49 protein-coding genes (2 of these 49 only partly in view) are annotated in these 57,318 nt (G+C 67.8%); 31 read left to right on the forward strand and 18 right to left on the reverse strand.

The genetic code is table 11. The annotated features are described in order from the left end of the window. The 3 genes from AC1DDH_RS10570 to glyA form a co-directional block, all read right to left on the reverse strand. Positions 1–599 carry the 5' portion of an ABC transporter ATP-binding protein gene (locus AC1DDH_RS10570; protein WP_476955395.1) on the reverse strand. The gene continues 427 nt to the left of window position 1, outside the view, so only the first 599 of its 1,026 coding nucleotides appear in the window; its start codon is at positions 597–599; the stop codon falls past the left edge of the window. Positions 600–734: 135 nt separating this feature from the next. After that, positions 735–1,655, reverse strand: a complete 921-nt coding sequence (locus AC1DDH_RS10575) for a bifunctional methylenetetrahydrofolate dehydrogenase/methenyltetrahydrofolate cyclohydrolase (RefSeq protein WP_476955396.1) — start codon at positions 1,653–1,655, stop codon at positions 735–737. Between the two features lie 3 nt (positions 1,656–1,658). Then, positions 1,659–2,957, reverse strand: coding sequence for a serine hydroxymethyltransferase (glyA, locus tag AC1DDH_RS10580; RefSeq protein WP_459384157.1), 1,299 nt, complete (start codon positions 2,955–2,957; stop codon positions 1,659–1,661). 313 nt (positions 2,958–3,270) lie between these two features. Between glyA and purU the strand changes: the two genes are divergently transcribed. The 3 genes from purU (at position 3,271) to AC1DDH_RS10595 (ending at position 5,258) form a co-directional block, all read left to right on the forward strand. Beyond that, positions 3,271–4,131: a formyltetrahydrofolate deformylase gene (purU, locus tag AC1DDH_RS10585; protein ID WP_476856602.1), complete on the forward strand. Its 861-nt coding sequence runs from the start codon at positions 3,271–3,273 to the stop codon at positions 4,129–4,131. Positions 4,132–4,152: 21 nt separating this feature from the next. Beyond that, positions 4,153–4,632, forward strand: coding sequence for a methyltransferase domain-containing protein (locus AC1DDH_RS10590; RefSeq protein WP_230010256.1), 480 nt, complete (start codon positions 4,153–4,155; stop codon positions 4,630–4,632). A gap of 104 nt (positions 4,633–4,736) precedes the next feature. Beyond that, positions 4,737–5,258 (forward strand): gamma carbonic anhydrase family protein, encoded by a 522-nt coding sequence (locus AC1DDH_RS10595; RefSeq protein WP_223914204.1) that lies wholly within the window; start codon positions 4,737–4,739, stop codon positions 5,256–5,258. 27 nt (positions 5,259–5,285) lie between these two features. On the opposite strand, the gene AC1DDH_RS10600 is transcribed toward AC1DDH_RS10595, so the two are convergent. Next, a complete protein-coding gene (locus AC1DDH_RS10600; protein WP_476955397.1) occupies positions 5,286–6,995 on the reverse strand; it encodes a flavin monoamine oxidase family protein in 1,710 nt (569 codons plus the stop codon). Next, a complete protein-coding gene (locus tag AC1DDH_RS10605; RefSeq protein WP_476849128.1) occupies positions 6,992–8,530 on the reverse strand; it encodes an amino acid permease in 1,539 nt (512 codons plus the stop codon). The genes AC1DDH_RS10600 and AC1DDH_RS10605 overlap by 4 nt, the downstream gene beginning before the upstream one ends. A 111-nt stretch (positions 8,531–8,641) precedes the next feature. Here AC1DDH_RS10605 and AC1DDH_RS10610 point away from each other — a divergent pair, with 111 nt between their 5' ends. Then, positions 8,642–10,417: a PucR family transcriptional regulator gene (locus AC1DDH_RS10610; RefSeq protein WP_476859174.1), complete on the forward strand. Its 1,776-nt coding sequence runs from the start codon at positions 8,642–8,644 to the stop codon at positions 10,415–10,417. On the opposite strand, the gene AC1DDH_RS10615 is transcribed toward AC1DDH_RS10610, so the two are convergent. Continuing rightward, entirely contained in the window at positions 10,396–11,202 is an 807-nt protein-coding gene (locus AC1DDH_RS10615) for a nitrilase-related carbon-nitrogen hydrolase (RefSeq protein WP_476947287.1), read from the reverse strand. The genes AC1DDH_RS10610 and AC1DDH_RS10615 overlap by 22 nt on opposite strands. A 241-nt stretch (positions 11,203–11,443) precedes the next feature. Between AC1DDH_RS10615 and AC1DDH_RS10620 the strand changes: the two genes are divergently transcribed. From AC1DDH_RS10620 to AC1DDH_RS10635, 4 genes are all read left to right on the forward strand, one after another. Then, positions 11,444–12,634, forward strand: a complete 1,191-nt coding sequence (locus AC1DDH_RS10620; protein WP_243180206.1) for an ROK family transcriptional regulator — start codon at positions 11,444–11,446, stop codon at positions 12,632–12,634. A gap of 131 nt (positions 12,635–12,765) precedes the next feature. Beyond that, positions 12,766–14,322: a multiple monosaccharide ABC transporter ATP-binding protein gene (gene mmsA, locus AC1DDH_RS10625; protein ID WP_476849130.1), complete on the forward strand. Its 1,557-nt coding sequence runs from the start codon at positions 12,766–12,768 to the stop codon at positions 14,320–14,322. Positions 14,323–14,376: 54 nt separating this feature from the next. After that, positions 14,377–15,645, forward strand: coding sequence for a multiple monosaccharide ABC transporter permease (gene mmsB, locus AC1DDH_RS10630; RefSeq protein WP_476856608.1), 1,269 nt, complete (start codon positions 14,377–14,379; stop codon positions 15,643–15,645). 65 nt (positions 15,646–15,710) lie between these two features. Next, positions 15,711–16,814 (forward strand): substrate-binding domain-containing protein, encoded by a 1,104-nt coding sequence (locus AC1DDH_RS10635; RefSeq protein ID WP_476856609.1) that lies wholly within the window; start codon positions 15,711–15,713, stop codon positions 16,812–16,814. 21 nt (positions 16,815–16,835) lie between these two features. Here the strand turns inward: AC1DDH_RS10635 and AC1DDH_RS10640 are convergent, their stop codons facing one another. Next, complete coding sequence (locus tag AC1DDH_RS10640; protein WP_476955398.1) at positions 16,836–16,997, reverse strand: hypothetical protein; 162 nt, start codon at positions 16,995–16,997, stop codon at positions 16,836–16,838. Positions 16,998–17,119: 122 nt separating this feature from the next. Between AC1DDH_RS10640 and AC1DDH_RS10645 the strand changes: the two genes are divergently transcribed. The 6 genes from AC1DDH_RS10645 (at position 17,120) to AC1DDH_RS10670 (ending at position 24,163) form a co-directional block, all read left to right on the forward strand. Then, on the forward strand, positions 17,120–18,568 hold the full coding sequence (locus AC1DDH_RS10645) for an ABC transporter permease (RefSeq protein ID WP_476955399.1): 1,449 nt from the start codon (positions 17,120–17,122) through the stop codon (positions 18,566–18,568). Positions 18,569–18,570: 2 nt separating this feature from the next. Further along, entirely contained in the window at positions 18,571–19,278 is a 708-nt protein-coding gene (locus tag AC1DDH_RS10650; protein ID WP_476955400.1) for an ABC transporter ATP-binding protein, read from the forward strand. Positions 19,279–19,461: 183 nt separating this feature from the next. Beyond that, positions 19,462–20,532 (forward strand): Gfo/Idh/MocA family protein, encoded by a 1,071-nt coding sequence (locus AC1DDH_RS10655; protein WP_459384147.1) that lies wholly within the window; start codon positions 19,462–19,464, stop codon positions 20,530–20,532. A gap of 152 nt (positions 20,533–20,684) precedes the next feature. Further along, the gene (locus tag AC1DDH_RS10660; RefSeq protein WP_476955401.1) at positions 20,685–21,953 is read left to right on the forward strand and encodes a hypothetical protein; all 1,269 of its coding nucleotides are present in this window, start codon (positions 20,685–20,687) and stop codon (positions 21,951–21,953) included. A 474-nt stretch (positions 21,954–22,427) separates the two neighbouring features. Beyond that, positions 22,428–23,630 (forward strand): serine/threonine-protein kinase, encoded by a 1,203-nt coding sequence (locus AC1DDH_RS10665; RefSeq protein WP_476872820.1) that lies wholly within the window; start codon positions 22,428–22,430, stop codon positions 23,628–23,630. Further along, positions 23,627–24,163: a mucin-associated surface protein gene (locus tag AC1DDH_RS10670; protein ID WP_476859179.1), complete on the forward strand. Its 537-nt coding sequence runs from the start codon at positions 23,627–23,629 to the stop codon at positions 24,161–24,163. The genes AC1DDH_RS10665 and AC1DDH_RS10670 overlap by 4 nt, the downstream gene beginning before the upstream one ends. Positions 24,164–24,360: 197 nt before the next feature. On the opposite strand, the gene AC1DDH_RS10675 is transcribed toward AC1DDH_RS10670, so the two are convergent. Then, entirely contained in the window at positions 24,361–26,583 is a 2,223-nt protein-coding gene (locus AC1DDH_RS10675; RefSeq protein WP_476872674.1) for an NADP-dependent isocitrate dehydrogenase, read from the reverse strand. A 245-nt stretch (positions 26,584–26,828) separates the two neighbouring features. Between AC1DDH_RS10675 and AC1DDH_RS10680 the strand changes: the two genes are divergently transcribed. Then, a complete protein-coding gene (locus tag AC1DDH_RS10680; protein WP_476955402.1) occupies positions 26,829–27,827 on the forward strand; it encodes a trypsin-like serine peptidase in 999 nt (332 codons plus the stop codon). A 992-nt stretch (positions 27,828–28,819) separates the two neighbouring features. Here the strand turns inward: AC1DDH_RS10680 and purH are convergent. Beyond that, positions 28,820–30,505, reverse strand: coding sequence for a bifunctional phosphoribosylaminoimidazolecarboxamide formyltransferase/IMP cyclohydrolase (purH, locus tag AC1DDH_RS10685; RefSeq protein ID WP_476955403.1), 1,686 nt, complete (start codon positions 30,503–30,505; stop codon positions 28,820–28,822). A 150-nt stretch (positions 30,506–30,655) separates the two neighbouring features. Here purH and AC1DDH_RS10690 point away from each other — a divergent pair, with 150 nt between their 5' ends. After that, a complete protein-coding gene (locus AC1DDH_RS10690; RefSeq protein ID WP_476859183.1) occupies positions 30,656–32,008 on the forward strand; it encodes an MFS transporter in 1,353 nt (450 codons plus the stop codon). A gap of 70 nt (positions 32,009–32,078) precedes the next feature. Here AC1DDH_RS10690 and AC1DDH_RS10695 read toward each other — a convergent pair whose 3' ends face one another. Together AC1DDH_RS10695 and purN are read right to left on the reverse strand one after the other, a co-directional pair. Beyond that, a complete protein-coding gene (locus AC1DDH_RS10695; protein ID WP_476955404.1) occupies positions 32,079–32,690 on the reverse strand; it encodes a hypothetical protein in 612 nt (203 codons plus the stop codon). Positions 32,691–33,179: 489 nt separating this feature from the next. Further along, positions 33,180–33,755, reverse strand: a complete 576-nt coding sequence (gene purN / locus AC1DDH_RS10700) for a phosphoribosylglycinamide formyltransferase (protein ID WP_476856619.1) — start codon at positions 33,753–33,755, stop codon at positions 33,180–33,182. Between the two features lie 39 nt (positions 33,756–33,794). On the opposite strand from purN, the gene AC1DDH_RS10705 reads away from it, so the two are divergent. After that, positions 33,795–34,238 (forward strand): hypothetical protein, encoded by a 444-nt coding sequence (locus tag AC1DDH_RS10705; protein WP_476859185.1) that lies wholly within the window; start codon positions 33,795–33,797, stop codon positions 34,236–34,238. 22 nt (positions 34,239–34,260) lie between these two features. Here the strand turns inward: AC1DDH_RS10705 and AC1DDH_RS10710 are convergent, their stop codons facing one another. Beyond that, a complete protein-coding gene (locus AC1DDH_RS10710) occupies positions 34,261–35,580 on the reverse strand; it encodes a cell division protein PerM (RefSeq protein WP_230011170.1) in 1,320 nt (439 codons plus the stop codon). 220 nt (positions 35,581–35,800) lie between these two features. On the opposite strand from AC1DDH_RS10710, the gene AC1DDH_RS10715 reads away from it, so the two are divergent. Next, on the forward strand, positions 35,801–36,220 hold the full coding sequence (locus AC1DDH_RS10715; protein WP_253906807.1) for a DUF4383 domain-containing protein: 420 nt from the start codon (positions 35,801–35,803) through the stop codon (positions 36,218–36,220). Between the two features lie 233 nt (positions 36,221–36,453). On the opposite strand, the gene AC1DDH_RS10720 is transcribed toward AC1DDH_RS10715, so the two are convergent. Together AC1DDH_RS10720 and AC1DDH_RS10725 are read right to left on the reverse strand one after the other, a co-directional pair. Then, positions 36,454–36,963: a cytidine/deoxycytidylate deaminase family protein gene (locus AC1DDH_RS10720; protein WP_476955405.1), complete on the reverse strand. Its 510-nt coding sequence runs from the start codon at positions 36,961–36,963 to the stop codon at positions 36,454–36,456. A 106-nt stretch (positions 36,964–37,069) separates the two neighbouring features. Then, complete coding sequence (locus AC1DDH_RS10725; protein ID WP_476856620.1) at positions 37,070–38,374, reverse strand: MFS transporter; 1,305 nt, start codon at positions 38,372–38,374, stop codon at positions 37,070–37,072. Between the two features lie 590 nt (positions 38,375–38,964). On the opposite strand from AC1DDH_RS10725, the gene AC1DDH_RS10730 reads away from it, so the two are divergent. The 8 genes from AC1DDH_RS10730 (at position 38,965) to fdxA (ending at position 46,941) form a co-directional block, all read left to right on the forward strand. Next, positions 38,965–39,573, forward strand: a complete 609-nt coding sequence (locus tag AC1DDH_RS10730) for a helix-turn-helix domain-containing protein (protein WP_028277301.1) — start codon at positions 38,965–38,967, stop codon at positions 39,571–39,573. A gap of 264 nt (positions 39,574–39,837) precedes the next feature. After that, the gene (locus tag AC1DDH_RS10735; protein ID WP_476955406.1) at positions 39,838–41,220 is read left to right on the forward strand and encodes an FAD-dependent oxidoreductase; all 1,383 of its coding nucleotides are present in this window, start codon (positions 39,838–39,840) and stop codon (positions 41,218–41,220) included. Next, positions 41,217–42,464: a CaiB/BaiF CoA transferase family protein gene (locus tag AC1DDH_RS10740; protein ID WP_476955407.1), complete on the forward strand. Its 1,248-nt coding sequence runs from the start codon at positions 41,217–41,219 to the stop codon at positions 42,462–42,464. Before AC1DDH_RS10735 ends, AC1DDH_RS10740 begins: the two co-directional genes overlap by 4 nt. After that, positions 42,461–43,291, forward strand: coding sequence for an enoyl-CoA hydratase-related protein (locus AC1DDH_RS10745; protein ID WP_476859191.1), 831 nt, complete (start codon positions 42,461–42,463; stop codon positions 43,289–43,291). Before AC1DDH_RS10740 ends, AC1DDH_RS10745 begins: the two co-directional genes overlap by 4 nt. 61 nt (positions 43,292–43,352) lie before the next feature. Beyond that, complete coding sequence (locus AC1DDH_RS10750; RefSeq protein WP_476955408.1) at positions 43,353–44,285, forward strand: dihydrodipicolinate synthase family protein; 933 nt, start codon at positions 43,353–43,355, stop codon at positions 44,283–44,285. Next, the gene (locus AC1DDH_RS10755; protein ID WP_223915886.1) at positions 44,285–45,073 is read left to right on the forward strand and encodes an SDR family oxidoreductase; all 789 of its coding nucleotides are present in this window, start codon (positions 44,285–44,287) and stop codon (positions 45,071–45,073) included. The genes AC1DDH_RS10750 and AC1DDH_RS10755 overlap by 1 nt, the downstream gene beginning before the upstream one ends. 56 nt (positions 45,074–45,129) lie before the next feature. Next, complete coding sequence (locus tag AC1DDH_RS10760) at positions 45,130–46,605, forward strand: aldehyde dehydrogenase family protein (RefSeq protein ID WP_476955409.1); 1,476 nt, start codon at positions 45,130–45,132, stop codon at positions 46,603–46,605. 6 nt (positions 46,606–46,611) lie between these two features. After that, positions 46,612–46,941 carry a ferredoxin gene (fdxA, locus tag AC1DDH_RS10765; RefSeq protein ID WP_476955410.1) on the forward strand — a complete coding sequence of 110 codons (330 nt, stop codon included), beginning with the start codon at positions 46,612–46,614 and terminating at the stop codon, positions 46,939–46,941. 41 nt (positions 46,942–46,982) lie between these two features. Here the strand turns inward: fdxA and AC1DDH_RS10770 are convergent, their stop codons facing one another. The 3 genes from AC1DDH_RS10770 to AC1DDH_RS10780 form a co-directional block, all read right to left on the reverse strand. After that, a complete protein-coding gene (locus tag AC1DDH_RS10770; protein WP_476955411.1) occupies positions 46,983–48,677 on the reverse strand; it encodes a SulP family inorganic anion transporter in 1,695 nt (564 codons plus the stop codon). A gap of 174 nt (positions 48,678–48,851) precedes the next feature. Continuing rightward, a complete protein-coding gene (locus AC1DDH_RS10775) occupies positions 48,852–49,289 on the reverse strand; it encodes a VOC family protein (protein ID WP_230012177.1) in 438 nt (145 codons plus the stop codon). A gap of 54 nt (positions 49,290–49,343) precedes the next feature. Continuing rightward, on the reverse strand, positions 49,344–49,883 hold the full coding sequence (locus AC1DDH_RS10780; RefSeq protein WP_476955412.1) for a GNAT family N-acetyltransferase: 540 nt from the start codon (positions 49,881–49,883) through the stop codon (positions 49,344–49,346). Between the two features lie 211 nt (positions 49,884–50,094). On the opposite strand from AC1DDH_RS10780, the gene AC1DDH_RS10785 reads away from it, so the two are divergent. After that, on the forward strand, positions 50,095–51,321 hold the full coding sequence (locus tag AC1DDH_RS10785) for a serine hydrolase domain-containing protein (RefSeq protein WP_476955413.1): 1,227 nt from the start codon (positions 50,095–50,097) through the stop codon (positions 51,319–51,321). Further along, on the forward strand, positions 51,318–52,253 hold the full coding sequence (locus tag AC1DDH_RS10790; protein WP_476955414.1) for an HNH endonuclease: 936 nt from the start codon (positions 51,318–51,320) through the stop codon (positions 52,251–52,253). Before AC1DDH_RS10785 ends, AC1DDH_RS10790 begins: the two co-directional genes overlap by 4 nt. Positions 52,254–52,285: 32 nt before the next feature. Here AC1DDH_RS10790 and AC1DDH_RS10795 read toward each other — a convergent pair whose 3' ends face one another. Continuing rightward, entirely contained in the window at positions 52,286–53,782 is a 1,497-nt protein-coding gene (locus tag AC1DDH_RS10795) for a phenylacetate--CoA ligase family protein (protein WP_476955415.1), read from the reverse strand. Between the two features lie 355 nt (positions 53,783–54,137). Between AC1DDH_RS10795 and AC1DDH_RS10800 the strand changes: the two genes are divergently transcribed. The 3 genes from AC1DDH_RS10800 to AC1DDH_RS10810 all read left to right on the forward strand — a co-directional run. Then, positions 54,138–55,574, forward strand: a complete 1,437-nt coding sequence (locus tag AC1DDH_RS10800) for a flotillin family protein (protein ID WP_476859199.1) — start codon at positions 54,138–54,140, stop codon at positions 55,572–55,574. A 66-nt stretch (positions 55,575–55,640) separates the two neighbouring features. Further along, entirely contained in the window at positions 55,641–55,880 is a 240-nt protein-coding gene (locus tag AC1DDH_RS10805) for a hypothetical protein (protein WP_143264731.1), read from the forward strand. A gap of 386 nt (positions 55,881–56,266) precedes the next feature. Continuing rightward, a protein-coding gene (locus AC1DDH_RS10810) for a glycosyltransferase family 4 protein (RefSeq protein WP_476856636.1) crosses the window boundary here: on the forward strand, positions 56,267–57,318 show its 5' portion. The gene runs 121 nt beyond the window's last position; the window shows 1,052 of its 1,173 coding nt (coding positions 1–1,052); the start codon lies at positions 56,267–56,269; its stop codon lies beyond the right edge, outside the window.

Genomic DNA, 57,318 nt, shown 5'->3' on the forward strand with positions numbered 1-57,318 from the left:
AGGCCGGTCGTCGGCTCGTCCAGCAGCAGGATCCGGGGCTCGTTGATGAGCGAGCGGGCGATTGTCAGGCGCCGCTTCATGCCGCCGGAGAGGGCATCGACCTTGGAGTTGGCCTTGTCGGTGAGCTGGGCGAATTCCAGCAGCTCATCGGCCTTGGGCTTGAGGTAGCTCATGGGCAGGCCGAAATAGCGGCCGTAGACCAGCAGGTTGTCCCGGACTTTCAGTTCCTCATCCAGGTTGTCCTGCTGCGGCACGACGCCCAGGTGGGCGCGGACCTCCGGCCCGTGCTGTTCGGGGTCCAGGCCCATGATATTCAGGCTGCCGGAGGTGCGCTGCGAGACCCCGCCGATCATCTTCATCGTGGTGGACTTGCCGGCGCCGTTGGGGCCCAGCAGGCCGAACGCTTCCCCGGCGGGAACGCGGAAGGAAATGCCGTCGACGGCGGTGACGTCGCCGTAACGTTTGGTCAGGTTCTCGGCGGTGATGACGTATGGGAGAGCGGCGTCGGAGGGGCTGCTCGCGCGTGATTCTTTAGAGGCAAGTTCGGACACCCGCACTACGGTAGTGGATCCCCGCAAACTATGAAAGAGTCTTTTCATAAAAACTCCTGACGTATCCGTTCCGTTATGCCGGCAGGCGTTAGAACGTGCGGAATCCTGCGGTGGTTGGGCCCGCCGAAAGCCGGCCCAACCACCGCGGGAGCCTTAGGCGGGCCCCGGGCGGCGTTCCTCTGCTCAGCGGTTTTTCTCTGCCCATTGGCGTTCCGCGGTTTCCACCACATTGGCGAGCAGCATGGCGCGGGTCATGGGCCCCACTCCCCCGGGGTTCGGCGAGAGCCAGGCGGCGACGTCGGCCGCAGCGGGGTCCACGTCGCCGGTGACCACTGCCTTGCCGCTGCCGTCATCGACCCGGCTGACACCGACGTCGAGCACGATCGCCCCGGGCTTGAGGTCCCCGGCCTTGATCATGTGAGGCTGCCCGGCGGCGGCAATCACGACGTCGGCCTGCCGCAGTTCTGCCGGCAGGTCCACCGTTCCGGTGTGGGCCAGGATGACCGTGGCATTGACGTCCTTGCGGGTCAGCAGCAGACCCACGGGACGGCCGATGGTGACGCCGCGGCCCACCACGAGGACGCGTTTGCCGTTCAGGTCGATCCCGTGCCGGGTCAGCAGCTCCACGCAGCCCTTGGGCGTGCACGGCAGCGGGGACTTCATGGGTCCGCTGACGTTGGCCACGAGCCGGCCCAGGTTCATCGGGTGCAGGCCGTCGGCGTCCTTCTCGGGATCCATGGCCTCCAGGATGACGTCCTGGTCGATGTGTTTGGGCAGGGGCAGCTGGACGATGTAGCCGGTGCATTCCGGGTTCTCGTTGAGCTCGCGGACCACGGCCAGGAGTTCGTCCTGGCTGGTCTCTTCCGGCAGGTCGCGGCGGATGGAGGTAATGCCCACCTCGGCGCAGTCCTTGTGCTTGCCGCCGACGTACCAGGTGCTGCCGGGATCGGAGCCCACCAGGATGGTGCCCAGCCCGGGCGTGATGCCCTGGGCCTTGAGCACGGCCACGCGCTCGGTCAGCTCGGCCTTGATGACGGCGGCGGTGGCCTTGCCGTCAAGGATCCGTGCAGTTTCAGCCGTTTTTGCGGTGTGCGAAGAAGTCATGGCCTACCACTGCTCGTGCTGCGGGTACAGCGGGAAATCGGCGGCGAGCTTGTCCACGCGGGCCTGCAGGGGTTCGATCTCCGTGGCAGCTCCGGACTTCAGCGCAGTGGCGATGATGTCCGCCACCTCGGTGAATTCCTCGGCGCCGAAGCCGCGGGTGGCCAGGGCCGGTGTGCCGATGCGCAGGCCGGAGGTGACCATCGGCGGGCGGGGGTCGAACGGCACGGCGTTGCGGTTGACGGTGATGCCGATCGAGTGCAGGAGGTCCTCGGCCTGCTGGCCGTCCAGCTGGGAGTTGCGCAGGTCCACCAGGACCAGGTGTACGTCGGTGCCGCCGGTCAGGACCGAGACGCCCGCACCGGCGACGTCGGCCTGGCCGAGGCGCTCGGCGATGATCTTGGCGCCTTCGAGCACGCGTTCCTGGCGCTCCTTGAATTCCTCGGTGCCGGCGATCTTGAAGGCCACGGCCTTCGCCGCGATCACGTGCATGAGCGGGCCGCCCTGCTGGCCGGGGAACACGGCGGAGTTAAGCTTCTTGGCCCACTCCTGCTTCGCCAGGATCACGCCGGAGCGCGGACCGGACAGCGTCTTGTGCACGGTGGAGGTCACGACGTCGGAGTACGGCACCGGGCTCGGGTGCAGTCCGGCGGCGACGAGGCCGGCGAAGTGCGCCATGTCGGTCCAGAGCAGGGCGCCGACCTCGTCGGCGATCGAACGGAAGGCCGCGAAATCGAGGTGCCGCGGGTAGGCGGACCAGCCGGCGATGATCACCTGGGGCTTTTCGGCGATGGCCTGCTCGCGCAGCTTGTCCATGTCGATCCGGAAGTCATCTTCCTCGACCTGGTAGGCGGCGACGTTGTAGAGCTTTCCGGAGAAGTTCAGCTTCATGCCGTGGGTGAGGTGCCCGCCGTGGGCCAGGGACAGGCCCAGGATCTTGTCGCCCGGGGTGATCATGGCGGCGAGCGCGGCGGCGTTGGCCTGCGCGCCGGAGTGCGGCTGCACGTTGGCGTATTCGGCGCCGAACAGTTCCTTGACGCGGTCGATCGCGAGCTGCTCGGCGACGTCGACGTATTCACATCCGCCGTAGTAGCGGCGTCCCGGGTAGCCCTCGGCGTACTTGTTGGTCAGGACGGAGCCCTGGGCTTCCATCACGGCGCGCGGGGCGAAGTTCTCGGAAGCGATCATTTCCAGGGTGCCGCGCTGGCGGCCAAGCTCCTGGGCAAGGACGGCGGCGATTTCAGGGTCGAGTTCGGCCAGCGGCTGGTTGCTCACGGCGGCTGAGGTGGCGGTGGTAGTAGTCACGAGGAACTCCTGGTTGGCAACGGGTACGGCTATTGGTCAGGCTACCGGCTGGCCCGTTGCGCCGCCCCTTGATTACGGGCCCCTTGACAGCGGGCCGCGACAGCGGCGGCCGGCACCCCGCGCGGGCACCAGCAACGGTGCGGCAGCGGTGATGCTGCCGACCGGTAAGACATGACCCTCGGCCCAGGCGTACGATCCGTGGTCTTCGTGAGTGCCGCTCCCTGATGGTTAGCCATCCAACGCCAGTTGCGACGGGTTAACACTACCAAAACCCTTTCAAAACTGCCCTTGAAGCGCAGGTAGGCTGTTCCTCGTGACTGATGAGAACCTGACTGCCTCCTACATCCTGACTCTTTCCTGCCCTGACCGGCCTGGCATCGTGCACGCCGTCGCCGGGGCCCTCCTGGTGGCGGGCTGCAATATTACAGATTCCCAGCAGTACGGGAGCCAGGGCACGGGCACCTTTTTCATGCGGGTCGAGGCGACGACGGCGGCGGCCCAGGCGGAGCTGCAGGCGGCGCTGGAACCTGTGGCGCAGGCCTTCGGGATGCAGTGGAGCCTCAACCCGGCCGGGCGGAGGGTCCGCACCCTGCTGATGGCCAGCACGTCCGCCCACTGCCTCAACGACTTGCTGTTCCTGCAGCGCTCCGGAACCCTGCCGATCGACATTCCGGCCATCGTGTCCAACCACCGCGACCTCGAGGGTTTGGCGGAGTTCTACGGCATCCCGTTCCACCACATCCCGGTCACCCCGGACACCAAGATCCAGGCCGAGGACGCCCTCCGGGTCCTGATGAAGGAACACGACATCGAGCTCACAGTCCTGGCCCGGTACATGCAGATCATCTCGGACGAGCTCTGCACCGAACTGACGGGCAAGGCCATCAACATCCACCACTCGTTCCTGCCCTCCTTCAAGGGTGCCAAGCCCTACCACCAGGCGCATGCCCGCGGCGTGAAGCTCATCGGCGCCACGGCGCACTACGTCACGGCGGCCCTGGATGAGGGGCCCATCATCGAGCAGGAAGTCATCCGCGTGGACCACCGGCGCACCGCGGAGCAGTTCGTCCAGATGGGCCGCGACGTGGAGGGCCGGACCCTCGCCCAGGCCGTGCAGTGGCATGCCGAGCACCGCGTCCTGCTCGACGGCAACCGGACGGTTGTCTTTAACTAGAAGCGGTCATTAACTGGTGCTATGGAATCCTCCCGCAGGGACCGGCTCGAATCGTTTGTGGCGCTGTTGAAGAACGAGGGCCGGCACGGCGTGCTGGGCCTGGATTGCGGCCCGGGCGCCGACGGGCTGCACTTTGTGCAGTCCGGCATCCATTTCACCGGTGTCGACCAGTCCGAGGAGAACATCCACATCGCCCGATCCCACGGGCTGGAAGCCTCCGTGGCCGGACCGGTCTCCCTGCCGTTCGCCGATGCCGCGTTTGCCTCAGTGTGGGCGGTGGACGCCCTGGCAGGCCTGCCTGCGGAACAGTGGGACGACGTCGTCCGCGAACTCGGGCGGGTGGCGGAACCGGGCGCGCCGATCGCCGTCGTACTCCCCGCACCCGAACCGCGCAGCTCAGGCGACCCGCACACCTCGGCCGACCCGCGCGGCGAGAGCGAGTGGCGTGGCGAGAGCGAGTGGGGCGGCGAGGGCTTCACGGTGCTCCGCTCCCCCGCCTGACACTCCTTTTCCCGTTGAGCTATCACTTGTGGTGGTTAAACCGCGCCCATGGCAACCAGAACTGATAGCTCAACGGGGCGTGGGGCGTGTCCTAGGCTGGAGGCATGGCTCCCCTCTACGCATTCGCCGGTACCACTCCGGCCGTCCATGACTCCGCCTTCGTCGCGCCCACGGCGTCCGTGATCGGCAACGCCACCCTGGCCGAGAACTCGAGCGCCTTCTACGGTGTCAGCGTCCGCGCCGATACCGCCGCCATCACCGTCGGCGCCGGCAGCAACCTGCAGGACAACGTGGTGCTGCACGCCGACCCCGGCTTCCCCTGCACCGTCGGTGCGCGGGTCAGCGTCGGCCACAGCGCCGTGGTCCACGGCTGCACCGTTGAGGACGACTGCCTGATCGGCATGAGCGCCACCATCCTCAACGGGGCCGTGATCGGCGCCGGGTCCCTCATCGCCGCCGGTGCCGTGGTGCTGGAGGGCACCGTCATCCCGCCCCGCTCGCTGGTGGCCGGCGTTCCGGCCAAGGTCCGGCGCGAGCTCAGCGACGAGGAGTTCGCCGGTGTCCAGCACAACGCCGCCCACTATCAGGAACTGGCACGCGCGCACCGCGAACTTCACAGCGCCTGAGGAGCAGTGCGCCGGGGCCGGCGCCGCTCAGTCCAGGGCGATCGGCCCGAGCTCGGAGAGCAGCTCGCCCGGTCCGGGATTCCCGGCCGGGGTGGAGCCACCGAGGTGGTTGACCACGCCCCAGACGGCGTTGAGCCCGGTGGTGACGGCTCCCTCGGCCCAGCCGGCGGTGAAGGAGACGTCGTCGCCGGCGAGGAAGATCCCGCGCTGTTCGGCCGGCAGCCCGTCCTGTTTGAAGTGCGTGAAGAGCCGCTGCTGGTAGCGGTAGTGTCCCGGCAGGTTGGCTTTGAAGGCGCCCATGAAGTTGGGGTCGGCCTCCCAGGAGACCGTGATCGGCTGGCCCACGATGTGGCTGGCGATGTCCACCCCGGGGTAGATCTGCTGCAACGAGTGCAACATGAGCTCCGCCCGTTCCTCCGCGGTGAGCGAGAGCCACTTCAGCGCGTCGTCGTTCCAGGTGTAGGACAGCAGGATCACGGCCGGCTGGTCCGGGCCGTTGTCCAGCAGGTAGGTGGCACGGTTCAACCGGTCGGTCAGCGTCATGGACAGGACCTCGCGGCCGGTGGCCGGGTCGATGTCCTTCCAGAACGGCCGGTCCACCATGACGAAGGTCTTGGAGGACTGCATGTAGTGGGAGCGCTCGATCGCCGTCCACAGTTCGGCAGGGAACAGGGCCTCGTCCGTGTGGATCCTGGTCGAGAGCAGCCATGACTGGCAGGTGGTCACCACCGCCGGGTAGGCGGATTCGCGACCCCAGCGTTCCCGGATCCGGAAGTCGCCGCCGCCGTCGCGGGCGATGCGGTCCACGGCGCCGCGCGGCGCGCCTGCGTGCAGCGAGGCCAGCGAGGTGCCGTCCGGCCAGTGGGCCATACCCGACGGCGCGTGCTCCCACAGTGCCTCGGGGAGCCGCTGCGCGCCGCCGTCGATGAGCCGGTGCCGGTCATCGGCGTCGGTGTAGACCACGCGAAGGATTTCGAGGATCGAGTTGGGGAAGTCGGTGTCCCAGCCGCCGGTGCCGAATCCCACCTGCCCGAAGGCCTCGCGGTGGGCGAATCCGGCTTCCTTGAAGGAGTCGCTGCCGGCGATGAAGCCGTAGAACGTCTGCTCGTCCAGCTGCGGGAGCAGCGCGTTCCAGAGGTCCTTGATCCGGGCTGTGTCCCGGGCGCGGATGGCGTCCTGCATCTCGGCGAACGCGGCGCCGTCGTTCACGGCAGCCTTCCACGCGTCCGCCACCTCACGGAAGAACGGCGGCAGGTCCGCGGCGGTCTCGGCATAGTATTTCTGGCCCGCGAGCTCGATCACCGTGCTGGAGGTCGCCGGCGCCAGCGGATTGGGGAAGGCCCGGGTCTGCAGCCCGAGCAGGTCCACGTAGTGGTAGAAGGCCTTGCCGGATTCCGGGAAACGCATTCCGCCGAGGTCCGCCACGATCCCCGGCGCGGACGGGAAACTGGCGGTCCGCAGCCGGCCGCCGATCCTGTCGGCCTCGTAGACAACCGGCCGCAGGCCCAGCTTCATGAGCTCGTACGCGGTCACCAGTCCGGACAGTCCGGCACCGACGACGGCGACCTCCGTCCCGTACAGCTCGGGCGGCACCGATCCCAGGCCCTCCGGGTGGGCGAGGTAGTGGTCGTAGCTGAACGGGAAGTCCGGATTCAGCATGGTGATGGGCGCCGCGCCCGCTTCAGCAGCGGCCCCAGCAGCGGACCGGGGAGCCGGAAGTTCGGTGGCGATGGTCATGAGATCTCTGCCTTCATTTCCTGGTGTGTGGTGGTGTTGTCAGGGTGGCGGCTAGATAGGTCAAGGTAGTCCTCGTGGCTCAGCGCAGCCACCCTGGAGTTCTTCCGGCCGTAGCCGAAATAGGCGGCACAGCCAACGAGCATCCAGGCCCCGAACACCGCCCAGGTCTCGGCGCCGAGGTTGGCCATGAGGTAAGCGCACATGAGGGCGCCGAGAACCGGTGTCAGCGGAAAGAGCGGGACGCGGAAGCTGCGAGTGAGTTCGGGCCGGGTCCGCCGCAGGTAGATGACAGCCACGTTGACCAGGGCGAAGGCGAACAGGGTACCGATGCTGGTCGCGTCCGCGAGGGCACCGAGCGGCACCAGGCCGGCGGTCAGTGCGACGGCGGTGCCCACGATCAGGGTTCCGGCAGCCGGCGTGCCGGTCCGGGCCGAGATCCGGCCGAAGACCTTGGGCACCAGGCCGTCGCGCGACATCGAAAGCAGGATCCGGGTCTGCCCGTACAGCACGGTCAGCACGATGCTGGCGATGGCGAGCACGGCGCCGACGGCGAACACCACGCCAACCCACGGCTGGCCGGTGATTTCCTCAAGGATCTTCACCAGGGCCGCCTCGGTGCCGTCGAACCAGCCCCAGGGGCGCGCGCCGATGGCGGCGACGGCCACAAGCACATAGATGCTGGTGACGATCAGCATGGAGAGCAGGATGGCCCGCGGGAGGTCGCGCTTGGGATTCCGGGCCTCCTCGCCGGCCGTGGAGGCGGCATCGAAGCCGATGTAGGAGAAGAAGACCCGGGAGGCTGCGGCGGAGACGCCGGCGGCGCCCATCGGCATGAGGGGTTCGAAGTGTCCGCCGTTGAAGGCGGTGAAGGCCACGGCGCAGAAGAACAGCAGGATGCCGACCTTGACCAGGACGATCGCCGTGTTGATCCAGGCGCTCTCCTTGGCGCCGCGGACCAACAGCACGGTGGCCAGGGCGACAATCACGATTGCGGGCACGTTCAGCACGCCGCCGGCTCCCGGCGGTTGCGAGATGGCGTCCGGGAGTTCCAGGCCGAAGACCGCCAGGGCCTCGTTGACATACTGGCCCGCACCAACCGCGACGGCGGCCACGGAGACGGCGTATTCGAGCACCAGGCACCAGCCGCAGATCCAGGCCATGCCCTCGCCCATGGTGGCATAGGTGTAGGAGTAGCTGGAACCGGCGGCAGGGACCAGGCCGGCCATCTCCGCGTAGGACACGGCGGAGAGCAGGGCGGCGAAGCCGGCGATGGCGAAGGAGATCCAGATGGCCGGGCCGGCGAGCGGCACCGACTGGCCCAGGATGACCAGGATGCCGGTGCCCAGGGTGGCGCCGACGCTGATCATGGTCAGCTGCAGGACACCGAAGCTGCGGACCAGCCGCGTGCCGCCGTGTCCGGTCTCGGCCTCGCGGACCAGCTGTCCGATCGGCTTGCGGCGCAGGAGCTGGGCGGTGAGCCCGGGACGGCCGGCTTCCGCCGGCGGGCGTTCGCCGATCAGAGTTGGCACAGTCATCATTGACGTCCTTATCTTCAGTAGTGGTCGGTTTCCCGAACCAACCCTAGGCGTGTGAGCCACCTCTCAAGGTTGTGCAAAACGACCTGTAGTCTTCACTCATGAGACTTAATGCACTTGGACTCCGCCGGCCGGGCGGCCGGCACGGGGGCCGCGGCCGTGGCTGCTGAGGACCCGGAGCGGCTCGGCTTCGTCACTCTGGCGCAGTTCCTGGGCCAGTTGCCGGCACTGGCCGTCGTGCACGACGGCGGCAACGGCCAGGAGCGCCTGCGCTGGGTGGAGCCCAGCGAACTGGAAGATCCCACCCCCTACCTGCTCGACGGCGAGTTCCTGCTCACGGCCGGCCTGCCGTTCGTGGGCGGGGGCGGCAGCGAGGAGGCGGTGGACGCTTACGTGCGGCGCCTGGTCCAGGCCCGCGTGGGCGCCCTGGGCTTTGGCCTGGAACCGTACTTCAACGCCGTGCCCGATGCCGTGGTGCGGGCCTGCCGGCAGCACAACCTGACCCTGGTCGCCATCCCGGAGAGCCTCCCGTTCGCCGCGCTGGGACTGGAATTCTCCCGGCTCCTGGAGTCGGACAACGCCAAGACCTTCCGCCAGTTGGCCGACACCAGCCGGCAGCTCATGCGCGCGGTCTTGTCCGCGCGCCCCGAGCACGAACTCCTCGCGGCCCTGGTCCAGCGCGTCCCGGTTTGGGCCGTGCTGGTCGGCGCCGACGGGCGGGTGCGCGCCCGCGGTTCGGGCCCCTCCCCCGGTCCGCGGGCCGCCGGCGCCGCTGCCGGCACCGTGCCGGGAGTTGACTCCGCCGACCTGCAGCCGCTGCTGGCCAGGCTGCTCGCCGGCAGCGGTCCGCGGGTCGAGATGGATTCGTTCGACGCCGCGGGCTCGTCCCTCGTCTTCGGGTATCCGCTGCGCAGCACCCGGGACGCCAACCTCGGCGCGCTCATCCTCGGCACGGACGCCCCGCTGACCCCGGCCCAGAACAGCGTTGTCTCCACCGCGGTCGGGCTGCTGGAACTGCTGGTCCGCCAGCGCATCAGCGGCTCCCTGGCCCCGAGCCAGCTGGCCACGGCGCTGCTGCTGCACCCGGAGAGCGTGGCCTCGGGATCCGCACGGCATGTCAACGGGTTCAAGGACCTGCTGGCCCAAAGCATCTCCTCCACCCGGTCCGGCCAGCTGCGGGTCGTGCAGGGTCTCCGGATTGACGCCGCCCCGGACAGCTCCCGGACCCCGGGCGGACCGGGTGAGGCTCCGGTGCGGGCGTTGCTGGAGTGGCGGCGGCTGTTCGACACAAAGCTCGTGGAGCTCACCGAGTACGGCTTTGCCGCCATTACCCGGTTAAAGGTCGACGACGCCCTGCTCGCCGAAGTGGAGCGGCTCGGCTGGCGCCTGGTGATCGGCAGCGGCACCGATTTCGCGAACCTGCCGGAGGCTTACCGGCACGCCGCTTCACTGCGCAACCGCGTTCTCACGAGCCGCCGGAGCGTCCGGGCGGATGACGTGACGTGGTCGGTGGCCGGCCTGCTGGGACCGGCTGCCGGCACCCTGCTGGCGGGCCATCTGCTGGCGCCCCTGCTCGCCCTCGAGCCGGAGCGCCGCGACAGCCTGCTCGGCATCCTGCGGGCCTGGCTGGGCGAAAACGGAAGCTGGGACGCCACGGCAAAGGCCACGGGACTGCATCGAAACAGCGTCCGCCGGCAGATCGGCATCATCGCTGAGCTGCTGGGCTTAGACCTCAACCAGGCCCAGGCGCGCGCGGAACTCTGGATCGCCCTGCAGTACCAGGCCGAGCCTGAGCCGCCCACCCCGGCCACCGCAGGTCAGGCGTCCAGTGCACCGGCCAGCGCAGGTCAGGCGTCGGCTGCCGGTCAGACTCCCCAGGAGCGGTAGACCTCCGGGCGGCGGTCGCGCAGGTAGTCCACGGCGTCCTCGATGCCGTCTGCCGCGGCACGGCCGGTCTCACCCAGCTCGGCAAACAACAGTTCCGGCCCGGCCCCGGCCGCGGCCAGGACCGAGCCGTCCGGGCCCGCGACGATGCTGCCGCCGCGGAAGTCGCTGTCATCCTCCGAACCCGTGTGATTGGCGTAGGCGACCGTCAGCTGGTTCTCCAGGGCGCGGGCCCGGATCAGCACCTGCGGCACGACGTCGAATCCGCCGGCGAGTGCCGTCGGCACCAGCAGCAGGTCCGCGCCGCGCAGGGCGGCCGCCCGCGCCGACTCGGGAAACTCGATGTCGTAGCAGATGACCAGCGCCGTTTTGTGCCCGTGGAAATCCACGACGCCGGGGGAAGCCGCGGCGGGTGTGAACGCCGCCCGCTCGTCCGGGCCGAACAGGTGCACCTTGTCGTAACTGAGCAGCTCCTCGCCCGCCTCGTCGACCAGGGTGGCGGAAATGTGCCACCCGCCGGCCGGCGTCAGCGTGGGCAGGCTGTAGACCAGGGCGATGTTGTTGCGCCGCGCGATGCCGGCCAGGGCTTCCCGGAGCGCGGGCAACCTGCCGGGATCGAACGCCTCCCGCAGCCGCCGCGGCGCGTAGCCCACGGGGAAGAGCTCCGGGGTCACCAGCAGCTGCGCGCCCGCGGCGGACGCATTGCGCGCCGCGGCCTCCACCGCGGCGCAGTTCGCCTCGATGTCCAGCACGGCGGAGTTCGCCTGCATCAGGGCCAGCAGCACCATTACCACCTCACGTTTCCGGACGCCTCCGCGGGTCGCGGCGGGTTCTCCCGACCAGAGTAGCCGTGGCCCGGAACGCGGGGTGTGGTGCAATTCCACCCGGCCAGCGTGCCGGCGGGGCAGAACGTCCTTGCCGCGGAGACGGCGGGTGCTGACCGCCCTCTCCCCGACATTCGACCGGCGCGGCCGTTATCGTTGCGTTAACTTCTTGACTACAAGGCGCGAATGCGTCACGCTTCATAGCATGCCCTCACCAACGCGCTCAACGAGGAGCCGAACCAAGAACCCCGGATCGCAGTCCGCCCTCCGGCATTTGAACCAGCAGCGGATCATCGAATGCCTCCTCGCGGGCCCATCCACGCAGGCGGAACTGGCCCGCCAGACCGGGCTTTCGACAGCCACGGTCTCGAACATCGTCAAAATCATGCAGGACGCCGGGCTGGCCTCGACTGAACCGATCACCAGTTCCGGGCGGCGCGCTCTGAACGTCCGGCTCAACAGCAACGGAGCCGTCGCCGTCGGAATCGACTTCGGCCGGCGCCACCTGCGCGTCGTGCTGGCCTCGCTGAGTTACCACGTGATCGCCGAAGAGTCGGTCCTGCTGCCCCTGGGCCATCACGCTGAGGAAGGCATCCAGGCCGCCGTCGGCGTGCTGGACCGGCTGCTCACGGACAGCGGTGTGGAACGCAGCGCCCTGGTGGGTGCCGGCGTCGGAATTCCCGGCCCGATCGACCGCCGCACAGGCACCGTGGCGCAAGGCGCGATCCTGCCCGAATGGGTGGGCATCAACATCCTCAAACGCCTAGAAGAAGCGCTGGAACTCCCCGTCTTTGTGGACAACGACGCCAACCTGGGCGCCCTCTCCGAGGTCACCTGGGGGCCGCACAGCGGCATCAGCAACCTGATGTTCCTCAAGATCGGCTCGGGCATCGGCGCGGGGCTGATCCTCAACGGCGCCCCGTACTACGGCAACGTGGGCATCACCGGCGAAATCGGCCATGCCACCATCCACGAGCACGGGCTGATCTGCCGCTGCGGGAACCGCGGCTGCCTGGAAACCATCGCCTCCACCACCACCATGATCGAGCTCCTGAGCCGCGGCGAGGACCGGCCGCTCTCGCCTGGGGACATCGTTCGCAAGGCCCTGGAGAAGGACTCCGCCACGCTCCGTGTCGTGGACGACGCCGGGCTCGCCGTCGGGCGCGCGCTGGGCAACGTGGCGAACCTGATCAACCCCGAGGTCATTGTGGTCGGCGGCCCGCTGGCGGGCCTTGGCCAGCTGCTGCTGGACCCGATCCGGCGCGGCCTGATCCGCCACGCGGTGCCGGTCATAGGCGAGACAACCACCCTCACGATGTCGTCCCTGGGCGACCGGGCCGAGGCCCTCGGGGCCACGGCTTTGGTCTTCCAGCACGCCGGAATCCGGCGAAACTAACCATTTCGTTATGTGGCTGTTGCGTTAAAGACTTGACGACAAGGGCTGTGATCCAGTTTACTTTTCCATCAGACGGCCCTGCGGTTTGCAGGGGCGGACAACGAAGTCATGCATTGGAGGCGTAAGGGCAGATGACGTCCCTCAACACGCACAGTGATCCGCTAATCCTCGAGATGCGATCCATCACCAAGGAGTTCCCCGGCGTTAAAGCTTTGGCCGATGTGAGCCTGCGGGTGAAGGCCGGCGAGATCCACGCCATCTGCGGTGAGAACGGCGCCGGGAAATCGACCCTGATGAAGGTGCTCTCAGGCGTGTACCCCTACGGCACGTACACCGGGGACATCGTTTACCAGAACGAAGTCCAGGAGTTCAAGGACATCAGGGCCAGCGAGCACGCCGGCATCGTGATCATCCACCAGGAACTCGCGCTTATCCCCGAACTGTCGATCATGGAGAACATCTTCCTCGGCAACGAGCCCACCAAGCGCGGCGTGATCGACTGGGCCGAGGCCCGGACCCGGTCCACCGAACTGCTGGCCCGCGTGGGGCTGCGCGAGGACCCGGACACCCCCATCAAGGAGATCGGCGTCGGCAAGCAGCAGCTGGTCGAGATCGCCAAAGCCCTGAACAAGTCGGTCAAGCTCCTGATCCTGGACGAGCCCACGGCGGCGCTGAACGAGTCCGACTCCCAGCACCTGCTGGACCTCATGCTGGGCCTCAAGGGCCGCGGAATCACCTCGATCATCATTTCGCACAAGCTCAACGAGATCGAACAGATCGCCGATGAGATCACGATCATCCGCGACGGCAAGTCGATCGAGACCCTGAACGTCAAGGCCGACGGCGTCGACGAGGACCGCATCATCAAGGGCATGGTTGGCCGGACCCTGGAATCCCGGTTCCCGGACCACGAGCCGAAGATCGGCGATGTCCTCTTCGAGGTGAAGAACTGGAACGTCGGGCACCCGCAGATCCAGGACCGCCTGGTCTGCAAGAACTCCAGCTTTTTCGTCCGCCGCGGCGAGATCGTCGGGTTCGCGGGCCTGATGGGCGCCGGACGCACCGAACTGGCCCGGTCCGTGTTCGGGCGCTCGTACGGCCGCTTCATCTCGGGCCATGTCTACAAAGAAGGCAAGGAACTGCAGCTCAAGAGCGTCCGCCAGGCGATCGACGCCGGACTCGGCTACGTCACCGAGGACCGCAAGTCCCTGGGCCTGAACCTGCTGGACGACATCAAGGCCACCACGGTCTCGGCAAACCTGCGCAAGATCAGCAAGAACTTCGTGGTGGACGCCAACAAGGAATACGCCGTCGCGGAGGAATACCGGAAGTCGCTGCGGACCAAGACGCCCTCCGTGGAGGAAGGCGTCGCAAAGCTCTCCGGCGGCAACCAGCAGAAGGTCGTGCTGGCGAAGTGGATGTTCACCGACCCGGACGTGCTGATCCTGGACGAACCCACCCGCGGGATCGATGTCGGGGCCAAGTACGAGATCTACGGCATCATCCAGAAGCTGGCCAACGAGGGCAAGGCCGTGATCGTCATTTCCTCGGAGCTGCCCGAGCTGTTGGGCCTCTCGGACCGGATCTACACGATTTTCGAAGGCGCCATCACCGGCGTCCTGAACAAGGACGAAGCCAGCCAGGAAAGCCTCATGAAACTCATGACGTCCGCCCGCAAGACCGCTTGACCCTTTGGGACAAACCAGAACAATCCGAACACCCCGGACACAAGGACTGAAACAATGAACGCGCTCAAGAAGCTCTTTGGCGGCAACACCCGCCAATTCGGCATGATCTTCGCCCTGGTTGCGCTGATCGTGTTCTTCGAGATTTTCACGGAGGGCCGCACGCTCACATCGGGCAACGTCATCAACCTCTTCAACGGCAACTCCTACATCCTGATCCTCGCCATCGGCATGGTGCTGGTCATCATCGCCGGGCACATCGACCTCTCGGTCGGTTCCGTCGCGGCCTTCGTGGGTGTCTGCGTGTCACTCTTCATCCGCGACTGGGGGCTGCCCTGGTACATCGGCGTCCTGATGGGGCTCGGGCTCGGCGCCCTGATCGGAATGTGGCAGGGATTCTGGGTGGCCTATGTCGGCATCCCCGCGTTCATCGTGACGCTGTCCGGCATGCTGATCTTCCGCGGCGCCAACCAGTTGGTCGGTAAGTCGAACACCATCCCGGTTCCCACGGATTTCCAGTACATCGGCTCCGGCTACCTGCCCGAGTTTGGACCGAATACCGGCTACAACAACCCCACCATGCTCATTGGCCTGCTCGGCGTCGCGTTCGTGATCTTCAGCGAGATCCGCTCCCGCCGCAACGCCAAGGCCCTCGGTGCCGAGGTTCCCGAAGCGTGGGTCATGGTTATCAAACTGGTGCTGGTCTCCGGCGCCATCCTCTACGCGACCTACCTCTTTGCCACCGGCCGGCCGGGCACCTCCTTCCCCGTGCCGGGCCTGATCCTGGCCGTCCTGGTCCTCGTGTACGGCTTCATCTCCTCCAAGACCGTTATCGGCCGCCACATCTACGCCGTCGGTGGCAACCGGCACGCCGCCGAGCTCTCCGGTGTCCAGTCCAAGAAGGTCAACTTCCTGGTCATGATGAACATGTCCTTCCTGGCCGGCCTCGCCGGCATGATTTTCGTCGGCCGCTCCACCGCCTCAGGCCCGTTCGACGGCGTCGGCTGGGAACTGGACGCCATCGCCGCCGTGTTCATTGGCGGCGCCGCGGTCACCGGTGGCGTGGGCACCGTGATCGGCTCGATCATCGGCGGCCTGGTCATGGCAGTCCTGAACAACGGCCTGCAGCTGCTCGGCGTCGGCGCCGACCTCACCCAGATCATCAAGGGCCTGGTGCTCCTGATCGCCGTCGCCTTCGACGTCTACAACAAGACCCAGGGCAAGAGGTCCGTCGTCGGGATGCTGATGAAGAACTTCAGCCGCAGTAACGAGATCAAGGCCGACGAGACAACCCAAACCACAGACGTCATCTCCAGGGGAGCCTGAGCGGCTCCCCCGGTTCCCCAACCCCACAATTCTCCGCACACCACCAAAAGAAAGTGAACCAAGCAATGCGAATGATTGGTAAAGCAGGAAAGGCAGCAGCAATCGCTGCTATTGCGGCACTGGCGCTGACGGCCTGCGGCCGTTCCGACACCGGGACTACCGGCGGTTCGAGCTCCGGAGGCGAAGCATTCCCGAAGGGCTCGTCGATCGGCGTCGCGCTGCCCCAGAAGACCTCGGAAAACTGGGTTCTGGCGGAGCAGCTGTTCAACGACGGCCTCACCAAGGCCGGCTACAAGCCGGATGTGCAGTTCGCCAATGGCGGCGTTTCGGATCAGCAGAACCAGATTAGTGCCATGATCACCAAGGGCGACAAGCTCATCATCGTCGGTGCCATCGACGGTGCGCAGCTGGGCACCCAGCTCAAGCAGGCCAAGGATGCCGGCGCCACGATCATCGCGTATGACCGTCTGCTCCTGAACACCCCGGACGTGGACTACTACGTGGCCTACGACAACTTCAAGGTCGGTGAACTCCAGGGCCAGGCGCTGCTGGACGGCATGAAGGGCAAGAAGCCGGCAGGCCCGTACAACATCGAGCTCTTCGCAGGTTCCCCTGATGACGCCAACGCGAAGGTCTTCTTCGACGGCGCCATGAGCGTCCTGAAGCCGAAGATCGACGACGGCACCCTCAAGGTCCTTTCGGGCCAGACGAGCTTCGAACAGGCCGTTACCCAGGGCTGGAAGGCAGAGAACGCCCAGAAGCGCATGGACACCCTGCTCGCCGGAACGTACGGCAGCGCCCCGCTTGACGGCGTGCTGTCCCCGAACGACACCCTGGCCCGCGCGATCATCACCTCTGTCAAGGCCGCCGGCAAGCCGATCCCGGTTGTCACGGGCCAGGACTCCGAGGTTGAGTCGGTCAAGTCCATCATGGCGGGCGAGCAGTACTCCACCATCAACAAGGACACCAATGCGCTCGTTGACCACTCGATCACCATGGTCAACGACGTCCAGGCAGGCAAGAAGCCGGAGATTAACGACGACAAGTCCTACAACAACGGAAACAAGGTTGTTCCCGCGTACCTGCTGAAGCCGGTCATCGTCACCAAGGACAACGTCCACACGGCGTACGAGAACGATCCGGTCCTCGGCCCGATCACCAAGCAGTAGTTCCTTATCTGGGCGACCGCTTCACCGGCCGCGCCAGAGTACAGAGCCCCGGCTCTCCCGCAAGGGAGGGCCGGGGCTCTTGCGTTGGCCGTGATGCGCTGGCGGTGGTGCGCCGGCGGTGACCTTGGCAGTGACCTTGGCGGTGACCTTGGCGGTGACCTTGCCTGTGGCGAGGCGCTTCACAGCAGATCCATAGCTCCCGGGGGAGGTTCGCACAGCGGCCCGTACCACTGTGGGACCAGCGCCGGGCATCGGGCCCGGCAGGAGATACCCCCCAGAGACACCCAAGAAAAACTAGGAGCACCGTGAGCGTTCTTGCCCGGAGTGTAGGCAACGCCTTTCGAAACAAGGTCAGGACCGCCGCCGTGGTGGCGGTCCTGGCCGTAGCCATTGGACTTGCCCTGGCCATGCTCGTGGCCAACCAGGCCGTCACCGGCAAGGTTGCCGAGCTGAACGCCTCGGTGGGCACGGTCCTGACCGTGAACCCCGCCGGCGGCCAGGGGTTCGAGGGCGGCGGCGAGCCGCTGACGTCCGCCCAGGCAGCGACGGCGGCGGCCGTCCCCAACGTCAGCAGCGTGGTCGGCACCAAGGCGCTGCGCCTGCGCAACGCCGCTGACATTGCCGCCGAGGCCGCGTCAGGACGGACAGGCCAAGGCGGCCCCGGCGGCCAGTCGGCCACCTCCGTCACCACGAGCCTCACGGCCGCCGTCGACGCCGGCACCCTCGGCAACCGTAACCAAGCCAGTACCGGCGCCACCGGAAGCAGCACCTCGGGCAGTACCGGCAGCACCGCGCAGGCCGCGCCGGCGTTCTCGCTGCCCATCACGGCAACGGGCATCGGCGCCGAGGTGGACTCCACCGGCAAGGCCCTGCAGCTGACGCAGGGCACCGGCCTGGGCAACTACACCGCCGCGTCCACCGGCGCCCTGCTGGGCACCACCCTGGCCACCAAGAACGGCCTCAGCGTGGGCTCGACGTTCACCATCGGGGACCAGAGCTTCACCGTCCGGGGGCTGTTCGACGCCGGGACCGCGTTCGGCAACAATGCGCTCTACGTGACGCTGCCGACCGCCCAGACCCTCGCCGCGCTCCCAGGCGAACTCTCCACCATGATCGTCACGGTCAACAGCATGGAAAACGTCGACGCCGCCAAGACCGCCCTGCAGGCGGCGCTGGGCTCCGACAAGGCCGACGTCACCCAGGGCCAGCGGAACCTTGAGACCGCCGTCAGCTCGCTGGACAGCGTCAAGAACATTTCCTTCATCGCCTTCGTCGCGGCCCTTGGCACCGCCGGCCTGATCATCCTCCTGATCATGGTCATGCTGGTCCGCGAACGACGCCGCGAGATCGGTGTCCTGAAGGCCATCGGCGCCCCGAACCGCACCATCGGCCTGCAGTTTGTGCTGGAGGCCCTCGTGCTGGTGGCCATGGGCAGTGTTGTGGGCGCCGCCGTCGCCTCCCTCGCCAGCGGCGGCATCGCCAGCGCCCTCATCAGTTCAAGCAGCAGCACGAGCGCGGCGGCCACCGGCCAGCGCGGCGGCGCTGGCGGCTTTCCCGGGGGCGGGTTCCCGGGAAGGGCGGGCGGACCGCTGGGCGGGGCCAGCCAGCTGCTGACCTCCGTGACGGCGAGCGCCTCCCCCGGCGTCATCGCCGCGGGCATCGCCGCAGTTTTCGGCGTCGCCATCATCGGCGCGCTCGTCCCGGCCCTGCTCACCGCCCGCATCCGTCCCATCGAAGTCCTCCGAGGAGAATAGCCATGATCGAAGTCAAGAACCTGGTCCGCACGTTCAAGTCCGGCGACCGGACCATCAAGCCGGTCAACGATGTCAGCTTCGAGCTGGAGCAGGGCACGCTGGCCTCGATCGTGGGCAAGAGCGGCAGCGGCAAGAGCACCCTGCTCTCCTTGCTCGGGGCGCTGGACAAGCCCACCAGCGGCGACGTGGTGGTCAACGGCGTGAGCCTGGCCAGCATGCCCGACGGGAAACTGACCAACTACCGGCGCCGGGACATCGGCTTCGTGTTCCAGCAGTTCAACCTGATCCCGAACCTCTCGGCCGTGGACAACGTGATGCTGCCGATGGAATTCGCCGGCGTGCGAAAGGCGGCGCGGGCCGAGCGGGCCCGGCAGCTGCTCGAACAGGTCCAGCTCGATCCGGAGAAGCACGGGCGGCGCATCAACCGGCTCTCCGGCGGCGAGCAGCAGCGGGTGGCGATCGCCCGGGCGCTGGCGAACGAACCCAAACTGATCCTGGCCGATGAACCCACCGGCAACCTGGACGAGCAGACCGGCGAGCACATCATCGAGCTGCTCAGCACGCTCAGCCGGGACCACAACACCACCATCCTGGTGGTCACCCACGACCGTGCCCTGGCCAACAAGACGGACCGGCGCTTCCGGCTCCAGCAGGGCCGGCTCACGGAGGAAACGGCCCGGGCCCGTGCGACGGAGGCCCTGACCGGCTGAGGACCGGCCGGCGGCGGGGACTTCGGCGGCGGAGCTGCGGGCAGGCCTTGGGGGCCCGCCCGCGGCTCCGGCGTCGAGCCGCCGGGGCTGAACTTCGTGAGACTGGATCTCCGCGTCGAACCTCCGCCATGCCAGGGCCGTCAACACCGCGGCCCGCCCGCCCCTGGGTGAGAAGATGGCATCATGTCTGCCCTCATCGCAAAGCCGTGGCTGTTCAGCCAGCCGGACCAGGACCCCCGCACAGCCACCGGTGCCAGGCTGCGCTGGGGTGTCATCGCCACCGGCGGGATCGCCGCTTCGGTCACACGCGACCTTGGGCTGCTGGCGGATGCGGAACTGTACGCCGTCAGCTCCCGCACACAGGCGGCCGCGGACGCGTTCGCGGCCGACTACGGCTTTGTCCACGCCTACGGTGACCAGGACGGCGCCAGTGGCTATGCCCGCTTGCTCGCCAATGACGCCGTCGACGTCGTCTACGTCGCCACCCCGCACGCCCACCATCACAAGATAGCCCTCGCCGCCCTCAACGCCGGCAAGCACGTGCTGTGCGAGAAGGCCCTCACGATCAATGCCCGGGAAGCAGCCGAGCTGATCGCGGCGGCCCGGACCAACGGAGTCTTCCTGATGGAGGCGGTCTGGAGCCGGTTCCTGCCCAGCATGCAGCGGGCGTTCGAGATCGCTGCCTCGGGCGAGATCGGCGAGGTGAAATGGGTCGGCGCCGACCTCGGCTTTCCGGCGCCGTACTCGCCCGGTTCCCGGCTTTGGGCACCCAAGGACGGTGGCGGCGCCCTGCTGGACATGACGGTCTATCCCCTGCTCTGGGCGCTCGGCACCCTGGGGTTCCCGCAAACGGTCAGCGCCACCGGCTGGCTGAACGACGACGGCGTCGACGCCCAGAATGCGTTGACGCTCGGTTACCACCACGGCGCCCAGGCCCAACTGACCTCGTCATTGATGGCCTATGGCCCCCGCACGGCCACCGTCGCCGGCACCAAGGGCTACCTCCAGAGCCCGGGCTCCATCAACAACCCGAAGGAACTGCTGGTCCGGATCGGCTTCGAGGGGCCCCGGACGGAGCAGTTCACCGTGGTGGGACGTGGTTACACTTACGAGCTCCGGGAGGTCACGCGGTGCATCCAGCAGGGCCTCACCGAAAGCCCGGTCATGCCTCTGGAGGACTCCCTGAACACCATGCGGCTTTTCGACGGCGTACGCGCGCAGCTCGGCGTGAGCTACCCCAACGACGCCCACTAACCGCCTCGCATTTTCCACGCCCCAGGCAACGGACCCGGCGCATTCCAAGTGTCTCGGTATGCCTACAGTTTCGGCCCCGCTCTGGACTCTCCTGTTGGGGCCGACTTACCCTGTAGGCAATTGTCCAGTCTTCCGGGATCGGGGGTGCGCGCATGGATCCTGCAGCAGCGTCCTCCCGCGCGGGCCGCACCTTGCGCCCCCTGCGCCCCTTGCGGCGCGTGCTTTTGGCCGCCGTCGCCGGCGCCGCGTGGCTGACACTGACCTGCACGGCCGCGCAGGCGGACGACGCCTGCGCGTTCTACGGGACGGCCGTCGACGCCGGGGAGAGCACGGCCGCCGCCTCCTGTACGGACGCCGACGACCTCCCTGTTCCCTCCCTCGACGGCGTGGTTTCCGTGGACATCTCTGCGGTCCCGGCGGGCGCCTGGGCGGCGGGCGCTGTTCCGGGGCCGGGAGCAGCTTCCGCGGACGTCGTTGCTGCCGACCCGAACGGGCCCGCGGACACCGCCCCTGACCCGGCGGTTCCCGACGCGCCACCGCCCGCCCCTGGGCAGGCGGCACCGGACCCGGCGCTCCCCTCCCCGGTACTCCCTGACCCTTCGCTCCCTGCGCCGGCACTCACCCCGCCGGCAACCGGGCCTGTGGTGGACCCTGCGGTTCCGGTCCCCGGTGTTGTTCCGCCGGTGGTGGACCCTGCGGTACCGGTCCCCGGTGTTGTTCCGCCGGTGGTGGACCCTGCGGTACCGGCTCCAGCACCTTCGTCGCCCGGCGACCCGGCGGCCCCGGCTCCGGCTCCGGATCCAGCAACTCCGCTCCCCGGCGACCCTGCGGCCGGGCCACCAGACGGCGTCGTTCCAGACGGCGTCGTTCCAGGCGGCGATGTCGCGGCGGGATCGCCTGCGGGGACGCCGGCGGGGACGCCGGCCGCCGTCGATGGCGCATCGGCGCCGGCGGGCGGCGCAAAAGCAACCGCCGCCAACGCAGCACCGGCTGAACTGCCGGCGCCTGCTCCCACCGGCACCGTGGCGGCCCGTCCGTTCCCGGCATCTCCTTCCCCGGGTGCCACGGTTGCCTATCCCGCCTTGCTGATCCCTGAACCCCGGGGCGCGGCAGCTGTCCAGTCCGGCGCTGCCCCGCCGGCCAAGGCCCCTGCCGGGACCGGTGAACCGCCGGCTCCCTCCGGCAACCCGGGTCCGAGCCCATGGCATGGCGGAACGGGACTGCCTGCGCCTGACGCACTCCCGCCGGCTCCGGGCTCGGGGTCCGGCAGCGGGCACTCCGGCGGCGGGCCTGCCGGAACGGCTGCGTGGATGCCCAGCCTGGTCTTCTACGTGCCCACCATCGGGGCCGACGCCATCGGCGGACCGCTCCAGCACGAGTACGCAGCCGTTAGCGCTGATCCCGGTTCTTCTCCTGACTAGTCGGGCCGTCTCTGCCTCCACAGAGCACGGCCCGTCGGGCTGCCTTTGCCGCCCGCCAACAGTCACCCAGGAGAATCCCCCATGGACACGACCGTCCACCGCCGGGCTTCCGGCACCCCAATTCCCGCCGGCCTGACCCTCTCAGCGCCCGCCCACCCTGAGCGCTCCGGTCCGCAGCCGAGGCCCGGCTGCAAGCCCCGCCCGCCCTAGCGCATGCCACCGCTCCCATCAAGGTCCTGTACCGCCGGAGCGAGGTCGTTGGGTCCGCTGGGGGACCCAACGGCATGCTCCGGCGGAGGGGCGTCCGCGGGTGGGGGTCCGGTGAGGGAAGACGCTTCGGCGCCGGGACCGGAGGTCCCCCACGCACCACGCGGACCGCAATCAGATACCCGTACCCGTATCATTCTTTAGGAGCGCCGCCGGGGCGCACACGAAAGGTACGGGGACAGCGTGGACAGTTCGCCCAACAGCATCATGGCGGAGCCCCTGGGCGGCCGCTATCAGCTGGGGGAGGTGATTGGCCGGGGCGGCATGGCATCGGTCTACACGGCCAAGGACCTGAACCTTGGCCGGGACGTTGCCCTGAAACTCTTTGCACCGCAATCGGCGGATCCTGACGAGCTTCGCCGGCAGGAAGCGGAGATCGAACTGCTGGCGACCCTGAATCATCCAAGCCTGGTGACGCTGTTCGACGCCGGGACGGACACCCGGATTCCCGAGGAGCCCCGGCCCTTCCTGACCATGGAGCTCGTGGACGGCCAGGATCTGCGGACCCGGATCCGCCACAGTCCCCTGCCGCTGGCCGAGTTGGCCGTGGTGGGCGCCGGGATCGCCGATGCCCTCGCCTACGTCCACGGCCTCGGCATCGTCCACCGGGACATCAAGCCCGCCAACATCCTCCTGGTGCCGGTCCGGCCGGGAGAGCCGCTTCGGCCCAAGCTCACAGACTTCGGCATCGCCCGGATCATCGACGGGACCCGGCTGACCGCCACGGGAACCATGGTGGGAACTGCCGCCTACCTCAGTCCCGAACAGGCCCGCGGTGCCGACCTCGGTCCGGCGAGTGATATCTACTCGCTGGGCCTGGTCCTGCTCGAATGCCTCAAGGGCGAGGTGGAGTACCCGGGCAGCGCCGTCGAATCCGCTGTGGCCCGCCTGCACCGCGCCCCCGTCATCCCGGACGCCGTGCCCGAGGAGTGGGCCCGGCTCATCCAGGCCATGACCGTCCTGGACCCGTTGGACCGCCCCGCGGCCGCCGATCTCGAGGCAGCCTTCCGTGTTGCCCTCGTTTCCCCCGGATCGCTGCCCGGGCCCGTCACAACGGAACCCACCCGGGTCCTCCCGGCCCCGCCGGCAAGGCGGCCCCGCCCACCCAGGCCCGGAGCCGCAACGGCTGCGGCGTCGAGAACACGCCCCCTGAACCCGCTGGACCCGGATGCCCTGCCGCTGCGGCCGCGCCGCCGCCGCTCCGCGTCGCGCGGGGCCGCATGGTTCCTCCGGGCCCGGCCCCGCACCCGCGTGGCCGTGCTGCTCGCCGCGCTGGCAGTCCTTGCCGTCGTGGCGACGATCGCGGTCGCCCTGTCCGCCCCCGCGGCGCCCGACGTCGTCCCCTACCCCACCGTCACCGGACCGCTCGGCGATCACCTGAGGGAACTGCAGAAGGGTGTGGAACCATGAGCGATTCACGAACCGCCGGGCAAGACCGCGGCCGGGTGAGGTATCGGGTGTCCGCAAGCCTCCTCGCCGGACTGCTGGCCGCCGGGGCTTTGGCCGGTTGCGGCTCCCCCGCCCCCGAACTGGGCAGCGGCGCGGCCCGGCAACTTCAATCCGAAGTCTTGGCTGTCAGCCAGGCTGCAGCCGCCAACGACCCGGAGGGTTCCCTGAAGCACCTTGACGAGTTGCTGACCCGGCTGGATGCCGTCGCCGCGAGCGGCGAGGTGTCCTTCAGACGCCACCAGAGCATCAAGTCATCGATTGACGCCGTCCGGGCGGACCTTACCGCGCAGCAGGCGGCCGAGGCGGCCCGGAAGGCTGCGGAAAAAGCAGCGGCTGACAAAGCGGCAGCCGACAAAGCAGCGGCTGAAAAGGCTGCCGCGGCTCAGGCAGCAGCCCAGGTCGCTGCAGCGCGGACGGCCCCGGCCGCCGTCGCCCCGGCCCCGGCCAAGGCCGCCACCGGGAAATCGAAGCACAAGGGCAACGGCAAGGGCTGACCCCGCAGCCCTCCCCCGCCCGGCTGCCCCTCTTTCCTGCCATCCTCCGACCCGCCGCCCCTCCGACCAGCAGCGACGCGCGCACCGGAATCCCGGGCGGACAGCAGAACGCCCCGCCTCCCTTTCGGGAGACGGGGCGTTCTGCGTGGCGGCCGGCCCGGGCGCTGCCTGAGGTCTGGCGCCGGTTGAGGCTGGGACTACTTGGTCAGCGTCGCAAGCACTTCGCTGAACTTCGCCGACGGGCGCATGACCGCTGCAACCTTGGCCGCATCCGGCCGGTAGTACCCGCCAAGGTCCACCGGGGAACCCTGGACGGCCAGGAGTTCGCCGGTGATGGTGTCCTCGTTGGAGTTCAGCGCGTCAGAAACGGCGGCGAAGGCCGCGGCGAGCTCGGCGTCGTCGTTCTGGCTGGCCAGTTCCTGGGCCCAGAACTTGGCCAGGTAGAAGTGGCTGCCGCGGTTGTCCAACTCGCCGGCCTTGCGCTTCGGGGACTTGTCCTCCAGCAGGAACGTGCCGGTGGCCCGGTCCAGGGTGTCGGCCAGGACCTGGGCGCGGGCGTTGCCGGTGCTGGTGGCGAGGTGCTCGAAGCTGACGGCCAGTGCGAGGAATTCACCCAGGCTGTCCCAGCGCAGGTGGTTTTCCTTGAGCAACTGCTGGACGTGCTTCGGGGCGGATCCGCCGGCGCCGGTCTCGAACAGGCCGCCGCCGTTGATCAGCGGCACCACCGAAAGCATCTTGGCGCTGGTGCCCAGTTCCAGGATCGGGAAGAGGTCGGTGAGGTAGTCGCGGAGCACGTTGCCGGTCACCGAGATGGTGTCCTCGCCCTTGCGGAGGCGCTCCACCGTGAAGGCCGTGGCCTCATCCGGGGACATGATGGCGATTTCCAGGCCCGCGGTGTCGTGATCCTTGAGGTATTCCTCCACCTTGGCGATCATCCGGGCGTCGTGCGCGCGGCCCTTGTCCAGCCAGAAGACGGCGGGCGTGGCGGAGGCGCGGGCACGGGTGACGGCCAGCTTCACCCAGTCGCGGATCGGCACGTCCTTGGTCTGGCAGGCGCGCCAGATGTCGCCCGGGGCAACCTTGTGCTCGATCAGCACCGTGCCGGCGTCGTCAACGATCTGGACGGTGCCGGCGGACTGGATCTCGAACGTCTTGTCGTGGCTGCCGTATTCCTCGGCGGCCTGGGCCATGAGGCCGACGTTCGGGACGGTGCCCATGGTGGTGGGATCGAAGGCCCCGTGGGCGCGGCAGTCATCAACCACGACCTGGTAGATGCCGGCGTAGCTGCTGTCCGGGAGGACGGCGAGGGTATCGGCTTCCTGGCCGTCGCGGCCCCACATGTGGCCCGAGCTGCGGATCATGGCCGGCATCGAGGCGTCGACAATGACGTCGGAGGGCACGTGCAGGTTGGTGATGCCCTTGTCGGAATCGACCATCGCAAGTTCGGGGCCCTCGTTGAGGCCCTTTTCGATGGCTGCCTGGACCTCGCCGCGGATCTCCTCCGGCAGGTCCTCGAGTCCGTTGAGGATGGAGGCAAGGCCGTTGTTGGGGCTCAGGCCGGCGGCGGCGATCTGCTCACCGTAGGTGGCGAAGAGGTCCGCGAAGTAGGCCTTGACGACGTGGCCGAAGATGATGGGGTCCGAGACCTTCATCATGGTGGCCTTGAGGTGGGCGGAGAACAGCACGCCCTCGTTCTTGGCCCGGGCGACCTGGGCTGCGAGGAACTCATCCAGGGCCGCGGCACGCATCACGGTGCCGTCGATGACCTCGCCGGCCAGGACCGGGAAGGCACGCTTGAGGACCTTGACGGTGCCGTCTTCCTTGACGAGCTGGATCTTGATGTTGGTGTCGGCCTCGATCACCACGGACAGCTCGTTCGAGCGGAAGTCGTCGGCGTCCATGTGGGCCACGTTGGTCTTGGACTCCGGAGTCCAGGCGCCCATGCTGTGCGGGTTCTGGCGGGCGTAGTTCTTGACCGAGAGCGGGGCGCGGCGGTCCGAGTTGCCTTCGCGCAGGACCGGGTTCACGGCGGAGCCCTTGATCTTGTCGTAGCGGGACCGGATGTCCGTTTCCTCGTCCGAGGAGGGGTTGTCCGGGTAGTCCGGCAGCGCGTAGCCGTGGCCCTGGAGTTCGGCGATTGCGGCCTTCAGCTGGGGCACGGAGGCGCTGATGTTGGGCAGCTTGATGATGTTGGCTTCGGGCGTCTTGGCGAGTGCACCAAGCTCGGCCAGGGCGTCGCTGACGCGCTGCTCTTCGGTGAGGTAGTCGCCGAACACGGCGATGATGCGGCCGGCCAGCGAGATGTCGCGGGTCTCCACTTCCACACCGGCCGTCGAGGCGAACGCCTCAATGATCGGCAAGAACGAATAGGTGGCCAGCATCGGCGCTTCGTCGGTGTGGGTATAGATAATCTTTGCCATTGCGCGGGCGTCTCCCTGAAGGTCTGGGTATTTCCGGAATCTTGTGTTATCTCAACACCCCTAACTTACCCGAGGTGCCCCCGTTGGCGCCTACCGGCGTCGTGCGCGGACGGATGAGTGACATCCCGACACGGCATAACAAAAATTGACAACCGACTTTACAGGTTAGTCAAATTGCCGTAGTTTCGTTCCATCCAGCGGCCGCCAACAGCGGCCGCCCCGCTTTTCCACCGGTTAGGACACCCATGAGAACACCCAAGACTCTGGCCACCAGCCTGCTGACTCTTTCGGCCGCCGCGCTGCTGGCCCTGAGTGCCGCGGGGGCGGCCACGGCCTCCCCCGCACCGGCCAAGGCACCGGTTTCCACCTCCGATGTCGCCAGCCACACCGTCACCGAGACGGGCGCGGCCGACTACTGGACCGCGGAACGCATGCGCAGCGCCGTCCCCGGCGACGTCCTGGCCGACAGGGCCATGAAGCGCAACGGCAAGGCCACCGCGGCCAGGGGCCCGGCGGAAACGGGCGCGCCGGGCAAGGTCGAGGCCGCGGCTCCCAAGCTGCAATCCCAGACGCTCCAGACCAAGACCAATGCCAGCGAAACCCCCGTCCCGCACATCGGCAAGGTCTTCTTCACCCTCGGCGGGACGAACTACGTCTGCTCCGGCAACTCGGTCTCCTCCGGCAACAAGAGCACGGTCTCCACGGCCGGGCACTGCGTGAATGAGGGCCCGGGCGCCTTCGCCACCAAGTTCACGTTCGTCCCGGCGTACCTGAACGGCGCGGCCCCCTACGGCAAGTGGACGGCCAAGGCCCTCTACGCCCCCACCCAGTGGAGCTCCTCGGGTGACATGACCTACGACACCGGCTTCGCCGTCATGTCCACGCTCAACGGCCAGTACCTGAGCGACGTCGTCGGCGGCTCCGGGCTGCAGTTCAACGCCGCCCGCGGCCTGAGCTACAAGTCATTCGGTTACCCCGCCGCAGCGCCCTTCAACGGTGAATCCCTCAAGAGCTGCTCAGGCACCGCCACGAACGATCCCTACAACCCGCAGTTCAACACCCAGGGGATCCCCTGCAACATGACCGGCGGTTCCTCAGGCGGTCCGTGGTTCATCGGCACCAGCGCCGCCGGCTACCAGAACTCCATCAACAGCTACGGCTACGGCAGCAACTCCACCAAGATGTACGGCCCGTACTGGGGCAGCGTGATCCAGCAGGCCTACACCACGGCGGCCGCTTCCTGATCTGAGGGCACGGGCCCCGTACACGCGGGGCCCGCGCTCCGTTCGCGGGGGCCTGTTCGCGGGGCCCGCGCTCCGTTCGCGGGGGCCTGTTCGCGGGGCCGCGCAGCCGGGCTTGTCTACCCTGTTTACCCTGTTTGCCCCAGCGCGGGGTCATTGCGTCCCATCTTCAGCAGTGGGGAGGACGCAGTGGCCCCGCGCTGGCTTTATGTGCGACGGCGGATCGCTCCCGCCCCCTGGACATGCCCTCCGCTAACACCCGGGCCCGGACATATACCCCATATGTCCGGGCCTTGCCATGAGGAATGGACATGTCCTCCCGGGCGGCTTCTCGGCGCTTGGGAACGAATGAGCATGTCCCCCGGCTGGCCCGCTGCGCTCCAGAAAGAACGGGCATGTCCCCCGGATGGCCCTGGCAGCCGAGGGTCGCACGGGACATGCCCTCTCCACACTCCGAAGCCTGGACATATCCCCCATATGCCCACTCCTTGCCGCGAAAAATGAGCATGTCCCGCGGAAAGAATGAGCCTGTCCCAGGGTCCGGCCACCAGCCCGCTCGATGGCACAAAAAATGGACATGTCCCCCGGCCAGGGAGGGCATGTCCCGGAAAGGAATGGGCATGTCCGACCGGGTCGGTCTCGAGCTCCTGAAACCGTGAGCACGTCCTTTGGGTTGGCCCGGTACGCACCGAAAAGAATGAGCATGTCCCCCGGATGGCCAAGGCAGCCCCGGTCGCACGGGACATGCCCTCTCCACACTCCGAAGCCTGGACATATCCCCCATATGCCCACTCCTTGCCGCGAAAAATGAGCATGTCCCGCGGAAAGAATGGGCATGTCCCAAGGACCGGCCACCAGCCCGCTCGATGGCACAAAAAATGGACATGTCCCCCAGCCAGGGAGGGCATGTCCATTTTTTGTGCGGGTCTTGCGCTCGGGTCCCTTGTGCGCGAACCGCAGCCCGAGTGGAAGAGCACTACCCGAGTGGAAGGGCCCTAGTGGAAGAAGTGGCGTGCCCCGGTGAAGTACATGGTGATGCCGGCGGCGTTGGCTGCGGCGATGACTTCCTCGTCCCGGACGGAGCCGCCGGGCTGGACGACGGCGCGCACGCCGGCGTCGACCAGGATCTGCAGTCCGTCGGCGAACGGGAAGAACGCGTCCGAGGCCGCTACAGCGCCCCGGGCACGCTCGGGTGCTTCGCTGGCGTCGGTGCCAGCAGCACCGCCGGCGGCCTCGACATCGGACTCCACGGTGACGCCGAGGGTGTTGGCGCGCTCGACCGCGAGCTTGCAGGAATCGAGCCGGTTGACCTGGCCCATGCCGATGCCGACGGCGGCACCGTTGTCCGCGAGCAGGATGGCGTTGGACTTCGCCGCGCGGCACGCGGTCCAGGCGAACGCGAGGTCGGCCAGGGTGGCGGCGTCGGCGGCGTCGCCCGCGGCCAGGGTCCAGTTCGCGGGGGTGTCGCCGTCGGCGTCGACCTTGTCCGTGGCCTGCACCAGCATGCCGCCGGAGACCTGGCGGAACTCGGTCGGGTAGCGGCCGTATCCGTCCGGGAGGGCCAGGAGGCGGATGTTCTTCTTCTTGGACAGGATCTCCACTGCCTCGTCGTCGAAGCCCGGCGCGATGACGACCTCGGTGAAGATGCCGGCGACGGTCCGTGCCATCCCGGCGGTGACCGTGCGGTTCGCGGCGATGACGCCGCCGAACGCGGACACGGGATCGCAGGCATGGGCCTTGGCGTGGGCGTCGGCGATCGGGTCGGCCGCCGACTCGGACCCCACGGCCACGCCGCACGGGTTGGCGTGCTTGATGATGGCGACGGCGGGTTCGGCGAAGTCGAAGGCGGCGCGCAGGGCGGCGTCGGCGTCGACGAAGTTGTTGTAGCTCATGGCCTTGCCGTGCAGCTGGTCGGCCTGGGCGATGCCGGCCGGGGCGGCCTTGTCCACATACAGTGCGGCCTGCTGGTGCGGGTTTTCGCCGTAGCGGAGCACCTCGGAGCGTTCCAGGGCCAGGCCGGCGTAGGCGGGCCAGTCGATCACGCCGTCGCCGTCCTCGTCACGGAACTGGCTGGCGGTCCAGGTGGCCACGGCGGTGTCGTAGGCCGCGGTGTGCGCGAACGCCTTGGCGGCGAGCCGGCGGCGGGTCTTCAGGTCAAAACCGCCCGAGGCGGCGGCCTCCACCACGGCACCGTAGGACGCCGGGTCCACCACGATCGCGACGGCGGCGTGGTTCTTCGCGGCGGAGCGCACCATCGCGGGGCCCCCGATGTCGATCTGTTCGACGACGTCGTCCGGCGCGGCACCGGACTTCACGGTCTCCACGAAGGGGTAGAGGTTGACGACGACGAGGTCGAACGGCTCGATCTCCATGTCCGCCAGGGTCTGCATGTGGGCCGGGACGCGGCGGTCCGCGAGGATGCCGCCGTGCACGCGCGGGTGCAGGGTCTTGACGCGGCCGTCCAGCATTTCCGGGGAACCGGTGACTTCCTCGACTTCCTGCACGGGGATGCCCGCGGCGGCGATCTTCTTGGCCGTGGAGCCGGTGGAAACGATCTTGACGCCGGCGGCGTGCAGGCCTTGAGCGAGCTCCTCCAGACCGGTCTTGTCGTAGACCGAAATCAGTGCCCGGTGGATGGGAACTCGGTCGATGGATACACGGTCAAGCTGCGTGAAGCTCACAAAAGTCTCCGTCTTATATCGCGGCGGGGCCGCGGGTGGTGGGGATGCGGCCAGTTTATCGCGTCCCGCCGCCGGGCCCTCCCGCGCGCCGGAGTGTGAAGCACGCGCAGGCCGCGGCCCGGCCACGTAGAGTTTTCACAGGAGGCCAAGATGAACACGTACACCACTGTGCCCAGCGGCGAACAGGTGGTCCAGGAACTGCCGTGGCGGTGGAAGGTCCAAGGCCGGATCTTCCTGATCGGCGGACTGGGCTTCATGTTCGATGCCTGGGACGTCACCCTCAACGGCATCCTCATTCCGTTGCTGTCCAAGCACTGGTCGCTGAGCCCGGGCGATGCCGCCTGGATCGGCACGGCGAACCTCATTGGCATGGCCCTGGGCGCGTTTGTCTGGGGCACCATCGCGGACACCATCGGCCGCAAGAAGGCCTTCACCGCGACCCTGCTGATTTTCTCCATCTTCACCGTGCTCGGCGCCTTCTCCCCCGACTTCATGTGGTTCGTCGTGTTCCGGTTCTTGGCCGGGTTCGGCCTGGGCGGCTGCATCCCGGTGGACTACGCGCTGGTGGGCGAGTTCACCCCGCGCAAACAGCGCGGCCGGGTGCTCACCGCGATGGACGGCTGGTGGCCGATCGGCGCCGCCCTCTGCGGTTTCGTCTCCGCCGGGCTGGTCGCGGCCTTCGCGGACTGGCGGCTGACCATGCTGGTCATGGTGCTCCCGGCGCTGCTGGTGTTCTGGATCCGCCGCGGCGTGCCGGAATCCCCGCTGTTCCTGATCCGCAAGGGCCGCCGCGACGAGGCCGCCAAGGTGATCGACGCCCTGGTCCAGGCCACCGGCGCCGAGGCCCGCGTCTACAGCCTGCCCGCACCGCAGGATGCACCACGCCTCTCGGCGGGGAGTGCGTGGACGCAGTTGCGCGCCCTCTGGCAGTTCAACTGGAAGATCACGACGGCGGCATGGGCCCTGTTCTTCAGCATCCTGCTCGTGTACTACCTGTCGCTGACGTGGATGCCGCGGATCCTGATCGGCGCCGGCTTCGAGGAGTACAAGGCCTTCCTGACCACGGCGTCGATGGCCGCCGTCGGACTCCTGGGCGTGGTGGTGGCCGCCCTGCTGGTGGAGCGGGTGGGCCGCAAGTGGATCCTGGCGATCACCGGCCCGCTGTCCGCGCTGACGCTGGTGATCGTGGCGATCGTGGTGGACATTCCCACCGCCGCCGTGTTCTGGCTCCTGGTGTTCGGCTTCGTGGTGCAGGTGGCCATCCCGGTGCTCTACACCTACGTCTCCGAGCTCTACCCCACGGAACTACGCGGCTCCGGCTTCGGCTGGGCCTCGACGTTCTCCCGGCTCGGCGCCGGGTTCGGTCCGCTGATCTTCGCGGCCTTCCTGTGGCCGGAACTGGGGCTCGCGACGTCGTTCGCCCTGGCCGGCGGCCTCGTGCTGCTCTCCGTGCTGTGGATGGCGTTCTTCGCCCCCGAGACCAAGCAGCGCCGGCTCGAGTAACGCGCCCACCACGCCCAACTGACTCGCAGCAGGGGCCGTTCTGAGCGCTCAAAACGGCCCCTGCTGCGAGCTAGTTGGGCTGCCAGCCGCGGTAGGCGAGAGCGGCGCGGACCTTGGCCACGGCGGCGCGCGCCTCGTTCTCCATGTGCCGTTTTGAGATCCTGACCAGGATCCAGCCACTGCCTGCGTAGTCCTCTTCCTTGGCGATGTCGCGGATGACCTGGGCCGCGTCGGAGTGCACGGCCCCCTCATACTCCACAGCAACCCGGTGTTCCGGATAGGCAAGATCAGGTTGACGCACGACGCCGGAGCGCAGGACCGTGCGCACGTTCAGTTCCGGTTCCGGTAGTCCTGAGCGGCAGAGGGCAAGCCGGAGTCTCGTCTCGGGGGCCGAATCCGCACCGATTCGGGCTTGGTCCAAGGCGAGCCGCGCCTTGCGGATGCCGGGTGTTCCCTTGTGGCGGTCCAACATTTCGGCCAGTTCCCCGGGACGGGCATAGGGCATGGTCCGGCTTTCAAACTCAGGCCGAGGGTGACGCAATAAGTGGTCCGCCACCACGGTCAGTTCGTCAATGCTCATCTTCCGGGCGCAGTCCAGCCACGTCCTGGTCCGAGTGGTGACCAGCAGCCCGTCGATCGTGGTGATTTCGTCGGCGAAGAATTGCCCGACATGGCCAATCACGCCCCTGCGCCGCGGTATCGCCATGGAGTCCGGACGAGATATGTGGATGCCGGGGGCACCAGAGCCCGGGAGAAAGCCCGGGAAGTCCCAGATCAGGAAGGCGGTCGCGTGGGAGGCTGCAGAGAATTGCGTGACAAGAGTTAGGGGCCGGGCATTCAGCTTCACGTCAGTCGAGTGTTCTGCAGGCAGCCGGATCCCGCGGCTCGGAACCCGCAGTGAGGGATGCCTGAGCCGGCGACGGCTGACCCCGGCGTCGGCTGCCTCCCGGAATGTAAACGGCGCCGAACCGAGCGGCGCTGGGAGCGGCTCGGGTCTCTTCATCGACCCATAGTCGCAAAGTCGCGGACCGCCAAGGAGAGTTATCCACAGCCCGCGGCCCGTCCTCCCAACTGACTCGCAGCAGGGGCCGTTCTGAGCGCTCAGAACGGCCCCTGCTGCGAGTCAGTTGGGTGGGTTTGGGTGAGGCTAGTTGGGCAGGCAGCGCGGGAATCAGGCAGGGGTGTGGGCCGCGGCGAGGGAAGCCAGAGTGGAGACCAGGAGCCGGCGTTCCACCACCTTGATGCGCTCGTGCAGGGATTCCTCGCTCTCGCCGTCCCCGACCGCCACGGCTTCCTGCGCGATGATGGGGCCCGTGTCCACCCCGGCGTCGGCCCAGTGCACCGTGCAGCCGGTGACCTTCACGCCGTAGGCCAGCGCGTCGCGGACACCGTGGGCGCCGGGGAAGGACGGCAGCAGCGCCGGGTGGGTGTTGAGGTATTTGCCGCCAAACGCGTCGATGAAGTCGGCGCTGACAATCCGCATGAAGCCCGAGGAGACCACCACATCCGGGGCGAAGCCGGCGACGGCTTCGGTCAGGGCCGCGTTCCAGGCCGCCCTGTCCGGGTAGGCCTTGAAGTCCACCACAAACGTAGGAATCCCGGCGGCGGCGGAGCGTTCCACCCCAAACGTCCCCGGCCGGTCGGCGCCGACGGCGGCGATCTCGACGTCGAGATCGCCGGACTTCACGGCATCGATTACTGCCTGGAGGTTGGAGCCGGTGCCGGAAACGAGGACAACTATGCGCATGGTCCTAGCTTATGGGGCCGCTCGCGTAGGCTGGAAAACATGAATCCCCCCACGGAATCCGGCAGCGGCCAGTCGGACCGGCAACCGGCCGGCCAGGCAGCACAAGATTCCGCACGGCTGACGCACACCCTGTTCCGGCTGTTCGTCATCGCGGTCCTGGGCTCGTTCTTCGTCTTCCAGCTCGACGTGGGTTATGTGTGGCTGACGGCGCTGCTCACGGTGGCGGGGATTGTGCTGGGCATCGTGGTCCTGGTCCGGGCGGTGAAATACAAGGAATCGCGGCTGGTTCTGTACGGCGCGATATCCGGGCTGGTGGTTTCGGCGGTGATGCTGCTGGTGGTCCTGGCCTCGACGCTGTTCTTCAACCAGATCCGCGATTACCAGCAGTGCGTCCGCTACGCACTGACGCAGCAGGCAACCTCGGAATGCCGGACGCAGCTGGAGAAGTCCCTGCCGAGCCAGCTGCCCACGCAGCTGCGCTAACAGCTGCACCGACGCCGCTGCCCTAGCGGCTGCTGACCGTTTCCAGGTCTGCCTCGCGCAGTTTCTGCTGGCGTTCCAGCCACGGTCCGGCCGCGTAGCCGATCACGACGCCGATTCCGACCTCCGCGGCCACGAACAGCGCCGTGCGCAGCGGGTCGGGCCCGATCTCCGTCAGCCGACCGATGCCGGCCGAACCGCGGGCCAGCCAGGCGAGCCCCGCCGCGAGCAGCCCGGCGACGGAGCCGATCACCGCGCCCAGCACCAGGGTGGAGGCGGCGGCGGTAAACCAGCGGGCCCGGATCTTGATGGACAGCCATTCATCGAAGTGGTTTTCGCCTTCGCGCAGGAACCACCAGCCGGCCAGCGCCCCGGCCAGCGCCGGCACCACCAGGGCCACGAAGCCGAAGTCGAGGGAACCGGCCGGCAGGGCGGCAAACACCGGAACGGACGGCAGCGGCCCGACGGCGGTCCCGAGCGGTCCGGCCAGCGACCCGACGCCCAGGGCGAACCCCGCGCCGGAGATCCAGGCCAGGGCAAAGACGACGAGGTTGGGCAGGAAGCCCAGCTGCACGATGGTGAGGACACCGCCGCCCATGGCACCGGCGTCGAGCCCCTCATAAACGGCGACCACAAGGTTCCAGTGGATGAAGAGGTCAACGGCCAGCAGCGCGGCGGACATCGCCAGGCTCGCCATCAGCGCCACCGAGCCTGCCTTGATGGCCGAACCCAGGTAGGACCCGGCCCAACGCGAGTGCTGGCTGGTACGGGACAGCCAGGCCACGGCGTCGACGCCGATCAGCCGGCTCCACGACCCGGCCTCGCGGCGCGCGCCCACCACCATGCCGAGCCCGAACGGGATGAGGGGAATGAACGCGGCGGCCCACAGGCTGATGCCGACGTCGGCCGTGCGGCAGACGAAGCCCGTTGCAATCCCGAATCCGGCATACGCCAGCCAGGAGCCGAGCAGGGCCTGCCAGAGCTGGTCCGTATATGAGGCGCGGGCAAGGCGCCGTCCGGCGCGCCAGGCGAGCAGGAACGGGATGAGGGCCAGGCCCAGCGGGATGAGCGAGAGCGTCCCGGATTCCGGCTGCGCGGCGGACCCGGCACCGGCGGTGTCCAGCAGCAGGGGCACGCCGTGGATCAGCAGCCAGGCCTGGCCGGCCAGGCGCGCCAGGACATCGAATCCGTCATGCTGGAATCCGGCCGTGGCCCAGACCATGACGATCGGGGCCACCACCACGAGGGCGGAAATGACGGCGGCCTGGGCGGACTCGAGGGCACCCTGCAGCCACAGAGGCATGGGAAGGCCACGTTGTCCGGTCTGATCAGCGCGCAGTTTCATCGAGATCCATGGTGCCACGGGCCCGGCACCCGGCCGGTTTCCGACAGGCACATTGGCCGGATCCGCCGGATTTGCCGTCGGGGGCCCCCGGCGCTTTTTGCGCACCCCGGTCGTAAAATTGTAAATGTCCGCAATCAGTGGTTGGAGGCAGATAATGACTACCGCATCTCCTCATGCGCACGGCGTTCATTTTGGTCGGACAGATGTACAGAACGTCGGCATGGGTGCAGGTATCGTCCTGATCGTCGTGGGCATCTTGGGGTTCATCCCCGGCATCACTACGAATTACAGCGAACTGAGGTTCTTCGGGCCCGATTCCAAGGCCCTGTTCCTGGGCCTGTTCCAGGTGTCGATGTTGCTGAACATCGTTCAGCTCGCGATCGGCGCCACCGGCCTGACCATGTCCCGGACTGCCATGGGCGCCCGGAATTTCCTCATGGGCTCCGGTCTGCTGTACATCGTCCTTAGCATTTACGGTTTCATCGTCGGCGTGGATTCGGCGGCCAACTTCCTGTCGCTGAATACCATGGACAATTGGGCCTTCATGGTGATGGGCGTAGTAATGGCCGGCGCAGGCTGGCTGATGACAAGGCACCTGGAAGAAGACGTAAAGACCCGGTCATCAACCCCCGGGACATAGGGAGCCGCGAATGAGTAACGTTTCATAGTATTCAGAAAATTCGTACTACCTGCTGGTGCAGCGGTTTAGCGGAAACGCGGCGGCTGCACCAGCTTTCTGTGTAGCGTCTGGGGCCGCCCGACGGCGGAACCTCCCGGCACGGCGGAAGGCCGGGACTTTGTGAGTCCCGGCCTTCCGTGATGCCCTGCCGCTGCCGTTGCCGCCGGTGATGATGCGGGTGCCGCGGCGGCTCGTTAGGTTGCGTGTTCCTGAACGCGGGGCGGAACAGTGTCCCACTCCGTTTCGGTGGCACGCATCCAGGGAAAGGGCAGCAGTTCCTTGATCCGGACCTTGCCCACCTCGCCCCCGGCATCGACCAGTACAGACGTCTCGGTTCCGTAAGAACGCAGCAGCTCCCGGCAGACGCCGCACGGGTTGGTGACCTGGGGGTGTCCCTGCCCGTCCATGCTGACGGCTACCACAGAGTGGATTGCTGGCTCCTGGGCCATGCGGGCATTGGCGAGGGCGCTGGATTCGGCGCACACATTGATGCGCTTGGCGCCAATGTGCAGTCCGAGATAGATGGCCCCCGACTCACCGCGCATGGCGGCCGCCACCCGGTGGTTCTCGCTGTGGTGGGCGGTGAGCAACAGCGCGCGCGCTGCCTCGTAAAGCTCCACGTCGGAGGCGTCGAGATCAAAGGAGATCACGTTTGCCTGCAAACCGTTTGTGTCCGGGCGACTGGCGTCCATGAGGGTTCCCACTTTCCGTTCCTTCCTACCGCTGTTCCTGCGTGCCTGTGTTCTGGCTTGGCTGTTTTGGTAACCGGCTGTCTTCGTAACCGGCCGTGGTCGTAGCCGGCTGCGTGCTCTACCGGCCGATGAAGATGCCGTTCTTCTTCCGGGCGAGCAGGTAGAAGACGATGCTGAGCGCCGACAGGACGGCCACGTAAACGGGGAAGATCCAGGAGGCGTTCATGGACTGGAGCCAGACCAGGAGGTAGGAGGCCGTGCCACCGAAGAGGGCGACGCCCAGGCCGTAGCCGAGCGCGGTGCCGGCGCCGCGGCAACCCTTCGGCATCAGGGAGCTGGTGACCACGTTGTACAGGGTCATGTTCAGGACCAGCACAACCGAGCCGCCGAGGAGGACGGCCGCAAAGCCGGCGATGCCGGGCTTGACGTACATCAGCATCAGGAACACGGACGGAATGGCCAGCGCACGGGTGATCAGGAACCACTTGGACATTGACTTGCCGTCAGCGACCTTGCTGATGATGAGGCTGCCGACAACCAGCACGACACCAAGGATGGTGGTGAGCGCGAAGACGGCGGTTGCGTCCTCCTTGAAGCCGGTGCGGGCCGCCGTGGGAAGGCCGGTGTTCCAGGCGTAGTTGTAGGCCTGCGCCGCGCCGACGACGAAGGTGATGGCCAGGACGCTGAGCCAGTGCTTGCGCACTCCACCCCAGACGGTCTTGGCGGAGTTGTTCGCCAGTTCTTCCGGCTTCATGGTTTCCGGAAGCGTCCGGCGAAGGTAGACAACGACGAAGCCGAAGGCTGCGCCGACGATGAACGGCACACGCCATCCCCAGTCGGCCATGACGGCCCCACCGAGCATCAGGGACGAGAGGTAGCTGACCAGCGAGGCGAGCAGGATGCCTGCGTTGACGTAGAAGGAGATGATGCCGGCGACAAAGCCCTCGCGTCCCTCGGGGACGAGTTCGACGGCGTGGGCGGTGGACAGCGGAGCTTCGACACCGGTGGAGATGCCCTGAACGATGCGGCAGATCAGCAGGATGACGCCGGCCGCGGGGCCAATCTGGTCATAGGTCGGCGACACGGCAATGATCAGGGTGGTGATCGCCATCATCATGATGGACCAGAGCATTACCCGCCGTCGTCCGATCCTGTCGGCGAAGGTGCCGAGCAGGATGCCGCCCAGCGGACGGAACGCGAAGCCGACGGCAAAGACTGCCAGCGCGCTCAGCGTCGCGGCAACGGGGTCCTGCGACGGGAAGAACTTGGGTCCGATGAAGGCCGACAGCAGGCCGAAGACCATCCAGTCGTACCATTCCAGGGTGTTTCCAAGTCCAAGGCCGAGCAGTCCCCGGCGGACTTCCGGAGATAGCCGGGACTTGCGGCCGGTCTCCAGGTCAGTCTTGACGACAGTGTCAGTCATGATTCCTTTTTCCTTCCCCCGCACTTTCGGGGTGCGTGAGGGTACGGATTGCCGGCGGGCACCCCTGTTGGGGTCGCCGGCAATCGAAACTATCGTTTGGCTTGGTCCGCGGGGCGGGACCGGCTCACCACATGGGAGGCGAGTTAGCCCAGATAGCTACGCATGCCTCTTCGTAGCGCTTGAATGCAAACGGGCCATCCAGCTCGGCAACAAGGAACTGGTCCCTGGTGACCGGCCAACATCGTGCTCTGCGGATGGCTTGGCAGATGTCACGGCAGCTTGGCTTAAGGAAAGGAACGTGTTTGCGGGTCGGATGCACCTTCCGCCAGAAGGCTGTGCGCCCTAACCTGTTTGAAGCGTTCTTCCCAAAAGTGTTGCGGCTCACACAACTATATTGAAGATCTTCACAGAGTCAATGGTTTTCGGAGAAGTCCCGTCCGCCCGCAGCAGGCCGGGCCCGGGCCGGATTACAAAGCCCCACGTCAGGCGCAGATTCGGTCCGGAACCGTAAAAATATTCACTAAAACCTTGATTCGCTAAAAGTTTTCACTATAGTTATGTGTGTTAGCTCACCAAGAGAGAGTCGGAGCATGACCAACGAAATCGTCACGGGACATTCCCCCGCCGGCACAAGCGTCCTTCTTGCCACCGTCGGCAACAAGGTCCGCAACATGCGCAAGGACAAAGGAATGACCCTTGCGAAGCTCTCGGAAGTCACTGGCCTCAGCCCGGCGATCGTCAGCCAGATCGAACGCGGCCTGGCCAATCCCTCTTTCACCACCTTGGCGCAGCTGGCACATGGCCTGGACATTCCGGTGGGGAAGTTCTTCCTCGGACAGGAGGAAACCAGGTCCCCCGTGGTCCGCAAGGCCGAGCGGCGGAACCTCAAGGGCGTCACCAAGAAGTCCGTGGGTGAAGCAGTCTATGAACTGCTCACCCCGGACCTCAACGGTGCGCTGGAGGCCCAATGGATCGTGAGTCCGCCAGGCCACGACACCAGCGCCACTCCTTTCCGGCACAGCGGCGAGGAATTCGGCATCGTGCTCTCCGGCCGGAAGGACATCTTCCTGGACGGCGAGAAGTACACCCTGGAAGAAGGCGATTCGATCACCTTCTCCTCGGATACGCCCCACTGGTACAAGAACAGCTACGAAGAGGTCTGCGTAGCAATCTGGGTTAACGCACCTCACGCGTGGTGATCCGCCGGCCCTAGCCGCCGTCACCTTTCTCCGGTCCGGACGCCTCTTCTATACCGCGGTGTCCGCCGGAACCCCTCCAACAGCCCGCACCACGGCCCCGCAACGGGCCGCGATGCGTCATACCCTCTGCCGGGTCGATTTCGCGGTCAGCGTTGCCGCGTTACTGCCGGGCACCGTCTTCTACGTCACCGGCACCGTTCCAACGGCACCCGTTCCCACGGCACGCCTCTAACGGCACTTCGGCCGAAACAGTAAGGATCCCCCATGAACCCGTCCACAGCCATGTCGTCGCTGGAACTCAGCACCACCACGGCGGACCTCACCGCCCCTGTCATCTCCCGCTCCGACGTCCTCGTCGTCGGCGGTGGCCCCGCAGGCGTGGCCGCAGCCGTCACCGCAGCCCGCTCGGGCGCCTCTGTCACGCTGCTGGAACGCTACTCCTCCCTGGGCGGCCTCGCCTCCGGCGGCATGGTCCTGGTGCTCGATGACATGATCAACGGCCAGGAAATCACGGTCACCGGCATCGTCTCCGAGTACGTCGAGCGGCTGCAGAAGCTGGGCCTGGCGATCGTCCCGCCGGCCGATGACCGCAAGACCTCCGAGGAACTGTGGAACAAGTGGGGCCGCTACGGCACCTTCGACTTCCACTCCCACACCACCCCCAAGCCGGTTTGCTACGCCGCAGCCTTCGACCCGGACGGCTGGAAGCGTGTCTCCAACGACCTCGTCCGCGAGGCCGGCGTCAACCTGCGCCTGCACTCCTGGTTCTCCCGCCCCATCGTGGACAACGGCGTCATGAAGGGCGTGATCTGCGAGACCAAGTCCGGCCCGCAGGCCTTCATGGCCGACATCGTCATCGACACCACCGGCGACATCGACGTCGCCTCCCGGGCCGGCGCCAGCTACGTCAAGGACAGCTACCTCACCACGCTCGTCTTCCGCCTGGGCAACGTCGACACCAACGCCGCGGAGGCCTTCGAACAGGCCAACCCGAAGGAAGCCCGCGCCATCAACCGCAAGATCAAGCGCCTCCTCGGCGGCGCCTGGGAACTGTGGTGGCTCAAGACCCCCATCGACGGCGTCGTCTGGTGCAACGCACCCCACATGACCGGGTTCGACGGCGTCGACCCGGCGGACATGACGGCCGCCGAGTTCGCCGCACGGGACCGCATCACCGAGGCCGTGAACTACGTCCGCGCCAACCTGCCCGGCTTCGAGAACTGCTACATGCTCGACGTCGCGTCCCAGATGGGCGTGCGCCAGACCCGCCTGCTCGAAGGCGAGTACGTCATGACCAAGGAAGATGTCACCTCCCGCCGCCACTTCGCCGACACCGTGGCCCGCGGCCGCGACTACTACTACCCCTTCCGCTCCCTGCTGCCCAAGGAAGTGGACCAGCTGCTCGTCGCCGGCCGGCACTACTCCGCCACCCCCGAGGCCCAGAAGATGTCCCGCGAGATCCCGCCCTGCATGGCCATGGGCCAGGCAGTCGGCGTCGCCGCCGCCCTGGCGATCCAGAACGGCACCCTCGTCCGCGACGTCTCCGCCCTGGACATCCAGCAGGGCATGCGCCGGCACGGCGCCGACCCGGGCGACGTCCCGTCGTCGAACGCCACCCTTGACATGGACGCGGTGGTGGGGGCATGAGCACCGTCATCGACGACCTGCTGTCAGGCACGACGGCGGCAACCGCCGCCGCTGAGGCCGGCACCCCGCTCCCGCTCGAGGGAATCAAAATCGTGGACTTCACCCAGGTGTTCATGGGCCCGTCCTGCACCCAGCTGCTGGGCGACTACGGCGCGGACATCATCAAGGTGGAACGCCCCGGCGCCGGAGACATCTCCCGCAACTCGTTCCCGGACAAGGACGGCCAGGACAACCCGATCTTCCTGTCCATCAACCGGAACAAGCGCAGCATCTCCGTGGACACCCGCACCGATGAGGGCAAAGCCGTCCTCCGCCGGCTGCTCGCCGACGCCGACGTCGTGGTCAGCAACTTCCGTTCCGGCGTGATGGAGCGGATGGGCTTCGGCTACGAGGACCTCAAGGAGCAGAACCCGGGCATCATCTGGGCCTCCGGCACCGGCTTCGGCCCCGAGGGCCCCTACTCGCACAAGGGTGGCCAGGACGCGATCGCCCAGGCCTACTCCGGCGTCATGTGGCGGCGCGAGTCCGATGACATGAAACCGGCCATCTACCCCACCACGCTGTGCGACTACATCACGGGCATGCACCTCATGCAGGGCATCCTGCTGGCACTGCGCACCCGCGAGTCCGCCGGCGTCGGGCAGAAGGTGGAGGTGACCATGTACGACTCCATGCTGCACCTGCAGATGCAGGAGGCCTGCATGCAGCTCAACCGCGGCTACGAGGTCAACTGGGGCGCCATGCCGCTCAGCGGCGTCTTTGAAACCACCGACGGCGCCGTCTGCATGGTGGGCGGCTTCACCCCGGACCCGCTGCTGCGCATTTCCGAGGCCCTGGGCCTGGACGAGGACCTCACGCTGCGGCCCGAGTTCGCCAACCTCGAACAGCAGTTCAAGCACAAGCCGGCACTGCAGGCGATCTTCCGCGAGCGCATGGCCACCAACACCACCGAATACTGGACCACCCGGCTCGAAGACCAGGGGCTGCTCAACGCCCCGGTCCACACCCTGGAACAGACCCTGGCCGATGCGCAGACACACGCCAACAACATGATCGTCGAGGCCGAACACCCCGGCGTCGGCACCGTGAAGATGCTCAACGCACCCATCCGGCTCTCCGCCACCCCGCCCACCATCCGCCGGGTGGCCCCGCGCCTCGGCGAACACAACGTCGAGGTGCTGTTGGAGAACGGGTTCGACGCCGAGACCATCGAGCGCCTGCAGCAGCTGGGGGTCCTTCGGTGACCGCCGTTTCAGAGGCCGGGACGACCGCCTCGGTTCCCACCGCCGTTGACCAGGTCACCCTGACCATCGAGAACCACGTCGCTACCGTGGTCATCGACCGCCAGCACGTGCTCAACGCCGTCGACGGCGGCGCGCAGGCCCGGCTCAACGAGATCTGGGACCAGCTCGAAGCCGATCCGGACGTCCGCGCCGTGGTCATCACCGGCGCCGGGACCCGGGCCTTCTGCGTCGGCGCGGACATGTCCGCCTCCGCCGTGGACAAGACCGGGCTCGAATACTGGGCCGGTCTGGACCCGAACGGGTTCGGCGGGCTCAGCCTGCGCACCACGCTGGACATCCCGGTGATCGCCCGGGTCAACGGTTATGCGCTCGGCGGCGGCATGGAGATCGTGCTCGGCGCGGACATCGTAATCGCCGCGGACACGGCCCGCTTCGGGCTGACGGAACCGCGCGTCGGGCGTCTGGCGCTCGACGGCGGCATCCACCAGCTGGTGCGCCGGATCCCGTACACCCAGGCAATGGGCATGCTCCTGACCGGGCGGAAGGCCGAGGCCACCGAGATGCAGTCCATGGGCCTGGTCAATGAGGTGGTCCCCGCGGACCAGCTCGACGCCGCGGTACAGCGCTGGCTGGACCAGATCCTCGCCTGCGCCCCCACCTCGGTCCGGGCGGTCAAGCAGATGGTCACGCAGACCGCGCACCTGACCGCCGCCGAGGCCCGCGGCCTCCGGCTCCCCGCCCTCATGGCGGCGCTGGACAGCGAAGACTCCGCCGAGGGCGTCCGCGCCTTCCAGGAGAAGCGCGCCCCGCACTGGCCGGGACGCTAGCCGTTCCACGGCCCGATATTTAGCCGCTCGAAGAACAACAAGAGCTTAGAAGGAGAAACCAATGCGGGAGTCACTGACACCCGGCGTGTGGGGCGTCGTCGCCACACCGTTCCAGGGCAGCACCCTGGATGTCGACACGGACAGCCTGGCCGGGCTCGTGAGCTACTACGAGTCGATCGGCGCCACGGGACTCACGGTCCTGGGCGTGTTCGGCGAGGCCGCGGCCCTGACGGCGGCCGAGCGCAGCCTGGTCCTGGAAGTGGTCATGGAGGAAACGCGCCTGCCCCTCGTGGTGGGAGTGACTTCCCTCTTCACCGGCACGGCCGTCGATGAAATCCGTTCCATCCAGGCCGCCACCGGGGACCGGCTGTCGGCAGTCATGGTCCAGGCCAACTCCGCCACCCCCGGTGTGGTCATCGCGCACCTGAACGCCATCCACCACTCCACCGGCGCCAACGTGGTGCTGCAGGACTACCCGCTGGCCAGCGGCGTCCACATCAGCACCGAGGCGCTCATTTCCGTGGTGCAGGCCTGCGGCTTCGTCACCGCGGTCAAGGCCGAGGCCCCGCCCACGTCCGTGGCGATCGGGCACCTCACCGCAGCCCTCGACGTCTCTGTCTTCGGCGGCCTCGGCGGCCAGGGGCTGCTGGACGAGCTCATGGCCGGCGCCGCGGGGGCGATGACCGGTTTCTCCTACCCGGAAGCGCTCATCGCCTGCGTGCAGGCCTGGCAGAAAGACGGCTACGAGGCCGCCCGCGATGCCCTGCTGCCCTACCTGCCGCTGATCAACTTCGAGCAGCAGGCGAAAATCGCGCTGGCGATCCGCAAGGAATGCCTGCACCAGCGCGGACTCATTGCCGACGCCGGCGTCCGGGCACCGGCCGCGGTGTTCCCGGAGGTTCTCCGGACCGGGCTGCGCACGCACCTGGCCGAGGCCGCCGAGGCCCTCGGCCAGAACCCGGCCGCCGTGCTGACCACGGCGGGGAGGAACTGATGGATTTCGGAATCAGCGGAAAGACCGCCTTTGTGGCCGCCTCGACCGGCGGCCTGGGCCTCGCCATCGCCCGGGCCCTCGCCGCCGAAGGCGTCCGGGTGGCCATCACCGGCCGGCGCGAAGTCCGCGCCAAGGAGATCGTGGCCGAACTGACGGACGCCTACGGACCGGGCGCCGTCGCCATCGAAGCGGACCTCAGCACCGCCGAAGGCGTGGCCGCAGCCGTCGAACAGACAGTCGCGGAACTCGGGCCCATCGACATCCTGGTCCTCAACGGTCCCGGGCCGAAGCCCGGCGCGGCCGCCACGCTCGGCGCGGACGACATCGCCGCGGCGTTCGAACAACTCGTCAAACCGCACCACGCCCTGGTCTCGCACATCCTGCCGGGCATGCGGGAACGGCGCTGGGGCCGGATCCTGGCCGTCGGGTCGAGCGGCGTCGTGGCACCGCTGCCGAACCTGGCCGTGTCCAACACCGGCCGCGCGGCGCTGGCCGGCTACCTCAAGACCCTCGCCGCCGAGGTGGCGCTGGACGCCGTCACGGTCAACATGCTCCTTCCCGGACGCATCGCCACGGACCGGGTCGCGGAACTGGACCAGGCCGCCGCCAAACGGCGCGGCACCACGCCCGAGGAAATCCAGCTCGAATCCCGCAAGACCATCCCCGCCCGCCGCTACGGCGAACCCGAGGAATTCGGCGCCGCCGCGGCGTTCCTCTGCAGCGCCCCGGCCTCCTACATCACCGGCGTGGCACTGCGCTGCGACGGCGGCCTGATCCGCGGGCTCTAGCCACAGGCGCTGAACGCTCAGCACACACCCTGCTCCGACTCTCACGAAGGAACACCATGACTTCCACCGACACAGACACCTCAACCGCAACAGCCCGGGACCTTCTCACCGCCCGGCACCTGATCAACGGCGAATGGCTCGGCGGGGCGGACACCGAGCGGATGAACCCGGCCCGCCCGGGCGAACTCGCCGCCCTCTCCCCCAGCGGCACCGCAGCCGACGTCGACGCCGCCATCACCGCCGCCGCCGCCGCGCAGCCAGCCTGGGCAGCACTGCCCGCCCCGTCGCGCGGCGCGATCCTGATGGCCGCCGGCAACCTGCTCCTGGAGCGCCAGACCGCCATCGCCGAGGACCTCGTCCGTGAAGAGGGCAAGACCCTCGCCGAGGCCAAGGGCGAGGTCAAGCGCGCCTCCGACGTGCTGCGTTTCTTCGGTTCCCTCGGCTGGGCCGCCACCGGCGAGGTGCTGCCCAGCGGCCTGCCGGACACCACCATCACCACCCGCCGCGAGGCTCTCGGCGTCGTCGGGCTCATCACGCCGTGGAACTTCCCCATCGCCATCCCGGCCTGGAAGTCCGCCCCTGCATTGATCAGCGGCAACGCCGTGGTCATCAAGCCGGCCGAGCTCACCCCGCTCTCCGCCACGCACCTGGCCCGCGCCCTGCAGGACGCCGGGCTGCCCGCCGGCGTGTTCAACGTGGTCCACGGCAAGGGCCGCGTGGTGGGCGACGCCCTGGCCCGCGATCCCCGCATCGCCGGGTTGTCCTTCACCGGCTCCACCAACGTCGGGCTCGGGCTGCAGGAGATCCTCAACGCCCGCCGCGCCCGGGTCCAGCTGGAAATGGGCGGCAAGAACGGCGTGCTGGTCCTGGACGACGCCGATCCCCGCAAGGCTGCCCAGGTGGTGGCGGCCGGCGCGTTCGGCCTCACCGGCCAGGCCTGCACCGCCACGTCCCGCGTCTACGTGACGCCCGGCATCCGCGAGGAATTCCTGGCGGCCCTCACCGAGGAAGCCGCGCAGTACACCGCCGGCGACGGCCTCGAGGCCGCAAGGATGGGCGCCGTGGTGAGCAGCCAGCAGTTCGAACAGAACCAGGCCGCGGTGCGCACCGCCGTCGAACGCGGCGCCACGCTGCTGCACGGCGAGTACGACGGCGGCACGGACGCCGGGTTCCTCTTCCCGGCCGCCATCCTCACGGACCTGCCCTTCGACGACGCCGCCGTGACCGAAGAGATCTTCGGACCCGTCGTGGCCGTCCTCGAGGTCCCGGACTACGAGGCCGGGCTCGCCGCGATCAACGACTCCCGCTACGGCCTGACCGCCGGGATCTGCACCGACTCCCTGGCGTTCTCCACGGACTTCGCCGCCCGCGCCCAGGCCGGCGTCATCAAGGTCAACCGTCCGACGGCGGGCCTGGACCTGAACGTGCCGTTCGGCGGCGTCAAGGACTCCTCCACCAACACGTTCCGCGAGCAGGGGAAGTCCGCACTGGACTTCTTCACGTGGGGCAAGACCGTCTACACGGGTGTGTAGCCAGCCATGACGTACGTGATCGCCCAGCCCTGTGTGGATGTCAAGGACAAGGCCTGCATCGACGAATGCCCGGTGGACTGCATCTATGAGGGTGAACGCTCGCTCTATATCCACCCGTCCGAATGCGTGGACTGCGGCGCCTGCGATCCCGTCTGCCCGGTCGAGGCGATCTACTACTCGGACGATGTCCCGGACGGGTGGGCCGACTACGTGCGCGCCAACGTGGAGTTCTTCGAGGAACTGGGGTCGCCGCAGGGCGCCTCAGCCCTCGGAAACCTGCACCGCGACCACCCGGTGGTGGCGCGTGCGCCTCTAGGCGCACGCGCCGTCGGCTGAGCCCGTGACTGAACTGGCTGATGACCGGGGACAACCGTTCCCTACCCCTCCCTTTTCTCCCGTTGGAACGCCCTCACTGCTTCGCTCACTGTTGGGTAGAAATGTTCGGGAGAGAAGCGGGCGCCCATGCCGTACTGCAACAATCTGTCTTTGACCGGGTCTTTGAGCTCGGCGAACACCAGGTCCACGCCGTGCCGGTCCAGCCATTCGTCAAGCTGCACCAACTCGTCCAGTGCAGTCGTGTCGATTCCCGTCACTGGTTCTGCCGCCAGCACCACGCGTTCTATGCCGTCCCCCGCCTGGTCCAGTTCGTTGCGCACGAAGGACCCCAACAAGGCGCCGTTGCCGAAGAACAGCGGTGCGTCGAAGCGCAGGATCAACAGGCCGGGGATGCGTTCCCCTTCCGGATGACGGCTCACGTCGTGGTACCCCGGAACCCCGGGCACGTCCACCAGTTCAGCACGGTAGGGGTCCCAGGCCTGCCGTAGGAAGTCCAGAATTGCCAAGCCGATGGCAACGGCGATGCCCGGGAGGACGCCCAGTATGGTCACCCCCAGGAAGGCCGCGAGCATCACCAACGATTCACTGCGGCTCATGCCGATGAGCCGTCGCACACCGGCCGGGTCGGCTATTGCGGCGGCTGCGGCGATGACAATGGCTGCAAGGGTTGTGGCCGGCAGGAACTCGGTGACGCCAGGCGCCACAAGCATGAAGCCGAGCACCAGGACGGCGCCTACGGCCCCCGTGAGCTGGGATTTCGCCCCGGACTCGACTGCCACCGGCGTGCGGGACGTGCTGGCCGACACCGGGAAGCCACCGAGCAGCCCGGTGGCAGCGTTCGCCGCGCCCAAGGCTGCCATTTCGTGGTTGCCGGATACCCTGCCGTCCTCTGCGGCCGCCAGGGATTGTGCCAGGGTTCCGGTATCAACGAAGACGATGAGGGCGATCGCGGCGGCGGCGGGCAACAGTGTCAGAACGTCGGCCCAGCCAATTCCGCCCAGGGCCGGTGCAGGGAGCCCCTGCGGGAGGGCACCAGTGACCTTCAAACGCTCTTGGAGTCCCAGCACGGCCACGGCGATGCAGGACACAACCACCGCAATGAGCACGCCCGGAACCTTCCATTTCAGCCGGCGGGGAACCCAGATGAGCGCCAGCGAGACCAAGCCGAGCAGTAGTGCCGTCAAATTGGTCTCGCCGGCAAGCACCTTCGGCACGGCGGCGATGAGTTTTTCCCAGGGTGTACCGCCTTCCACGGAGATCCCCAGGAGGGTGGGAAGCTGGGACACGGCCACCAGCAAGGCGATGCCGTTGAGATAGCCGAGCCGGATGGGCTTCGACAGCAGTCCACTGACGATTCCCAACCTCAGCACTGAGCCGAGCAGCAAGATGCCGCCAATCAGTATGGCGAGGAGACCGGCCAGGGCCACGGATTTCTGCTCGTTATCCGCGGCCAAGGGAATCAAGGCTGCCACGATCATCGGAGCGAGCGCGGAATCCGGGCCCAGCACCAGCACACGCGATGGCCCGACTGCCGCGTAGACAAGCAGGGGAACTACCGTGGCGTACAGGCCGGTCACCGGTGGAAGGCCGGCGGCCTGGGCGTACGCCATGCCAGCTGGGACCAAGATCGCGAAGAGCGCGGCGCCCGCCACCAAGTCGTGGCGCAGCCACTCGATCCTGTAGCCACGCAGGGCCGGCGGGACCGCCCAGAATGCAGTCCTTCCGGATCGGCGCATCTTCTGATCATGTCCCATCACGCCGCTGCTCGCCATCCATCATCGGGCGACCCCAGCCTTGCGCAGATAACTGTGAGCTGCCGGTTTGACGCTGGTGAAAACTGACCCGGATGGGCCGCCAATCAGCTCGATCGCATGGCCGCGATTCACGGGCTAATCGGGCCGATCCGGGTGTCAGTCTTTTTTCAGTTTCTCGGCGAGCATCACGAGGATTCCGCTGGGACCTCGGAGGTAGGTGAGTTTGTAGACGTCACCGTAGGTCGCCACACCGCGTAGCGGACGGCATCCGTGCTTCGCAGCTACCTCAAGGGCCTCGTCGATGTCGTCAACCGAGAAGGCCACGCGGTGCATGCCGATGTCGTTGGGACGGGTTGGGTTCGACTCGATCGCTTTAGGGTGGATGTACTCGAAGAGCTCAAGTCGACCATGACCGTCCGGGGTCTGGAGCATCGCAATCTTGGCATGGTTGCCATCAAGTCCGACGGCAGTGTCGGTCCACTCGCCGCTGACGGTATCACGGCCGACGACGGTGAGACCGAGGTCGGTGAAAAAGGCGATTGTTGCTTCGAGGTCACGAACCGCAATACCGACGTTTTCAAGTTTGATGGCCATGCGTTGAAGCTACCAAGACGGACCGACTAGCTCCAGTGCCGGGCCGGATTATGGTCAGAGTGTCTTCGTAGTGAAGAGAGAATCGCCATGGATTTCGTCAGGTTCTACTTGCCCGGTTTCGACAAATCCGAGTTTGGCCAGCACACGGCGTGACGCGGTGTTCCAGTCACGGACTGTAGCCCACAGGCGTCGGTAGCCCGACGCCTGCGCCCGCTGGAGGACGGTCCACGAGGCCTCGGTCGCAAACCCCTGGCGCCAGACTTCGCGGAGGAACTCGAACGCGAGTTCTGGCTCTCCAACCCGTCCGTGCTCGTTGGGAATCAGCCCGCAGTAGCCGATGACCTGCCCCGAACTCTTTTGCTCTGCGGCCAGCAACCCAGGGAAGGGGTGTCGGCTATCACGACGGATCCGGTCCTCGATATCTTCCAGCGTGGGGTGACCATCGGGACTGATGCGACGATGCGGAGGGACGCGAGGATCGCGCTCGGTCCACAGCTCGCGCAGGACGGCGGCATCAGACACCCGCCATGGCCGCAGCAGCAGCCGATCCGTTTCGAAGACGACCTCGATCCGAGGTACTCGCGCGTGGTCCACAGCGATAATTATGGATGATCGAAGGCTTTGAGCCCGCTGCGCCGGTTGCCCGCGATCTCGGAATGTCGCAAGCAACGTCGAATCCATACCCGTGACTTATGGCTCTGGTCGACTGATGTCTGCCTGAGGACCATCACAAGCATTAGGACTGTGCCTGGCTGGGGGCGTTTTCCTGCCCTGACTGCACTCCCGACCTGCAAGAAGGACCCTCATGCCGATGGTCTGGATCCGCGAAAAATCCCGCCGGTTCACGGCCGCAATCCTCGCCGTCGTGCTTACAGCCGCCCTCGGCGGCTGCGTCCCCGGGCCGAAACCGCCGGCGCCGGCGCCGCCCGATTCCGGCTACCGGGCCGTGCTCGAACAGTTCGGCAGGAGATTGCTCGACGAGGGCGCCCCGGCCGTCCTCATCCAGGTCCGCGTGGGCGGGGACGAGTGGTCCGCGGCCTACGGGGTCCGAAACCTGAACAGCCCGTCCCGGGCCGAGATAACGGACCCGGTGCACATCGGCGGGGTCACCAAGTCCATGGTGGCCGTCTGCGTGCTCAAACTGGCCGAGGAGGGCCGGCTGGAACTGGACGCGCCGGTCAGCACCTACCTGCCGGAGTTCAACAAGGTGATGCACCCGCCGGGACCGGTCACGGTCCGCCAGCTGCTGCAGCACCGCTCCGGCATGCCGTCGGTGGACGGGCCGTTGTTCGATCCGGCCACAGTGCGCGAAGCCCTGACCACCAAGGTGAGCCTGGCGGATCTGCTGGCCATGGCGGGGCGGATCTCCTGGCAGGCGAAGCTGGCCCAGGGATTTGAGTACTCCAACTCGAATTACATTGCCCTGGCGCTGATCGTCGAGCGCCTCAGCGGCCGGCGGATCGGCGAGGTGATCAGCACCGACATCATCGAGCCGCTGGGTTTGAGCCAGACCTTGATGACGGCGGCCGGGCCGGCGCCGTCGTCCATGGTCCACGGCTACATCGCGCTGGACCGCAAACAACTGGACGTCACCTATCCGGCCGCCCAGATCGACAACGCCGCGGGCGGCATGGTGTCCTCCGTGGCGGACGTGAATACGTTCTACCGCGCGCTGCTGCAGAACAAGCTGCTCAAGCCGGCGACGATCACGCAAATGGAGAGCCCGCTCTACGCCAGGTACGGACTCGGCGTGGTCCGCTGGAACGATCTGTGCACCAACGACTTCTACTACGGCCATCCCGGCGACGTGCCCGGCTACGGCACCATCACCATGACCAGCGCGGACGGAACCCGGCAGCTCACCATGGCCGTGGCCTACCCGCCGGAACCGCTCCCACGCGGGGACACCCACATTCTGCACCAAATGGAGTCCATCGCGGAGGACACCCTCAACGCCACGTGCATGACCGGGCCGACCGGGCCGCTCAACAATGCCGCAGGCAGTCCGGGCACTGCGACAATGGGCAGATGACAGCAATCATCCTCGTCTGGGACCCCGACGAATGGAACGATTGGACCTACCCGGCCGTGCTGGAAGAGGTCGCCGAAACCGGCCGGCACCTGGCCAGCTGGGACGTCGGGACCTCTCTCGACAGCGGAGCCGGCAACGCGGCCGGAACGGACGCGTGGCTGGTGCTCCAGGGCCGCCACGGACGCGGCCTGATCGGCCACGGCATCATCGTCGCGGAACGGCCGGCTCCCCGCGTCCAGGCACCGGACTCCGCGAGCGCCGCTCGGACCGGCGTACCGGCCGGCGCGCAGGCCGACGCACAGCCCGGCGCACAGGCCCCGTCCCCGCTCTACGTCCAGGTGGACTTCGACGCCCTCCTGCCCGCCGGCGACCAGATCCCGACCGGGGTCCTCGCCGAGGCCGTGCCCGGCATCGACTGGGAAGCCCTTCATGGTCCCGCGCTGGCCGTCGACCCCGCCGTCGAGCCCCTGCTCCGCGGCCTCTGGGGTGAGTTTGGCCCGGTGCCGGCTGACCCCACGCAGCCCGTGCCCGGCACCGTCCCGGCGGCGGCGGTCACCCGGGTCGAAGTAAACAAGTACGAACACAGTCCGGACGCCCGACGGGTCTGCGTCGCCCACCACGGGACCAGCTGCGCCGCGTGCGGATTCTCGTTTGAAATCGCCTACGGCGAGATCGGCAAAGACTTCATCCCGGTCCACCACCTGGTCCCGGTGTCACAGCTGGGCAGCGGGTATGAACTGGACCCCATCACAGACCTCGTCCCGCTCTGCGCCAACTGCCACGCCATGGCGCACCACGGGGTACGGACCCCGCGCAGCGTCGCGGAGCTGCGCCGGATCATGGCCGCCGCCGGGTTCCTGACCGGACAGTCCGTGACCCCGGAGCAGCTCCAGGCCCAGCAGGACGCCCGGCGGATCCTGGAACAGCACTAACAGCCCTAACAGCAGGGGCAGCAGCAGCCGGCTCAGGCGGACCACACCTCGCGGAACTTGCCGCTCCGGTCCGGCCGGGGCGGCTCATCGCTAAAGCGGACGTCGACGCCGGCGGCGCCCTGGGCCGCGAAGAACGCACCCAGGCGCTCCCCCACCGCCGTCCGCACGGCCGTCGTCGCGGCATCCGGCCAGAGCTCGAGCCGCACGGTGAGCGAGCGCGGCCCGGTGCGGATCGCCTGGAACCGGCGGACGCCGGCGGCCTCCTCGATCACCGTGCCCAGCGCCAACGGCAGCACGGTGACCACTTTCCCGTCCGACCCTGCACCGTCCGCCACTGCCCCGTCCGGCACTGCACCGTCCAACCCTGGACCGTCCAACCTTGTGCCGTCCAACGTTGCCTTGTCGGCGGCAGCGAAGCTCAGCACGTCGCCGCTGCGGCCCTCGACCCGCAGCGTGGGAAACGGGCTGCCGCAGGCGCACGGGCCGGCAGCCAGCTGCACCCGGTCGCCAAGGTTGTACCGGATGAGTGGCTGGACCCGGTTGGCCAGGTTGGTGACCAGCACCGTGTGGGAGAGTTCGCCCGGCGGGACGGGCCGGAAGGCGTCGTCCACTGGTTCCACGATGTTCCAGTCCGCGTTGACGTGCAGCAGCCCCTGCCGGCAGCGGCTGGTCAGGGCGAGCGCCTCCGAGGCAAGGTATCGCTCAGTGACCCGGCAGCCGAGGGCCGCCTCGATCTCGGCCGCTGCGTGGGCTGCCAGGCTCTCTCCGGACGCGACCGCCAGGAGCGGATGAATCCGTAGCCGTCCCGCCTTCTGTTCGGCGGCCAATTGCACCATGGCGCTCGGATACCCGTAAAGCACTGTCGGCTGGAAGTCGTTGAGGTCCGCCACGAGGTCCCGGAGCGGCCCGAGCACGGAGAATACGCGCACCCGGCGGGCGATGCGGGGGCTGCGCCGCCGCGCGGATTCGGTCAGCACGACGCCGGCAAAGTGGTCCCCGTCCGCAATCAGCGCCGCGGCCCGCAGTCCCCGGTGCAGGAAAGCCCGCGCCTCCTTGGCCGCCATCAGGGTCCGCCGTTCGCGGATCGGGCCCAGGAGACTGGCCACCAGCTGCGAGGTCCGGTCATGGACCAGGACCGCGGGTTCACCGGTGGACCCCGACGTCGTCACCACGAGGTACTGTCCGCGGTAGAGGCCGCCGATCCGCGACTGGTCATCGAGCAGGTCTTGCTTCAGCCCGGCGAGCGTGATGTGGGGATCCGTCACCCAGTCATCGAAGTTCTCCACGAGCTCGCGCTTGCCCACCGGGGGCAGCTCCCCTAAATACCTGCCCAGATCCTTAGCCCGGTCCATGGCTGAGTCCGGGACCACGTCCGGGACGTCCCGGTACAGCCTGCGGAAGAAGGGCGAAGAGGACCGTGCGCACTCAACCAGCGCAGCGAGCCGGTCGCGCTGCCGGCGGTCGATCTCATCCTGGCTTGCCCGACCGGCCCGCCAGATGTCCCACGCGATCCCGGCCGTCCGTGTCATCCCGAGAGGAGAGCCGCGCATCACCCATCACCCGTTCACGGGTCCGGTACCCCTGGCGTCTGCCCTTCCCGTTCGTCCCTGAAGGCACGCTCATCCGCCCTTCAAAGCCCGCACCCTCTTCCACGCTGGCACGGCGGTGGAGGCTCCCAACAGGGGCTTTAGGCACCGGCGGGACCTGGGCGTATGCCCGGACATCGTCGAATTGCTGGACTCCCGGCCGGAAGCACCACAGACTGTGTACAACAGCTGGCTGGGCGGCGTGGGAATTCCTGCCTCCAGGCCGGCCGGGGACTACCAGCAGCATCGTTTGGGGCTTTGCTTAATTTCTTTTCCACCGCCGTGAAAGGACCTGGTTATGCCGGACTTGTCATTTTTGTATCCGCTCATTTCGATCATCCTGGGGGCGGTCGCCGTCGTCGGCGTCATCTGGGTGGCAACAAAACTGATGTGGAAGGTGGCGGAACCGAACGAGGCCCTCATTATCTCCGGCCTGACGCGCGGCACGCTGGAAACCCGTGAGGGGATGGACTTCAAGATCGTCACGGGCAAGGGGGCCCTGGTGCTGCCGGGCCTGCAGACGGTGCGGCCGCTGTCCCTGACGCTGAACGAAACCGAACTCAAGGTCTCCTGCGTCACCTCCCAGGGCATCCAGGTGATTGTCGACGGCGTGGTCATCTACAAGATCGGCGATGCCCCGCCGTTCATTGCCAACGCCGCGCGCCGGTTCCTGGGCCAGCAGCCCAAGATGGAAAGCCAGGTGTACAACGTCTTCGAAGGCCACCTGCGTTCGATCATCGGCAGCATGACGGTCGAGGAAATCATCCGCGAGCGCGACAAGCTGGCCTCCCAGGTCCGCAGCGCCAGCGGCGTGGAAATGGAGAAGCTGGGCCTCGTCGTCGACTCGCTGCAGATCAAGGACCTCCAGGACCCCACGGGCTACATCCAGAACATCGCCAAACCGCACATCGCCATGGTCAAGATGGAGGCCCGCATCGCGGAGGCCACCCGGAACCGCGAGGCGGCGGAAAAGGAAGCGGAGGCCGAGGCCTTGATTGCCGATGCCCGGAGCTTGTCCGCCATCCGGCAGTCCGAGGCGCAGGCCAATGCCGAGCGCGCCAAGGCGAACGCGGCCCAGGCCGGGCCACTGGCCGACGCCACGGCGCGCCAGCAGGTGGTGGTCCAGGAAACCGAGGTGGCCAAGCTCGAGGCCGACCGGGAGGAACAAAAACTGCAGACCACCGTCCGCAAGCCCGCCGACGCGAGGGCCTACGCCAAGCGCACCGACGCGGAAGGCCAGAAATCCGCGGACATCAGCGCTGCCGAGGCGCTGGCCCGGCGCACCGAGCTCGAGGCCCAGGCCAACGCCCGGCGGACCGAGGTGCAGGCCCAGGCGAACGCGACGGCGGCAGCAGCCGCGGCCGGGGCCACCAAGGTCACCGGTGAGGCCGAGGCCGCCGCCACGAAGGCCCGCGGCGATGCCGCCGCCTCCGCCATCAAAGCCAAGGCACTGGCAGAGGCAGATGGCATCAAGGCCCGCGCCGAAGCACTGGGCACCAACCAGGACGCCGTCATCTCCCAGCAGCTCGCCGAGAACATGCCGGCGATCGTGGCGGCGGCGGCCGAGCCGTTCGCGCACGTCGGCCAGATGACCGTTCTCAACGGCGGCGAAGGGGTCAACCGGATGATCGGCGGGATTTTGGCACAGGTGGGCGACTACCTCCCGGCGCTCTCCACGGCCCTCAAAAACACCCGGGATGGCGGCAAACGGCCGGCGAAGGCGCCTGAGGCGTAGGGGCGGGAATGCGCGCGGAGAGCCGGAGGACCTGATGTACTGGGATTCTGATGTACTGGGGTTCTGATGCATAAGGATGTTGACCGGAGCCTGACCGGAAAGATCGGCCGCGTCACCGGACGGATCGGCCCGGGCACCATCGGCGAGGTCATGCTGCCGGTCCGCGGCGGAACCAGTGCGTTCCACGCGCACCCCTTCGATAAGACCAGCGTTTTCGCCGTGGGCGAGCAGGTCCTGGTCATCTATTTTGAACCGCCGCAGACGGTGTTTGTGGACGAACTTCCGGATGTCCTCAAGGCCGATTGACCCTCTGGACGGTAGGAGGCGACGGGCGTATTCTGAAGTTCCGTAGCCTCTGGAGGTATTTCTGATGGAAGGCAACAAGCGTGCGCGTTGCGGTCCGGTTTCCGGCATCCGTGCCCGCTTCCCGGTCGGCAACTGGCCCGACCCGCTGTAGCTCGACTTTCGTCATGCCATCCGGCACCGCTGCTTCGTAGGGTTTGCGCCGTGGACGCATGGCCGCGATGAACTGCGCCCACGAGAGGGTGCCTGACTAGTTCCCGGCAACCGTCCGCCTATCCGCGCGCCCTGTGGCGGTTCCCTCCTGAGTTCGCCCACCTGTTTACCCACTCTTCCCCTCCCGGCCACGCCTGCTCCCCCGCACCGCAAACCGCCGCCCGCACCGTGGAGGGGTGAGGATCGCAATCGTCGCCGAATCATTCCTGCCGCTCATGAACGGGGTCACCCACTCCATCCTGCGCGTGCTGGAGCATCTGCACGAGCGCGGGGACGAGGTGCTGGTAATCGCACCGTCCACGCAGGACACGGATGTACAGGACGAGGTCTATGGCGCCCACGTCCTCCGGCTCCCCTCGGTCCCGCTGGCCGGCTACGCGAATCTGCGGGTGGCGATGGGCGGTGTGTATCGGGTCAAGCGAATCCTTGCCGACTACGCGCCCGACGTCGTGCACCTCGCGTCCCCGTTCGTGCTCGGCTGGCGGGCAGCGCAGGCCGCCCACCAGCTCGGCATCCCCACGGTCGCCATCTACCAGACCGAGGTCCCCGGCTATGCGGGCCGCTACGGCGTCCCCTTCCTGGAGAACTGGGCCTGGAACCGGGTGGACCAGATCCACCTGCTGGCCTCGCGCACCCTGGTCCCTTCCACGTTCGCGCTCAACCAGCTCCGCGGCCGCGGCATTCCGCGCGTGGACATGTGGCGGCGCGGCGTGGACACGCAGCGGTTCAACCCCGCGAAGCGCGACGCCGGCTGGCGGGCTGCCGTGGCGCCCGGCGGCGAGCGCCTCATCGGCTACGTGGGCCGGCTGGCGGCCGAGAAGCAGGTGGAGGATCTGGCGGTGCTGGCGGATGTTCCCGGGACCCGGCTGGTGATCATCGGCGACGGGCCCCAGCGGGCCGCCCTGGAAGCTGCCCTGCCGCGGGCGGTCTTCACCGGTTTCCTCGGCGGCGACCACCTCGCCCGGGCCGTGGCCTCCTTCGATCTCTTCGTCCATCCCGGCGAGTTCGAGACCTTTTGCCAGACCATCCAGGAGGCCATGGCGTCCGGGGTGCCGGTGGTGGCCACGGGCCGCGGCGGCCCGCTGGACCTCGTGGAGAACTCGCGGACCGGCTGGCTGTACGAGCCCGGCGACCTCGCCGGGTTCCGTGCCCGGGTGATGGACCTGATGGGCGACGACGCCAAGCGCCGAGCGTTCGCCGTGGCCGCGCACGCCTCGGTCCAGGGCCG

The organism is Arthrobacter sp. 10T425, from assembly GCF_056393985.1.

What these genes read in the sequence shown, in the direction of transcription:
- AC1DDH_RS10575 (WP_476955396.1), bottom strand. Translation starts at nt 1,655, where the DNA reads ATGACTTCTTCGCACACCGCAAAAACGGCTGAAACTGCACGGATCCTT.
- AC1DDH_RS10590 (WP_230010256.1), top strand. Translation starts at nt 4,153, where the DNA reads ATGGAATCCTCCCGCAGGGACCGGCTCGAATCGTTTGTGGCGCTGTTG.
- AC1DDH_RS10595 (WP_223914204.1), top strand. Translation starts at nt 4,737, where the DNA reads ATGGCTCCCCTCTACGCATTCGCCGGTACCACTCCGGCCGTCCATGAC.
- AC1DDH_RS10600 (WP_476955397.1), bottom strand. Translation starts at nt 6,995, where the DNA reads ATGACCATCGCCACCGAACTTCCGGCTCCCCGGTCCGCTGCTGGGGCC.
- AC1DDH_RS10605 (WP_476849128.1), bottom strand. Translation starts at nt 8,530, where the DNA reads ATGACTGTGCCAACTCTGATCGGCGAACGCCCGCCGGCGGAAGCCGGC.
- AC1DDH_RS10610 (WP_476859174.1), top strand. Translation starts at nt 8,642, where the DNA reads ATGCACTTGGACTCCGCCGGCCGGGCGGCCGGCACGGGGGCCGCGGCC.
- AC1DDH_RS10615 (WP_476947287.1), bottom strand. Translation starts at nt 11,202, where the DNA reads ATGGTGCTGCTGGCCCTGATGCAGGCGAACTCCGCCGTGCTGGACATC.
- AC1DDH_RS10620 (WP_243180206.1), top strand. Translation starts at nt 11,444, where the DNA reads ATGCCCTCACCAACGCGCTCAACGAGGAGCCGAACCAAGAACCCCGGA.
- mmsA (WP_476849130.1), top strand. Translation starts at nt 12,766, where the DNA reads ATGACGTCCCTCAACACGCACAGTGATCCGCTAATCCTCGAGATGCGA.
- mmsB (WP_476856608.1), top strand. Translation starts at nt 14,377, where the DNA reads ATGAACGCGCTCAAGAAGCTCTTTGGCGGCAACACCCGCCAATTCGGC.
- AC1DDH_RS10635 (WP_476856609.1), top strand. Translation starts at nt 15,711, where the DNA reads ATGCGAATGATTGGTAAAGCAGGAAAGGCAGCAGCAATCGCTGCTATT.
- AC1DDH_RS10650 (WP_476955400.1), top strand. Translation starts at nt 18,571, where the DNA reads ATGATCGAAGTCAAGAACCTGGTCCGCACGTTCAAGTCCGGCGACCGG.
- AC1DDH_RS10655 (WP_459384147.1), top strand. Translation starts at nt 19,462, where the DNA reads ATGTCTGCCCTCATCGCAAAGCCGTGGCTGTTCAGCCAGCCGGACCAG.
- AC1DDH_RS10660 (WP_476955401.1), top strand. Translation starts at nt 20,685, where the DNA reads ATGGATCCTGCAGCAGCGTCCTCCCGCGCGGGCCGCACCTTGCGCCCC.
- AC1DDH_RS10665 (WP_476872820.1), top strand. Translation starts at nt 22,428, where the DNA reads ATGGCGGAGCCCCTGGGCGGCCGCTATCAGCTGGGGGAGGTGATTGGC.
- AC1DDH_RS10670 (WP_476859179.1), top strand. Translation starts at nt 23,627, where the DNA reads ATGAGCGATTCACGAACCGCCGGGCAAGACCGCGGCCGGGTGAGGTAT.
- AC1DDH_RS10675 (WP_476872674.1), bottom strand. Translation starts at nt 26,583, where the DNA reads ATGGCAAAGATTATCTATACCCACACCGACGAAGCGCCGATGCTGGCC.
- AC1DDH_RS10680 (WP_476955402.1), top strand. Translation starts at nt 26,829, where the DNA reads ATGAGAACACCCAAGACTCTGGCCACCAGCCTGCTGACTCTTTCGGCC.
- AC1DDH_RS10690 (WP_476859183.1), top strand. Translation starts at nt 30,656, where the DNA reads ATGAACACGTACACCACTGTGCCCAGCGGCGAACAGGTGGTCCAGGAA.
- purN (WP_476856619.1), bottom strand. Translation starts at nt 33,755, where the DNA reads ATGCGCATAGTTGTCCTCGTTTCCGGCACCGGCTCCAACCTCCAGGCA.
- AC1DDH_RS10705 (WP_476859185.1), top strand. Translation starts at nt 33,795, where the DNA reads ATGAATCCCCCCACGGAATCCGGCAGCGGCCAGTCGGACCGGCAACCG.
- AC1DDH_RS10710 (WP_230011170.1), bottom strand. Translation starts at nt 35,580, where the DNA reads ATGAAACTGCGCGCTGATCAGACCGGACAACGTGGCCTTCCCATGCCT.
- AC1DDH_RS10715 (WP_253906807.1), top strand. Translation starts at nt 35,801, where the DNA reads ATGGGTGCAGGTATCGTCCTGATCGTCGTGGGCATCTTGGGGTTCATC.
- AC1DDH_RS10725 (WP_476856620.1), bottom strand. Translation starts at nt 38,374, where the DNA reads ATGACTGACACTGTCGTCAAGACTGACCTGGAGACCGGCCGCAAGTCC.
- AC1DDH_RS10730 (WP_028277301.1), top strand. Translation starts at nt 38,965, where the DNA reads ATGACCAACGAAATCGTCACGGGACATTCCCCCGCCGGCACAAGCGTC.
- AC1DDH_RS10735 (WP_476955406.1), top strand. Translation starts at nt 39,838, where the DNA reads ATGAACCCGTCCACAGCCATGTCGTCGCTGGAACTCAGCACCACCACG.
- AC1DDH_RS10740 (WP_476955407.1), top strand. Translation starts at nt 41,217, where the DNA reads ATGAGCACCGTCATCGACGACCTGCTGTCAGGCACGACGGCGGCAACC.
- AC1DDH_RS10750 (WP_476955408.1), top strand. Translation starts at nt 43,353, where the DNA reads ATGCGGGAGTCACTGACACCCGGCGTGTGGGGCGTCGTCGCCACACCG.
- AC1DDH_RS10755 (WP_223915886.1), top strand. Translation starts at nt 44,285, where the DNA reads ATGGATTTCGGAATCAGCGGAAAGACCGCCTTTGTGGCCGCCTCGACC.
- AC1DDH_RS10760 (WP_476955409.1), top strand. Translation starts at nt 45,130, where the DNA reads ATGACTTCCACCGACACAGACACCTCAACCGCAACAGCCCGGGACCTT.
- fdxA (WP_476955410.1), top strand. Translation starts at nt 46,612, where the DNA reads ATGACGTACGTGATCGCCCAGCCCTGTGTGGATGTCAAGGACAAGGCC.
- AC1DDH_RS10770 (WP_476955411.1), bottom strand. Translation starts at nt 48,677, where the DNA reads ATGCGCCGATCCGGAAGGACTGCATTCTGGGCGGTCCCGCCGGCCCTG.
- AC1DDH_RS10775 (WP_230012177.1), bottom strand. Translation starts at nt 49,289, where the DNA reads ATGGCCATCAAACTTGAAAACGTCGGTATTGCGGTTCGTGACCTCGAA.
- AC1DDH_RS10785 (WP_476955413.1), top strand. Translation starts at nt 50,095, where the DNA reads ATGCCGATGGTCTGGATCCGCGAAAAATCCCGCCGGTTCACGGCCGCA.
- AC1DDH_RS10790 (WP_476955414.1), top strand. Translation starts at nt 51,318, where the DNA reads ATGACAGCAATCATCCTCGTCTGGGACCCCGACGAATGGAACGATTGG.
- AC1DDH_RS10795 (WP_476955415.1), bottom strand. Translation starts at nt 53,782, where the DNA reads ATGACACGGACGGCCGGGATCGCGTGGGACATCTGGCGGGCCGGTCGG.
- AC1DDH_RS10800 (WP_476859199.1), top strand. Translation starts at nt 54,138, where the DNA reads ATGCCGGACTTGTCATTTTTGTATCCGCTCATTTCGATCATCCTGGGG.
- AC1DDH_RS10805 (WP_143264731.1), top strand. Translation starts at nt 55,641, where the DNA reads ATGCATAAGGATGTTGACCGGAGCCTGACCGGAAAGATCGGCCGCGTC.